This window comes from Hominimerdicola alba 8 (genome assembly GCF_000178155.2).
In the GTDB taxonomy this organism is placed as follows: Bacteria; Bacillota; Clostridia; order Oscillospirales; family Ruminococcaceae; genus Hominimerdicola; species Hominimerdicola alba_C.
In genome coordinates, this window is the sequence record NZ_ADKM02000130.1 from 1 (window position 1) to 57,671 (window position 57,671).

At 49.4% G+C, this 57,671-nt stretch carries 53 protein-coding genes, 1 tRNA gene and 1 other annotated feature (1 of these 55 running past the window's edge); of the genes, 38 read left to right on the top strand and 16 right to left on the bottom strand.

Annotated features, from left to right (window positions below):
• From CUS_RS16220 to CUS_RS16235, 4 genes are all read left to right on the top strand, one after another.
• Positions 1 to 1,853 (top strand): GGDEF domain-containing protein (locus tag CUS_RS16220; RefSeq protein WP_037277798.1); only part of this gene is annotated, 1,853 nt, incomplete at its 5' end.
• Positions 1,854 to 1,867: 14 nt separating this feature from the next.
• On the top strand, positions 1,868 to 2,854 hold the full coding sequence (locus CUS_RS16225) for a dockerin type I repeat-containing protein (protein WP_002853012.1): 987 nt from the start codon (positions 1,868 to 1,870) through the stop codon (positions 2,852 to 2,854).
• Positions 2,855 to 2,978: 124 nt separating this feature from the next.
• Positions 2,979 to 3,668 carry a CAP domain-containing protein gene (locus CUS_RS16230; RefSeq protein ID WP_002852703.1) on the top strand — a complete coding sequence of 230 codons (690 nt, stop codon included), beginning with the start codon at positions 2,979 to 2,981 and terminating at the stop codon, positions 3,666 to 3,668.
• A gap of 492 nt (positions 3,669 to 4,160) precedes the next feature.
• A complete protein-coding gene (locus tag CUS_RS16235) occupies positions 4,161 to 4,436 on the top strand; it encodes a hypothetical protein (RefSeq protein ID WP_002852792.1) in 276 nt (91 codons plus the stop codon).
• A gap of 44 nt (positions 4,437 to 4,480) precedes the next feature.
• Here CUS_RS16235 and CUS_RS16240 read toward each other — a convergent pair whose 3' ends face one another.
• Positions 4,481 to 7,885, bottom strand: a complete 3,405-nt coding sequence (locus tag CUS_RS16240) for an FtsX-like permease family protein (protein ID WP_002852825.1) — start codon at positions 7,883 to 7,885, stop codon at positions 4,481 to 4,483.
• Between the two features lie 5 nt (positions 7,886 to 7,890).
• Complete coding sequence (locus CUS_RS16245) at positions 7,891 to 8,595, bottom strand: ABC transporter ATP-binding protein (RefSeq protein WP_002853091.1); 705 nt, start codon at positions 8,593 to 8,595, stop codon at positions 7,891 to 7,893.
• 522 nt (positions 8,596 to 9,117) lie between these two features.
• Positions 9,118 to 9,361: a binding site (T-box leader), on the top strand.
• Positions 9,362 to 10,023: 662 nt separating this feature from the next.
• On the opposite strand from CUS_RS16245, the gene asnS reads away from it, so the two are divergent.
• The 12 genes from asnS (at position 10,024) to CUS_RS16310 (ending at position 24,044) form a co-directional block, all read left to right on the top strand.
• Positions 10,024 to 11,397 carry an asparagine--tRNA ligase gene (asnS, locus tag CUS_RS16255; RefSeq protein ID WP_002852897.1) on the top strand — a complete coding sequence of 458 codons (1,374 nt, stop codon included), beginning with the start codon at positions 10,024 to 10,026 and terminating at the stop codon, positions 11,395 to 11,397.
• Between the two features lie 19 nt (positions 11,398 to 11,416).
• On the top strand, positions 11,417 to 12,013 hold the full coding sequence (locus tag CUS_RS16260) for a hypothetical protein (RefSeq protein WP_037277802.1): 597 nt from the start codon (positions 11,417 to 11,419) through the stop codon (positions 12,011 to 12,013).
• Between the two features lie 231 nt (positions 12,014 to 12,244).
• Positions 12,245 to 13,255: an aspartate--ammonia ligase gene (gene asnA, locus CUS_RS16265; RefSeq protein ID WP_002852886.1), complete on the top strand. Its 1,011-nt coding sequence runs from the start codon at positions 12,245 to 12,247 to the stop codon at positions 13,253 to 13,255.
• Between the two features lie 197 nt (positions 13,256 to 13,452).
• Entirely contained in the window at positions 13,453 to 14,859 is a 1,407-nt protein-coding gene (locus tag CUS_RS16270) for a D-alanyl-D-alanine carboxypeptidase family protein (protein ID WP_002853064.1), read from the top strand.
• Between the two features lie 58 nt (positions 14,860 to 14,917).
• On the top strand, positions 14,918 to 15,784 hold the full coding sequence (locus tag CUS_RS16275; protein WP_002853098.1) for a ComEC/Rec2 family competence protein: 867 nt from the start codon (positions 14,918 to 14,920) through the stop codon (positions 15,782 to 15,784).
• 184 nt (positions 15,785 to 15,968) lie between these two features.
• Positions 15,969 to 16,235 carry a 30S ribosomal protein S15 gene (rpsO, locus tag CUS_RS16280; protein WP_002853075.1) on the top strand — a complete coding sequence of 89 codons (267 nt, stop codon included), beginning with the start codon at positions 15,969 to 15,971 and terminating at the stop codon, positions 16,233 to 16,235.
• A 183-nt stretch (positions 16,236 to 16,418) separates the two neighbouring features.
• Positions 16,419 to 18,533 (top strand): polyribonucleotide nucleotidyltransferase, encoded by a 2,115-nt coding sequence (locus CUS_RS16285; protein WP_002852846.1) that lies wholly within the window; start codon positions 16,419 to 16,421, stop codon positions 18,531 to 18,533.
• Between the two features lie 154 nt (positions 18,534 to 18,687).
• Positions 18,688 to 19,497 carry a hypothetical protein gene (locus CUS_RS16290; RefSeq protein ID WP_002852713.1) on the top strand — a complete coding sequence of 270 codons (810 nt, stop codon included), beginning with the start codon at positions 18,688 to 18,690 and terminating at the stop codon, positions 19,495 to 19,497.
• A gap of 13 nt (positions 19,498 to 19,510) precedes the next feature.
• On the top strand, positions 19,511 to 20,290 hold the full coding sequence (locus CUS_RS16295) for a hypothetical protein (protein ID WP_002852956.1): 780 nt from the start codon (positions 19,511 to 19,513) through the stop codon (positions 20,288 to 20,290).
• A 59-nt stretch (positions 20,291 to 20,349) separates the two neighbouring features.
• Entirely contained in the window at positions 20,350 to 20,685 is a 336-nt protein-coding gene (locus CUS_RS16300; RefSeq protein ID WP_002852794.1) for a hypothetical protein, read from the top strand.
• A 50-nt stretch (positions 20,686 to 20,735) separates the two neighbouring features.
• Entirely contained in the window at positions 20,736 to 22,985 is a 2,250-nt protein-coding gene (gene recD2 / locus CUS_RS16305; protein WP_037277841.1) for an SF1B family DNA helicase RecD2, read from the top strand.
• A 15-nt stretch (positions 22,986 to 23,000) separates the two neighbouring features.
• Positions 23,001 to 24,044, top strand: coding sequence for an O-acetyl-ADP-ribose deacetylase (locus CUS_RS16310; protein ID WP_002852899.1), 1,044 nt, complete (start codon positions 23,001 to 23,003; stop codon positions 24,042 to 24,044).
• Between the two features lie 92 nt (positions 24,045 to 24,136).
• On the opposite strand, the gene CUS_RS16315 is transcribed toward CUS_RS16310, so the two are convergent.
• The 7 genes from CUS_RS16315 to secG form a co-directional block, all read right to left on the bottom strand.
• Positions 24,137 to 24,209, bottom strand: a tRNA-Thr gene (locus CUS_RS16315).
• Between the two features lie 35 nt (positions 24,210 to 24,244).
• Positions 24,245 to 24,712, bottom strand: a complete 468-nt coding sequence (locus tag CUS_RS16320) for a hypothetical protein (protein ID WP_002853048.1) — start codon at positions 24,710 to 24,712, stop codon at positions 24,245 to 24,247.
• Positions 24,713 to 24,826: 114 nt separating this feature from the next.
• Entirely contained in the window at positions 24,827 to 26,056 is a 1,230-nt protein-coding gene (locus CUS_RS16325) for a class I SAM-dependent rRNA methyltransferase (RefSeq protein ID WP_002852745.1), read from the bottom strand.
• A 39-nt stretch (positions 26,057 to 26,095) separates the two neighbouring features.
• Positions 26,096 to 28,201 (bottom strand): ribonuclease R, encoded by a 2,106-nt coding sequence (gene rnr / locus CUS_RS16330; RefSeq protein ID WP_002853010.1) that lies wholly within the window; start codon positions 28,199 to 28,201, stop codon positions 26,096 to 26,098.
• 259 nt (positions 28,202 to 28,460) lie between these two features.
• Positions 28,461 to 29,441 (bottom strand): hypothetical protein, encoded by a 981-nt coding sequence (locus CUS_RS16335; protein ID WP_037277808.1) that lies wholly within the window; start codon positions 29,439 to 29,441, stop codon positions 28,461 to 28,463.
• Positions 29,442 to 30,200, bottom strand: coding sequence for a GNAT family N-acetyltransferase (locus CUS_RS16340; protein ID WP_002853026.1), 759 nt, complete (start codon positions 30,198 to 30,200; stop codon positions 29,442 to 29,444).
• A gap of 55 nt (positions 30,201 to 30,255) precedes the next feature.
• Positions 30,256 to 30,513: a preprotein translocase subunit SecG gene (gene secG / locus CUS_RS16345; RefSeq protein ID WP_002852912.1), complete on the bottom strand. Its 258-nt coding sequence runs from the start codon at positions 30,511 to 30,513 to the stop codon at positions 30,256 to 30,258.
• Positions 30,514 to 30,930: 417 nt separating this feature from the next.
• Here secG and CUS_RS16350 point away from each other — a divergent pair, with 417 nt between their 5' ends.
• The 4 genes from CUS_RS16350 to nspC all read left to right on the top strand — a co-directional run bounded on the left by CUS_RS16350 (position 30,931) and on the right by nspC (position 33,295).
• Entirely contained in the window at positions 30,931 to 31,176 is a 246-nt protein-coding gene (locus CUS_RS16350; RefSeq protein WP_002852977.1) for a spore coat associated protein CotJA, read from the top strand.
• Positions 31,160 to 31,423: a spore coat protein CotJB gene (locus CUS_RS16355; RefSeq protein ID WP_002852801.1), complete on the top strand. Its 264-nt coding sequence runs from the start codon at positions 31,160 to 31,162 to the stop codon at positions 31,421 to 31,423. Before CUS_RS16350 ends, CUS_RS16355 begins: the two co-directional genes overlap by 17 nt.
• A complete protein-coding gene (locus CUS_RS16360; protein WP_002852835.1) occupies positions 31,423 to 32,022 on the top strand; it encodes a manganese catalase family protein in 600 nt (199 codons plus the stop codon). Before CUS_RS16355 ends, CUS_RS16360 begins: the two co-directional genes overlap by 1 nt.
• 127 nt (positions 32,023 to 32,149) lie before the next feature.
• Complete coding sequence (nspC, locus tag CUS_RS16365; RefSeq protein ID WP_002853040.1) at positions 32,150 to 33,295, top strand: carboxynorspermidine decarboxylase; 1,146 nt, start codon at positions 32,150 to 32,152, stop codon at positions 33,293 to 33,295.
• 45 nt (positions 33,296 to 33,340) lie between these two features.
• Here nspC and CUS_RS18880 read toward each other — a convergent pair whose 3' ends face one another.
• The 4 genes from CUS_RS18880 to CUS_RS16385 are packed head-to-tail and all read right to left on the bottom strand — an operon-like array spanning position 33,341 to position 35,094.
• Positions 33,341 to 33,784 carry a hypothetical protein gene (locus CUS_RS18880; protein ID WP_002852834.1) on the bottom strand — a complete coding sequence of 148 codons (444 nt, stop codon included), beginning with the start codon at positions 33,782 to 33,784 and terminating at the stop codon, positions 33,341 to 33,343.
• Positions 33,777 to 34,151, bottom strand: a complete 375-nt coding sequence (locus CUS_RS16375) for a hypothetical protein (protein WP_002853014.1) — start codon at positions 34,149 to 34,151, stop codon at positions 33,777 to 33,779. The genes CUS_RS18880 and CUS_RS16375 overlap by 8 nt, the downstream gene beginning before the upstream one ends.
• Positions 34,152 to 34,166: 15 nt before the next feature.
• Positions 34,167 to 34,733 carry a biopolymer transporter ExbD gene (locus CUS_RS16380; protein WP_002853100.1) on the bottom strand — a complete coding sequence of 189 codons (567 nt, stop codon included), beginning with the start codon at positions 34,731 to 34,733 and terminating at the stop codon, positions 34,167 to 34,169.
• Positions 34,726 to 35,094, bottom strand: a complete 369-nt coding sequence (locus CUS_RS16385) for a MotA/TolQ/ExbB proton channel family protein (RefSeq protein ID WP_002852855.1) — start codon at positions 35,092 to 35,094, stop codon at positions 34,726 to 34,728. Before CUS_RS16385 ends, CUS_RS16380 begins: the two co-directional genes overlap by 8 nt.
• Before the next feature lie 367 nt (positions 35,095 to 35,461).
• On the opposite strand from CUS_RS16385, the gene CUS_RS16390 reads away from it, so the two are divergent.
• The 5 genes from CUS_RS16390 to bioA all read left to right on the top strand — a co-directional run bounded on the left by CUS_RS16390 (position 35,462) and on the right by bioA (position 39,726).
• Positions 35,462 to 36,112: a redox-sensing transcriptional repressor Rex gene (locus CUS_RS16390; RefSeq protein ID WP_002853089.1), complete on the top strand. Its 651-nt coding sequence runs from the start codon at positions 35,462 to 35,464 to the stop codon at positions 36,110 to 36,112.
• Positions 36,113 to 36,237: 125 nt separating this feature from the next.
• A complete protein-coding gene (locus CUS_RS16395) occupies positions 36,238 to 36,798 on the top strand; it encodes a biotin transporter BioY (RefSeq protein ID WP_002852860.1) in 561 nt (186 codons plus the stop codon).
• A gap of 68 nt (positions 36,799 to 36,866) precedes the next feature.
• The gene (gene bioB, locus CUS_RS16400; protein WP_347494038.1) at positions 36,867 to 37,832 is read left to right on the top strand and encodes a biotin synthase BioB; all 966 of its coding nucleotides are present in this window, start codon (positions 36,867 to 36,869) and stop codon (positions 37,830 to 37,832) included.
• Positions 37,829 to 38,521, top strand: coding sequence for a dethiobiotin synthase (gene bioD / locus CUS_RS16405; RefSeq protein ID WP_002853073.1), 693 nt, complete (start codon positions 37,829 to 37,831; stop codon positions 38,519 to 38,521). Before bioB ends, bioD begins: the two co-directional genes overlap by 4 nt.
• Positions 38,522 to 38,523: 2 nt before the next feature.
• Positions 38,524 to 39,726 carry an adenosylmethionine--8-amino-7-oxononanoate transaminase gene (bioA, locus tag CUS_RS16410; RefSeq protein ID WP_002852738.1) on the top strand — a complete coding sequence of 401 codons (1,203 nt, stop codon included), beginning with the start codon at positions 38,524 to 38,526 and terminating at the stop codon, positions 39,724 to 39,726.
• 339 nt (positions 39,727 to 40,065) lie between these two features.
• Here bioA and CUS_RS16415 read toward each other — a convergent pair whose 3' ends face one another.
• A complete protein-coding gene (locus CUS_RS16415) occupies positions 40,066 to 40,773 on the bottom strand; it encodes a M48 family metallopeptidase (RefSeq protein WP_002852962.1) in 708 nt (235 codons plus the stop codon).
• Position 40,774: 1 nt separating this feature from the next.
• A complete protein-coding gene (locus CUS_RS16420) occupies positions 40,775 to 41,326 on the bottom strand; it encodes an SH3 domain-containing protein (protein ID WP_002852710.1) in 552 nt (183 codons plus the stop codon).
• Between the two features lie 462 nt (positions 41,327 to 41,788).
• Between CUS_RS16420 and CUS_RS16425 the strand changes: the two genes are divergently transcribed.
• Complete coding sequence (locus CUS_RS16425) at positions 41,789 to 43,243, top strand: ABC transporter substrate-binding protein (protein WP_002852716.1); 1,455 nt, start codon at positions 41,789 to 41,791, stop codon at positions 43,241 to 43,243.
• Between the two features lie 242 nt (positions 43,244 to 43,485).
• On the opposite strand, the gene CUS_RS16430 is transcribed toward CUS_RS16425, so the two are convergent.
• Positions 43,486 to 46,110 (bottom strand): leucine-rich repeat protein, encoded by a 2,625-nt coding sequence (locus CUS_RS16430; protein WP_002852916.1) that lies wholly within the window; start codon positions 46,108 to 46,110, stop codon positions 43,486 to 43,488.
• 624 nt (positions 46,111 to 46,734) lie between these two features.
• Between CUS_RS16430 and CUS_RS16435 the strand changes: the two genes are divergently transcribed.
• The 12 genes from CUS_RS16435 to CUS_RS16480 form a co-directional block, all read left to right on the top strand.
• Entirely contained in the window at positions 46,735 to 48,150 is a 1,416-nt protein-coding gene (locus CUS_RS16435; protein WP_002852804.1) for a sensor histidine kinase, read from the top strand.
• Positions 48,150 to 48,314, top strand: a complete 165-nt coding sequence (locus CUS_RS19955) for a hypothetical protein (RefSeq protein ID WP_002853006.1) — start codon at positions 48,150 to 48,152, stop codon at positions 48,312 to 48,314. Before CUS_RS16435 ends, CUS_RS19955 begins: the two co-directional genes overlap by 1 nt.
• A gap of 27 nt (positions 48,315 to 48,341) precedes the next feature.
• Positions 48,342 to 48,488 (top strand): hypothetical protein, encoded by a 147-nt coding sequence (locus tag CUS_RS19960; protein WP_002853023.1) that lies wholly within the window; start codon positions 48,342 to 48,344, stop codon positions 48,486 to 48,488.
• A 36-nt stretch (positions 48,489 to 48,524) separates the two neighbouring features.
• Positions 48,525 to 49,205 (top strand): hypothetical protein, encoded by a 681-nt coding sequence (locus CUS_RS16440; protein ID WP_002852730.1) that lies wholly within the window; start codon positions 48,525 to 48,527, stop codon positions 49,203 to 49,205.
• Between the two features lie 73 nt (positions 49,206 to 49,278).
• On the top strand, positions 49,279 to 49,797 hold the full coding sequence (gene rimM, locus CUS_RS16445) for a ribosome maturation factor RimM (protein ID WP_002853039.1): 519 nt from the start codon (positions 49,279 to 49,281) through the stop codon (positions 49,795 to 49,797).
• Positions 49,794 to 50,528, top strand: coding sequence for a tRNA (guanosine(37)-N1)-methyltransferase TrmD (gene trmD, locus CUS_RS16450; protein ID WP_002852752.1), 735 nt, complete (start codon positions 49,794 to 49,796; stop codon positions 50,526 to 50,528). Before rimM ends, trmD begins: the two co-directional genes overlap by 4 nt.
• 297 nt (positions 50,529 to 50,825) lie before the next feature.
• Complete coding sequence (locus CUS_RS16455) at positions 50,826 to 51,098, top strand: HPr family phosphocarrier protein (RefSeq protein WP_002852736.1); 273 nt, start codon at positions 50,826 to 50,828, stop codon at positions 51,096 to 51,098.
• A gap of 471 nt (positions 51,099 to 51,569) precedes the next feature.
• Complete coding sequence (locus CUS_RS16460; RefSeq protein ID WP_002852971.1) at positions 51,570 to 52,655, top strand: PucR family transcriptional regulator; 1,086 nt, start codon at positions 51,570 to 51,572, stop codon at positions 52,653 to 52,655.
• A 56-nt stretch (positions 52,656 to 52,711) separates the two neighbouring features.
• Entirely contained in the window at positions 52,712 to 53,401 is a 690-nt protein-coding gene (ftsE, locus tag CUS_RS16465; protein ID WP_002852783.1) for a cell division ATP-binding protein FtsE, read from the top strand.
• Positions 53,391 to 54,296 (top strand): permease-like cell division protein FtsX, encoded by a 906-nt coding sequence (gene ftsX, locus CUS_RS16470; RefSeq protein ID WP_002853071.1) that lies wholly within the window; start codon positions 53,391 to 53,393, stop codon positions 54,294 to 54,296. The genes ftsE and ftsX overlap by 11 nt, the downstream gene beginning before the upstream one ends.
• Positions 54,297 to 54,438: 142 nt before the next feature.
• Positions 54,439 to 56,070: a murein hydrolase activator EnvC family protein gene (locus CUS_RS16475; RefSeq protein WP_002852914.1), complete on the top strand. Its 1,632-nt coding sequence runs from the start codon at positions 54,439 to 54,441 to the stop codon at positions 56,068 to 56,070.
• A 124-nt stretch (positions 56,071 to 56,194) separates the two neighbouring features.
• On the top strand, positions 56,195 to 57,671 hold the 5' portion of the coding sequence (locus tag CUS_RS16480; protein WP_002852969.1) for a murein hydrolase activator EnvC family protein. 392 nt of this gene lie beyond the right edge of the window; 1,477 of the gene's 1,869 nt are visible here — the first part of the coding sequence; its start codon is at positions 56,195 to 56,197; its stop codon lies off the right edge, out of view.

The following is a 57,671-nucleotide window of genomic DNA, read 5'->3' on the forward strand; positions in this document are numbered from 1 at the left end:
ACGGTGTGCCCGCCTACTATTTCCTTAAGACCATACGCGGCAAGGGGCGTGACGGCAAGCATATCATAATAGGTGTGCGCAATATTGATGCGCAGGTGCGCCGCGAAAAGGCAACTGCTGAGGAGAACAGGCGATATTCCGAGATAGCAGGCTCTCTGGCGAGTTTGTTTGAGGTCATATATCTTATCGACCTGAACACAGGCAGGTATAAAGAGTACAGCGCAAGCAGTAAGTTCGCTGAACTTGGCATAAAGTCTGAGGGTGATGACTTTTTCAGGGTGGTAAAGGAACAGACTGTCGGCGTTATACATGAAGATGACTATGCGCGGGTGACTGAGGCACTTCAGCGCAGTAATATGGTGAAAGTTCTGGAAAAGTGCGGCTCATTCTCGCTTAGTTACAGGCAGATACTTGACGGCAGACCGCAGTATGTATCTCTGCTGGCGATAAGACAGCGCAACACCAGCGACAGGGTCGTGATAGGCATAAGAAATGTTGACGAGCAGGTACAGCGAGAGAACGCAGCCGCTCAGGAAAGCGCCACTTACAGTCATATCGCAAAGGCGCTGGCAAGCAGGTATGAAGTAATATACTATATCAATATAGAAAATAATGAATATGTCCAGTACAGCGCCAGCGAAAGGTTTGCAAAGCTGGGTATGACCGTATCAGGCAAGGATTTTTTCAAATCGGTAAAAGCGGATATCTCAAAATATATACACCCCGATGATAAAAAGCGGCTGTTTGATAATCTGAGAAAGGATAATCTGGTGGAGGTGCTGGCACAGAGCGGCTCGATGTCGATGACATACAGACAGACACTCGGCGGCAGGACACAGTATGTGACTGTGCTGGCTGTCAGACCCAAAAATGATGACAAGCACGTTATCATGGGAGCATTAAATGTTGATGCCCGTGTAAGGCGTGAACAGTCGATGGCGCGTGAAAATGAAGCTGTCGGAGAGATAGTCATGACGATGGCGCAGATGTATGAAGTCATCTACTATGTGAACATAGTCACTGATGAATACCGCGAGTACAGCCACAGTGACAAGTACACAAAGCTGACGGTAAGCACCACAGGCACAGATTTCTTCGGAGATACACAGCACAATATGCACAGCCTCATCTGTACCGAAGACCATCAGATGATGGAAGAGGCGATGAAAAAAGAGAACCTGCTGAAAAGTATGGAGGAAACAGGTTCCATCACCCTGAATTACAGGCTGATGCTGGACGGCAAACCCACCTACGTGACGCTTTTCGCCCTTAAGCCGAAGGAAGACTCCGAACATATAATAATCGCAGTGGCAAACGTTGACAGCGCAAAACGCCGCGAGATGGCTTATAAGCAGGCGCTCGGCAGTGCTATGGATATGGCGAACCGCGATGCGCTGACAGGTGTCAAGAACAAGCACGCCTACGTGCAGTCAGAGATGGAGATAGACCGGCTGATAGCTGAGGATAAGTGTTATGACTTTGCGGTGCTGGTGGCTGATGTGAATGGGCTGAAACAGGTCAATGATACGCTGGGTCACCATGCGGGCGATGAGTATATCAAGGCGGCATGCAAGGTCATATGTACTACTTTCAAGCACAGCCCTGTTTTCAGGATAGGCGGTGACGAGTTCGCTGTAATAATGAAAGGCAGTGACTTTGAAGATCGCGAAATGCTCATAGAACAGATTTATGAAAAGATGAAAGCTAATGGCAGTGCGGGACTGGTGACGGCGGCTGCGGGCAAATCGGAATACATAAAGGGCAAAGACCTGCGCATGCAGGACGTTTTTGAACGTGCCGACAACGCGATGTACGAGCAGAAAAAACTCTGCCGTGAAAGACGGCGCGAGTAGACTGTGGGGGCGATATGAAGAAGATACCTTTTATAACAGCGCTTGTCTGCGCGTCGATGATGTCGGCGGGCGTTTTTGCAGAAAAGATATCGGGCGGCGACCTTAACGGTGACGGCAGGATAAATGTCACCGACCTGTCAAAACTGGCGGCGCATATCAAAGGCGTAAAGCCGCTGGGCGACCTTTCACAGGCTGACATAAACGGTGACGGCAAAATAAATGTTACCGATATTTCCGCACTGGCATCATATGTCAAGGGCGGTAAGTCAGAAGACACACAGCCGCCGCATTTCGTGGATTTCAGCACCTACCTCGCATGGGCGCAGGGAACGGGCTATAACGGCGGCAGTCTTGTCGCGGGCGGCGCTGACGGCATCAACGGGGATACATACCGCACTCTGCCGTCACAGGCGGGTTATGATTCGGGCAGGATAGTCATAGGCGACAGCAGGTCTTGTCAGATAGGCATATATGAACAGCACCGCAATAAAAGCGACACAGCGGTGTTCGCACTGTGGGGCGGGCATTACTCAAATTATGCGGGGCAGATATTGACTTCCGACCTGCGGGCAGATATCCGCGCCTGCATCGAAAAACAGATAGAACACTGCGGCAGTTCGACTGTGTACCTGTTTTCATCGGTCAATGACTATGACTACTCAAACGGCAATAACAGCGGCAACATATCGGCAACTATCGCGGCGGCTGAAAGCATAAGAGCGATGACCGTCATAAAAGACGGCGTGCAGTACAGTCCTCGCGTAGTGATAGTCGGCAATGCGGGCTGTGACCCGAATAACCTGCTGTTCGGGTATATCGACCCGAATTATTTCAACAGATACATGGCTGACTACAACAGCGCTTTGCAGTACGCGGCGGCGCAGTCGGGGTTTGACTGCTATGTCAGCCTTGAAGAAATGGCAGGCGGCAGTATCGGTTTCATAGATGACGGTCTGCATTATGACGAGAGGACACTGCAAAATATATGCAGTAATATATAGCGAACAGTTCGTGCTGTTAGTCTGTTTCATTGCGAAAGGCGGTAGATGCAAAAGGGAAAACATCGTCAGATATAGAGGGGCAGATAAGTGAAAGGGTTATTTTAGGGATACGGAGGATATAAAAATGTTAAAGAGGATAATTTCACTGGCGATAACTGTGACTATGGCGGCAGGCTGCATAACGGCGTATGCAGACAGCAATAAAGGCGACCTTAACAATGACGGCAGGCTCAATGTCACTGATGTGTCGAAACTGGCGGCGCATGTAAAGGGTGTGAAGTCACTTAGCGGCACATCACTTACAAGGGCAGATGTGAACAGCGACGGCAAGGTGAACGTAACAGATATCTCGATGCTGGCAAACCATGTCAAGGGCGGCGGGGACAGTTCGGCATCAAAAACACCTACCGCTGACGATTATGCGCTTCAGCTGGCGAAACTGGTGAATAATGAACGCAGAGCGCGTGGTCTTACACCTTATGTCTATTCCACCGAACTGAATAAAGCGGCTATGATAAGGGCTAAAGAACTCTACACTAAGTTTGACCATACCCGCCCTGACGGAAGAAGCTGTTTTTCCATATATGACGATCTCGGCATCAACTGGACGGCTGTGGCTGAGAACATAGCATACGGTCAGAGTTCTGCGCAGGCGGCGTTCAATGACTTTATGAGTTCTGAGCATCACCGCAGCAGCATGCTCGATGCCACCAAGACTTATATGGGTATAGGCGTATACCGCAGCAGCAGCGGCACTTTGTACTGGGCACAATTATTCGCCAACGGCAGCGGAATGACAGGAAGCGTTGTTTAATTCACAATTCATAATTCATAATTCATAATTATTGGCATGGGCGAAAGCGTGCTGTGCCGCCGAAAAAGCCGAGTAAGGACATGATACAAAATAAAGCTCTTCGCAAATCTGCGGAGAGCTTTATCAATTCATGAAAATATTACAAGTCAAGATCTGTTCTTTCCACCTCCGAAAAAGTCACGACTACCTCACTTGTGTAATGCTCAGCTCAAAAAGTGAACAGAACGTTAATACGGTGATTTACTTGTCAATTTGTGCGTGATAGATAATTGTGCTGCTTGACTTCTCAAAAAAACTATGCTATAATTATAACATAAATCGTGGCTATCCCGCTGACACACCACCAAAACGGCGGTTTTACAGAACTTAAGGCGGTTGGCGTATGGCGCTCAATTATCCTTTTGTTTACAGCATTTTCAGCTGGTGTGCTAAAGGGATAACCATAATATAAATTGTCCGCAAGGATAATAAAAAACGAAAGGTGGATTTTTCATGGGAAGCGCAAAAAGAAGACAGGAAGAATTTGACGATGCTCGCAACCGCGGCACCGAAATTCTGATCGAAGAGGGGGTTATCAGCCGCTGCGAACACCACGAGGAGATAGTCACCGACAACTGGGACGACTCAGGACTGAGCAAGGCTCAGGACAGGTTCGCAGCAGAGATGGCTGGTAAATTCACTCGCGAGGAATGCGATGAGTTTCTCGACAGCATCATCAAAGATGCTCCGAACGATTGCCCGCTCTGCGAGAAATTCGAGGCAGAATAGCATGCAAAACAAAAGGTCTTCACCCCCGTGAAGACCTTTTTTCATTATTCAACAGATTTCAGGCTCTCTGCCATGTTTATCTTTTCCAGCTTACTGCTCATGACCGCGTTCACGCCGATGTTGAACAGGAATGTCAGCGCGATGCTGTAAACAAAACTCATAGGAAGTATGCGCACCTTGAAGCTGACCATATCGACCACTATCTGCGCCATCACAAAACGGTGCAGGAGTACGCCCAGCCCAAGCCCGACCGCTATGCCCAGCGCCGTCAGGAAGATGTTCTCGCGCAGTACGTATGCCGCCGTTTCATTGCGGAAAAAGCCCAGCACCTTGATGGTAGCTATCTCGCGCTCACGCTCGGTTATGTTGATGTTTGTCAGGTTGTACAGCACTATGAACGCCAGCCCCGCCGCGCTGACTATGACCAGCAGTACCACGTAGTCAAGACTGCTCATCGAGTCGGTCAGACGCTTCTTCAAGTCCTCGTAAAGGGTCACGTTTACCACATCGTCCAGCTTGCCGATGGCGGTCTGTGCCTTGTGGACATCTTCGCCCGCCTTGAACCTCACATACGCTTCGTTCATATCTGTCTGCTCGCCCAGCTGACGTTCGACCGCTTCGTGCGGAACGAAAATGTAGTTGTAAACGTGGTTGTCAAATATCGCCTTTACCTTGAACTTCATCACCCGCATGTTTTCATCACGCAGAGTTATCTCATCGCCCGCTTTGACCTTGTATCGCTCTGCCACACTTATGCTCACCAGCGCTTCATCACCTGTGGGCGGCTCGACCGCTTCACCCTCAGTGTCGATGAAATTCATACTGCCCTTCAGTTCATCAAAATCAGCAGGAGCCATCAGGGTCATGCTCTTTGTCAGATCTTTTTTGACAAGATCCCACGCCCCCGTGTAGATGCAGGCATACTCCGCACCCATATCGTCCAGCTTTTCAGAAAGCGAATGCGGCATGCCGCCGTCATCGCCCGCCTTGAAGTCCACCGAAGCATCAGCCGTCACTATCTCTTCGTACTGAACTTCCGCAAATCCCGATACCGAGTCTTTCAGCCCGAAGCCCGTCAACAGCAGAGCCGTACAGCCGCTTATGCCGACTATCATCATGAAGAAACGTTTCTTGTAGCGGAAAATGTTGCGTATCGTTACCTTGTGCAGGAATTTCATTCTGTTCCATATGAACGGAAATCTCTCCAGCAGTACCCGCTTGCCCGCTTTGGGCGCTTTGGGACGCATAAGCCCCGCCGCAGTTTCGCTCAGTTCATATCTGCACGACAGCCAAGCCGCACCCACCGAACATGCTATCGCGACCGTACCCGCTATCGCCGCCAGCTTCACATCGAACAGGTACTTTATGTCAAGTTCTATGTACATCAGCTTGTAGGTCATCCATATGACTTTCGGGAAAAGCACCGTACCCACGCCGTAGCCTGTCACACAGCCCAGCACCGCCGCACTGCCCGCATAGAACGTGAACTTGCCCATTATCGCCCGCTCGGAATATCCCAGCGCTTTCAGCGTGCCTATCTGCGTGCGGCGCTCTTCCACCATGCGGCTCATGGTCGTCATGCAGACCAGTGCCGCCACAAGTATGAAGAATATCGGGAATACCCTCGCCACCTGCTCGACTATCTCCGAGTCGTTCTCAAAGCACGCATAGCCGATGTTAGTGTTGCGGTCAAGCAGGAAAACATCGGGCTTTTTCAGGTCACGAAGTTCTTTTTCGCCGTCTGCCAGTTCTTGCTCAGCCTTAGCTATCTCCTCATCAAAGGAGGTCACACCGTCCTGATACTCAGCCTCGCCGTCCTCATACTTTTCAAGACCATCTTCGTACTCAGCCTTGCCGTCCTTATATTCCTGTCTGCCTTTTTCCAGTTCAGCTTTGCCGTCCTCCAGCTGTTTTTTGCCGTCCTCATAATCACGCAAGCCCTTGTCGTACTGTGCCTTGCCCGACTGATACTGCGCCAGCGAAGCCGAGTACTGTGCAAGGCCTTGCTGATACTGCGCCCTGCCCGCTTCCAGCTGAGCGCGGCTCTGTTCAAGGACTTCCCGCTGTGCCGAAAGTTCAGCCTGCCCCGCCGAAAGTTCTGCCTTTTTCGCATCAAGTTCAGCCTGTGCCGCCGAAAGCTGTTCAAAGCCGCCGTCAAGCTGTGCCTTGCCCGCCATTATCACGGCTGACTCTTCGGGCGGCAGCATGTCCGCCATGTCGAGGTATTCGCCGTACTGTTCCATGAACTGCGCATACTGCATATTCAGCGCCGCAGTGTTTGCATCTATCTCCGCCTGACCTGCTTCTATCTGCGCCGCACCGTCATCAAGCTGTGCCTGTGCCGCCGCCAAAGCCGCTTCGCCCTCACGGAGTTGTTTTTCGCCCGCATCTAACTGCGCCTTGCTTGCCGCGAGGGTCGCCGCCGCGCTGTCAAGCTGTGCCTTGCCGCTCACGAGTGTACCCTCAGTGTCATCGAGGGTCTTTTTGGCATCTTTCAGCTTCTTCTCGTTGTCGGCTATCTCTTTTTCACCGTCAGCTATCTCCTTTTCGGCATCGGTGAGTTTCTGCGCCGCATCGTCAAGTTCCGCCTTAGCATCATCAAGTTCCGCACGCGCATCGTCCAGCTTTTGCTGACCTTCTTCGCGTGCATCTTCAAGTTCCTGCCTGCCGTCAGCCAGCTTGTCCTCAGCTTCCGAAACTATCCTGTCATAGCGCTGTTCAGCCTGTTCTTCGGCAGCTTTCTCCCAGCTGTCCTCGCGGTCAGCCATATAGTCCTTGTAGTCGTCCGAATACACATCAAGTTCGTGGTCCAGCTTAACATAAAGTTCGGTATAAACTTCCATGTCAAAAGCCGACTTGTCAAGATAGATATACCCGTTCACAGAACCGCTTCCGAGTGTGGTAGTGCCGCGCTCAAAATGTACGTAAGCAGGCGCGTATATCCGCCCGACCACCGTCAGTTCACGGGGCTTGAAATTGTCCAGCGTGTCCTCGCTGTTGCCCTCGCCAACCGTGAATTTGTCGCCCACCTTAAAAGAGGTCTTGCCGTCTATCAGCACTTCGCCGTCATTTTCGGGCATCCTGCCCTCCAGCATTTCGGGGACATTCACCCCGTCAGTCAGCGAGTGGGTCTTGAATACCAGTTCGTTGTCCTTTTCATCATGCACCAGCAGGTCGAGGGCGTATGCACCCTCAGCCGCGCGGACATCTTCACGCCCTTTCAGCGCCGCAACGTCATCTTCCTCCCACCCCAGCGTGGAAACTATGCGGTAATCGAACAACTCGTGATCGGTCATAAAGCCGCCCACCGTGTTGACCATAGCGGGCGTGGTTATTTTTACGCCCGAGAAAAATCCCACACCCAGCGCGATTATCGCCATTATCGCAAAAAAGCGCCCGAAAGTGCTCTTTATCTCCCTAAGCGAAGAAACTCTCAGTTTTGAACGCATGTGCATCACCACTCGATGTCTTCAACATCAACGATATCGGTATTCAGCCGCATGCTTTCCACCATACCGCTCTTGACAGTGATTATCCTGTCTGCCATAGCCGCCAGCGCCGAGTTGTGGGTTATCACCACGACAGTCATGCCCTTTTTGCGGCAGGTGTCCTGCAACAGTTTAAGCACCGCCTTGCCCGTGTTGTAGTCCAGCGCACCCGTAGGCTCATCGCACAGCAAAAGTTTCGGGTTTTTGGCGAGCGCCCTCGCGATAGCCACACGCTGTTGTTCACCGCCCGAAAGCTGTGCGGGGAAGTTCTTCATTCGCTCCCCAAGACCCACCTGTCTGAGCACTTCTTCCGCATCGAGCGGGTCTTTGCATATCTGCGCCGCCAGTTCCACATTTTCCTTAGCGGTGAGGTTCTGCACCAGATTATAGAACTGGAACACGAACCCGATATCATACCGCCTGTAAGCGGTAAGTTCCTTTTTGCCCAGCTTTGATATCTCGCGGCCGTCCAGCTTTACACTGCCCGAAGTCAGCGTATCCATTCCGCCGAGAATATTCAGTATAGTCGTTTTGCCCGCGCCCGAAGCGCCGACAATAACGCAGAATTCGCCCTTGCCTATCTCAAAAGTGGCATCTTTCAGCGCATGTATCTCGACTTCACCTGTCTTGTAAGTTTTCTTTACGTTCTTAAATTCAACAAATGCACTCATTTTTACTCCTATTCTAAATGTGGGCGAAGCCCCCATACCCCCGACGCTCAGACTTTTGCGCCTGAGAAACTTAAAGATTTTTTTGCACCCTTCGGTCGTACCTCCCTACGGGCACAAAAAAACTTTAAAGGCGCAAAAGCTCCTCGCTCTTTGGCATGTACGAGAGTCTTGTTTTGCTCGATTATCTTAAATGGGGTCGAAGCCCCCAAGCCCCCACGCGAGCCTTTTGCGCCTGAGAAACATAAATGGGGACTCGCCCGCACGTCCGAAAGTCCGTTTTCTCCCTTTTTTCATGGGAAATGCCATCATTCACGCAACAATTTCCACCGCTGAATGCTAGATATATCGGCACACTGCCGCTAATGTCAGCAATCGTGGATTATAAAACCGATTTCTATTATACCATAGTAATATTGAAAAATCAAGGCGCGTATCTGATGTATTCCAGCATTTTCCTGAAAAAAGACAGCACTCACCCCTTGACAAATCGGGAAAAAGGTGTTATAATACATACAATATTTTTCAAACGCTATGACTGGGAGAAGTAACACAGGTATTTCACTCACAGAGAGCGCGGAAGAGGTGTGAGCCGCGCAGCAGAGCCTTTGCGAATAACACCCGCGAGCGGCAGACCGAACGGCGGAAGCTCAGTAGGAAAGACGTGTTCCTCACGTTATGAGGATAAGAGTGACAACGCTCGGATAATGCTTTTGAGCGATTTGTAATTCAGGTGGTACCGCGATGGCTTACAGCTTTCGTCCTGTTTTTGGGGACGAGGGCTTTTTTTATGCCAAAAAAGCGGTGCGGCTGTGTGCTCGGGAAGGGGAGCGGTATGGATAATACGGATAATGAAAATATAAAGCGATTTTATAATTCATAATTCATAATTCACAATTCATAATTATTGACATGAACGCAAGTATTGTGCATTTATGAAAAAATCCCAATTTGGTTGTGTATTGTTCCCCCGCCGCAGGCGGGGGAACAATACGAAAGAACAGCCATTTTGTATCATCAGCAATACACATCAAAATTGGAAGATGAAAAATGCAGATGTTATTGTAGGGCGTGGGCGTATGCGGCTGTGTCGGCATAAATCCCGCCAAAGGGTGCGCTCAGAGCGTTACAGGCACATACGCAGATCTATGCAGACACAAACACAATTCCCCGAAAGCATGGCAAAGAAGCCATGTGAAAGCTGATGTTTGGGGCATGGGGGCGAACCATTCCCCTAAAAAATCAAAACGAAATAATGCGGGCGAAACAAAGCCATCACTCATGCCAAAGAGCGACCCGCGCCCCGTTATCGCGGGAGAGAGCAAAATGACCCGTAGGGGCATTTTGGGAACGAAGCGATAACCCTCCGGGCGCGGCTGAGCGCGGGGGTATGGGGGCGAGTCAGCCCCCATTCAGAATAGGAGTAAAAAAATGAAACATATTGATATTAAAGAAGTATTGCAGAATAAGGAACTCATCGGACAGACCGTGACTGTTTGCGGCTGGGTAAGAACTTCAAGAAACTCGAAGAATGTGGCTTTCGTAGAGCTGAATGACGGCACTTCGCTGAAAAATGTGCAGGTCGTTATAGATAAGGCTGATGACCCCGATTATAAGGATATCCCCCGCGTGGGAACTTCCCTTAAGGTCGAGGGCAAGCTGGTAGAGGGCAGAAATGCCGCTGAGATAAATGTTACACCCGCCGATATCACTGTCCTGGGCGACTGCCCGCAGGATTACCCTCTCCAGAAGAAAGGTCATACGCTGGAATTCCTGCGCACCATGCCCCACCTGAGAGGCAGGACGAACACTTTCAACGCTGTTATGAGAGTTCGCTCGGTGCTGGCACAGGCTATACACAGCTACTATCAGGACAGGAATTTCATCTATGTGAATACGCCCCTGATAACAGGTTCTGACTGCGAGGGCGCAGGCGAGATGTTCAGAGTCACCACCATCGGTTTTTCGCAGGATTACAAGACTGAGGACGATTACGATGCCGCTGATTTCTTCGGCAGACGCGCAGGTCTGTCGGTGTCGGGTCAGCTGGAAGGCGAGATGGCGGCTACCGCTATGGGCAAGATATATACTTTCGGTCCTTCGTTCAGGGCTGAGAACTCCAACACACCCAAGCACCTTGCTGAATTCTGGCACGTTGAACCTGAGATAGCTTTCGCTGAACTCGATGATGTCATCGAAGTCGCTGAGGATATGGTAAAGCATGTCATCGGCACAGTTCTTGAAAAGTGCCCCGATGAGATAGCTTTCTTCGATGCGCATTTTGAAAAGGGTCTTAAGGCAAGACTTGAAGAACTTATCAGCCACGAATTCGGCAGAGTTACCTACACAGAAGCTATTGAACTGCTGAAAAAGTCGGGCGAGAACTTCGTTTATCCCGTTGAGTGGGGCTGTGACCTCCAGACAGAACATGAGAGATACCTGTCCGAAAAGGTCTTCGGCAAGGCAGTTTTCGTTACCGATTATCCTAAGGAGATAAAGAGCTTCTACATGAAGCAGAACCCCGACGGCAAGACCGTTGCGGCTGTTGACCTGCTTGTACCCGGTGTCGGTGAGATAATCGGCGGCAGTGAGAGAGAAGCTGACTACGATAAGCTGATAGCCGCTATGAAGGAGAGAAACATGAACCTCGACCTGTACAGCGACTACCTCGACCTGAGAAAGTACGGCACTGTACCTCACGGCGGCTTCGGTCTGGGCTTTGAAAGACTTATAATGTACACCACAGGCGTACAGAACATAAGAGATGTCATCATGTTCCCGAGAACAGTAGGTTCTATCAGATAATTATATAGCTATGGGATTTATGTTCGGACTTTTTGTCGCTTTCTCAGCTGCCATTGTACTCGTGCCTGTGACTTTCATGATCGGTCTGCCTGTGGGTATCCTTTCACTGCGCGATAATTTAAGGCTGAGAAAGTACATGCGGCAGATAGATCAGCGGGTGAAGAACGAACTGCTGTCGCAGTCGGGCTACGGCGCTGTAACGCCCGATGTGCTGGCTATGGTCAAGGGGCATATCCTGAAAAGCAATCTGGTGCTTGCGGGCATAATGGGTGCGATGTGCCTGCTATTCCTGTTCTTTTTGAACGAGTGGCAGATGTGGCAGGCGGCTGTCTATGTAATGGTGCTGTTCACTGCGGCGACAGGACTGCATTTTGCTTATGATCTTTTTTGCCTGAGAGATGCGCCCTCGCTTATGAAGGTCAAAGCGTTTGTCTTTATGACTCACGGAAATAATGTGACTTTCATATATTACGACATGCAAAAGCTTGAATACTGCGCGACATCAAGGAATGTCATGTTTTCGGGCAGAGCGAATATCAGGGCGGGGAATTATGTGAACATCATCGTCAGAAAACGTCAGAACGGCTATAAAGTCATAAGGGTGCTTACGTTCTGAGAAAAGGCGCTGAATAATACAAATGCAGGCTGAAAACAGTCATCTTGCATTAACTGAATGACAAAATACATTAAAAATACGTTGTTTATCTTATTTTTACGGAAAACCTCTTGACAAAAATGCAATTTCGGTGTATAATAATTGCATGGTAAGGAACAAGGACGTTCCGGTCGCAAGAGGCGGTCGGAATGTCCTTTTTTGTTTCAAAGATGTGAAAGGTAGTGAGTTTTTATGTCAAGATCACTCTATCTGCCGGAAGGTTATGCTCCGGCACTGTCGCTGAGAGAAACTCAGCACGCTATCAAGTATATCAAAGACGTTTTTCAGCAGGCGCTGTCCATACAGCTTATGCTGGACAGAGTTTCCGCACCGCTGATCGTCAGAAAGGGAAGCGGCATAAATGATGACCTCAACGGCGTTGAACGCAAGGTCAGCTTCGACATCAAGGAGATCGACTGCGAGGCTGAGGTCGTTCAGTCGCTGGCTAAGTGGAAGAGAATGGCGCTCTACCGCTACGGCTATAAGGCAGGCGAAGGCATCTATACCGATATGAACGCTATCCGCCGCGATGATGATACCGATAACCTCCACTCGATATTCGTTGACCAGTGGGACTGGGAAAAGGTCATCAGAAGAGATCAGAGAACCATTGATTTCCTGAAAGAAACTGTAAAGTGCGTGGTAAAGGCGATCGTCTACACAAAGAGAAAGGTCAGCCTGAGATACCCCCAGCTGAAAGGCGAGATCTGCGAGGACGTTTTCTTTGTGACCACACAGGAACTTGAAGATATGTACCCCGACAAGACCCCGAAAGAGCGCGAGAAGCTCATCGCTAAGGAGAAGAAGACCGTATTCATCATGCAGATAGGCGGCAAGCTGAAAAGCGGCGAGAAGCATGACGGTCGTGCGCCCGACTACGATGACTGGTCGCTCAACGGCGATATCTTCTTCTGGAACGAGGTGCTGGACAACGCCATCGAGATCTCTTCGATGGGCGTGAGAGTTGACGAGAAGTCGCTGGCATCACAGCTGAAAGAAGCTGACGCTGAGGACAGGATGCAGTACGACTATCACAAGATGATAGCAAACGGTACTCTCCCGCTGACTATCGGCGGCGGTATCGGTCAGTCAAGACTCTGCATGCTCCTGCTGGAAAAGGCTCACATCGGTGAAGTACAGTCGAGCATCTGGCCTGATGATATGATCGAAAAGTGCGCTGAAAAGGGCATCACACTGCTCTGATAAACACCGCATGGCTTTCGGTGTGATAAGATAGGATATGAATATTATGACGGTCAGCCGCATATTGTCAGTGCGGCTGACCGTTTTGTTTTTCACACGGCGCACACCCATAATTCCCTAAAATGTGCTTGCATAACAGGGCAAAATATGCTATAATGAATGTGTGTAAAATTTTTTGGCAAAGAGGTCGTGTGTAAATGAAGAACAAATTTCGTGCCCTGACAGCGCTGTTATGCACCTTTGCAGTACTGGTCAGCAGTGCCCTGCCCGCAGGTGCGCTGACTTTCAAGCCCACTGTGAGAGATGAAAACGGTGAACTTAAAGATCTCAGGCTGTACTCCGAATGTGTCTATATGATAAATATGGACACAGGTGAGGAGATAGTCGATATAAACAGCGATAAGGAAGTTCCTCCCGCATCGCTGACAAAGCTGATGACTGCTGTGGTAATGCTTGATGAACTGGGCGGCGATGAAGATGCGCTGAAAGCAAAAAAAATGTCGGCAGGCACAGAAGCATTCGATGAACTGTACGGCACAGGCGCTTCCACCGCCGATATACAGCCCTACGAATCGGTAAGTGCCTACGACCTGCTGGCGGCGAACCTTATACCGTCTGCGTGTGAGGCTTCAAACATCATCGCGGTGAATGTGGGCGGCAATATACCCCGCTTTGTCGATATGATGAACGAAAAGGTGACCGAACTGGGGCTTAAGCATACCCATTTCTCCTGCGCACACGGGCTGTTCACTCAGCAGAATTTCTCTTCTGCTAAGGATATCGCGAAAATATGCGAGTATGCGCTGGATAATTACCCTGTCTTCAAGGAACTGGTCAATACAACGTTCTACACGATGGAACCCACTGACTTCCACCCTGAGGGCACAAGCCTGACCAGCACCGACTTTATGATAAACGAGTATACCGATTACTATTACAGCTATTGTCGCGGCATAAAGACGGGTACTACCGAAGCGGCAGGCAGATGCTTCGCAAGCTACGCTACCTGTGACGGCGCTACCTATCTGACGGTAACGCTGGGTGCTCCGATGGAAAAACAGCCCGAAGACATCAAAAAAGGTGAGGAAGACCCCGATTCGCTGTATGCGGCGGAAGATGTGTACTATAATTTCATCGACCATATCAATCTCTATGAATGGGCTTTCAGCACTATGGTGCAGAAGGATTTCATCAACGAGATAAGCGAGGTGCGCGATGTAAAGGTCGAGTACGGCAAAAAGCTGGACTACGCCAACCTCAAACCTGCCTGCGGCTACAGCAGGATGTGGCCCGCAAATATCAAGGTGGAAGAGGTCGAGAAGATAGTCACTGTAAAAGACCACATAGTTGCACCTGTTGAAAAGGGCGATGTGCTGGGTAAAATGGAGCTTCGCTATAACGGCGAAACGCTGACGGAGATAGACCTTATCTCCACCACTAAGGTCGAAAGGTCACCTGTAAAGGAAAGAATGCGGGTGATGAAAGCCTACTTTGAGTCGATGACTTTCAAGGTGACACTGGCATGCGTGCTGGGCGGACTTCTGCTGTACTGCATAATAGTCTTCCTGATAGCACAGAGAAAATATCTGAAAAGGGTAAAATAAGCAAAAAAGTTAAATATAGGAGTGCAGTGAGTGAAAATTTCTTTTTGGAGGATATTGAATGAAAACATTGAAGAAATACTTCTGCATCATGCTTGCGGGAATGACTGCACTGCTGTCAGGCTGCGGCAGCAAGTCCGAAAAGGTCGATATAGCCGATATCGGTGAGGGGCTGACTATCTATTCTTTCAACGCTGGCAAGGCTGATGCCCACCTCATCTACAATGATGAATGGGCGGTGCTGATAGACTGCGGCGAAAAGGGCTTCGGCAAGACAATAGTCAGCTATATGGAAGAAAATAACATATCCAAACTTGATTATCTGATAATCACACATTTCGATAAAGACCATGTGGGCGGCGCGGCTAAGGTGCTTAAAAACTGCGAAGTAGGGTCAGTACTGCAAAGCAATTTGCCGAAAGAAAGCGATGAGTACGACAATTACCTAGAAGCGCTGGAAATAGCACAGAAAACGGCTGAAACTGTCCGCGAAAGGTACAGTTTCACACTGGGCGATGCAGAGTTTACTGTTGACCCGCCTCAGCAGGAGGTCTACGAAAACGATGACAGCAACAATTCGTCGCTGATAACAGAAGTCACTCTCGGTGAGGTGAATATGCTGTTCACAGGTGACGCTGAGAACGACAGACTTGAAGAGTACACTTCATCGGTGAATAAGGTCTACAAATATGTGAAAGTACCGCATCACGGGCGCTGGCAGGACAGCAATACCGATTTTGCCAACAAGGTCAAGGCTGAGATAGCAGTCATCACAAGTTCGGACGAAGAACCCGAAGATGAAGAAACTATCAAGGCTTTTGAGGATAACGGCGCTGAGGTCTTCATTACAAGGAACGGCGCAGTCAGGGCAAAATGCGATGGTAAGAACATCGCGGCGGAATATGTGACGGAAGAAACCGTCGAATAATTGTAAAAATTATGTGAACGCCCTTTACAAATCACGGGAAATCGTGTATAATAATGAAGTCGTATTGTGCGGTAAACGCACACAGCAATATCCCTGCGGCAGAATACGGGTCACGCTTCGGTAAGAAGATTGTACCTGCCGTATCCCGACGCAGCGGAAAAATTTAAGAAAGAGGTACAAAAATATGCTGAGAAAAGACGAAAAGACAGCCGTTATCGAGGCTAACAGAACTCATGAAACCGACACAGGTTCTCCCGAAGTACAGATCGCTATCCTGACCAGAAGGATCTCCGACCTGACCGAACATCTGAAGGTACACAAGAAGGACAACCACTCCAGAAGAGGTATGTACAAGATGATCGGTAAGAGAAGAAATCTTCTCAACTACCTGAAGAAGAACGACATCGAGAGATACAGAGCAGTTATCGACAAGCTGGGTATCCGTAAGTAATCATTTGAAAATTATCGGGGCAGAGGTGCGTTTTGCACCACTGCCTTTCGGTGTTTTATTTAGTAAAGTTCAAAACAAATGTTGAGGTGACGGTGTTTAGCATTGACCGGAGGACAGGAAGACTTCCCGCCCTGCGCTTATTGCTAAAAGCCCTCGCCTGACAGACGAGGAGGAAATGAAAAGATGTTTGAGAATGCAAGAACTTTTGAAACCACCTACGCAGGCAGACCTGTCGTAGTTGAAACAGGCAAGACCTGCGGGCTGGCCAACGGCTCCTGCTGGGTAAGATACGGTGAAACTGTCGTAATGGCAAACGTTACCGCTTCCAAGAAGCCCCGTGAGGGCGTGGATTTCTTCCCGCTTTCCGTTGACTTTGAAGAGAAGATGTATGCTGTCGGCAGGATACCGGGCTCTTTCACCAAGCGTGAAGGCAAGGCAAGCGACAAGGCTATACTGACTTCAAGATGCGTTGACAGACCTATCAGACCTCTGTTCCCTAAGGATATGAGAAACGATGTAACTGTAGTTATGACAGTTCTGTCGGTAGACCCCGATAATTCGCCCGAAATAACAGGCATGATAGCGACGGCTATCGCTATCTCCATCTCCGATATCCCGTGGAACGGTCCTGTAGCTTCCATCAACGTTGGCTATGTTGACGGTGAACTGGTGCTCAACCCCACCCTCGAACAGAGAGCTAAAAATAAGCTGAACCTGACTGTTGCGGGTTCTGCCGAGAAGATAGTAATGATCGAAGCTGGCGCTGAAGAGATACCCGATGACCTGATGCTCAAGGCTATCGAAACAGGTCACGCCGAGATCAAGAAGATGGTAGAGTTCATCAAGGGCATTCAGGCTGAGATAGGCAAGCCTAAGTTCGAGTTCGAGTCGATGGAAGTTGACCACGACCTGTTCGATGAGATCGAGGCTATGGTAGGCGAGGACGTCAAGAAGGCTCTCGATACCGATGACAAGAACGTAAGAGATGCAAGAATGCAGCCCATCTATGATGCTGTTCACGAGAAGTATGACGAGCAGTATCCCGATCAGGGCGCTATGCTGGAGGAAGTTCTCTATAAACTCCAGAAGAAGATAGTAAGAAACTGGCTGTACGAAGGCAAGCGTGTTGACGGCAGAGGCATCGATGAGATCAGACCTCTGGCGGCTGAAGTTGGCGTTCTGCCTAGAGTACACGGTTCAGGCATATTCACCAGAGGTCAGACTCAGGTAATGACAGTCTGCACACTGGGCCCCATTTCCGATGCTCAGAAGCTGGACGGTCTGGACGAGGAAACCAGCAAGAGATATATGCACCAGTACAACTTCCCAAGCTACTCTGTAGGCGAAACAAGACCTTCCAGAGGACCCGGAAGACGTGAGATTGGTCACGGCGCACTGGCTGAAAGGGCACTCGTGCCTGTACTGCCAAGCGTTGAAGAGTTCCCATACGCTATCAGATGCGTGTCTGAGGTGCTTTCTTCCAACGGTTCGACTTCGCAGGGCTCTATCTGCGGCTCGACTCTGGCTCTGATGGACGCAGGCGTTCCGATAAAGGAGCCTGTTGCGGGTATCTCATGCGGTCTGATAACCAAAGAGGACGGCAGCTGGATGACAATGGTCGATATTCAGGGTCTTGAAGACTTCTACGGCGATATGGACTTCAAGGTGGGCGGTACCAAGAACGGTATCACCGCTATACAGGTAGATATCAAGGTCGATGGTCTGACTATGGACATCATCGCAAGCGCTTTCGAGAAGACAAGAAAGGCGAGAATGTACATTCTCGATGAGATAATGCTCAAGGCTATACCTGAGGTAAGACCTGAGGTAAGCAAGTGGGCACCTAAGATGCTCACCACAAAGGTCCCTGTTGACAAGATCAGAGAAGTTATCGGCTCAGGCGGAAAGGTGATACAGAAGATCAGTGCAGAGTGCGAAGTCAAGATCGATATCAACGAGGACGGCAGCGTATTCGTTTCGGGTCTGGACAAGGAGAAGGCTCAGCAGGCTATCAACATCATCAACACCATCGCAAACGATCCCGAGATCGGTGCTATCTACAAGGGCAAGGTCGTTCGTATCATGAACTTCGGTGCGTTTGTTGAGATTGCTCCCGGTAAGGACGGTCTGGTACACATCTCCAAGCTGGATAAGCAGAGAGTTGAAAAGGTAGAAGATGTTGTTTCCATCGGTGACGAGATCGTTGTCAAGGTAATGGAGATCGACGATCAGGGCAGGATCAACCTGTCCCGCAAGGACGCACTGGCTGACCTCGCCAAGAGGAATGCGGCTAAGTAAGTCAAATTGAAAATATTCTCTATGCAGGGCGTGTCTTCGGGTACGACCTGCATAGCTGTAATTATAAGGAAATTGTCTGCTTACGGGATATGAACCCTCGCAAAAACACATATAAAAGCAGACAACATGAATAATCGAAAAGGAGTAACAGAATATGAATTGTCCAATGTGTGGTGGAAATCTCGGTGAGAACGATCAGAGCTGTCAGTACTGCGGCACCAGAAGAAGCGAGATGGGTCCCGCTTTCAACAACCAGCCGAATACTGTCAACTACGGAAATGCCAATAATTACAGCAATAACGCGGCCTACGGTCAGCAGGGCGGATATGGCAATGATAACTACGGTAATACAGCCAATTACGGTCAGCCAAACAGCTATGGCATGGGCTACGGTATGAATGCGCCGCGCAATTCGGGCAGCGGCTTCGCTTCAAGGGCGCTGATGAATCCGCTCGGAACGATAAAAAAGATCAGGCTGATAACATCGCTGATATGTATACTGATATTTATAGGCGTGTTCCTGTACAGGAACGTCTTTATGATGCGCGATGTCAAAAAAGACTTTGACGATTTTTCGGTGACTTTCCCGCAGGTGCTCAAAGAAGATAAAACATCGACTTTCAATGACAATGATGCAGAAGAGAGCGCGGTATATTCCAACAACAACATTGCCTTTGCATATGTAAAGTATGATATGAGCGATGCTGATGTCGATGCGGAAACTTTTGTAGAATACATGGATATTTCGCTTAAGAGCGGACTTGATGATTATGACCAGATAAAACTGGTAGGTGATAAACTCTACTTCTATTTTTCTGAGGACGATGAGAATTATTACAGTCTTCTTACAGCCGAGAAAAAAGACGATGACCTCTATATGTTCATCGGTTATTGCCTCAAATCAGAGGAGAGCAAGTACAGTTCACAGGTAGGCAAGATGATACAGTCTATCAAATTCAAATAAGGAGGCTGTTTATATGGTTTGTAAGACCTGCGGAAAACCTGTTGAAACAGGCGAAAAAATGTGCAGAAACTGCGGTACGCTGACCGAATTCGGGCTTGAATCACAGATGGTCGGACTGAAAAAGCCACAGCAGACTAACGATTTTCAGCAAAAAGCCGCTCGGTTCGGTGAAGTGACAGTCAGAGAACGGAAGGCTTCTGTATTTGCATCGATAGACCCGAAAATCGCTGGCATTATTTTGCTTATTTCGATGCTTGTCATATTCTTCGGAACTTTCTTCTACTACGAGAGCAAGAATATCACTGTCGAGATGAAAGGCTATGACATCACACTTCCCGCTTCGATGAGGGAGGTCAAAGACAGATCTTTCGAGGTAATGGATTCTATCAGCTGTGATTCCTACGCGAACAACAGGATGGAGTTCACCTGCATACGGTACGATGCAGAAACTATCATACCCGACCTGTCGCTCAACCCTTCAAATGACGATATAGAAGGTCTGGACGCATACTATACCGCAAAGTCGGAACTGGAGATGCTTGATCTGAATTTTCCTGAGATGCTTGATGGAATTTTCTCGGAAAAACTGAAAAACTACGAGCGCAAGAAACTGCAAGGCAGGGTGCTGGAGTTCACTTACAGCGACAAGGCAATGGTCGATAATTTCGTGGCTGTGCATATCGAGGTCAAGGATCATACAGTCTACCAGTTCAGCCTGCTGTGTTCCAACGACCAGAAGAGCAAGCTGGAAAAGAAGTTCAAAGATATATTCAAGTCAATAGAAATGCACTGAGTTTAAGCCCCCGATGCCGAACGGCGTTGGGGGCACAGTTTTCAGGGGCGGCGCATAGTATGCACAGGGGTGAAACTATGGTGTATCTTGCGGCGGTGCTGGTACTTATCACGGCAGGGCTTCTGCTGGGGGAACTGTTTCGCGGTGACGAAATACCCGCTGTGCCTGCGGCAGTGGTCGTTTTTGATGACGGAAGCATCGGACTTGAAGCGCAGGTGATGTCATTCCTGCGGGAAGAAGAAGCCTTGGGGCGGAACGCAAGACCTGTCATAATTTACCGCACTGACAGAGATTTCAGCAATGCGGCTGAAAGGCTTGCCGCTGAAAACAGCGGGGTGTATCTTGCAGGAGATATGGGAGAAGTCGGTCGCATCGCGGCAGGTGTAAAAGAATGATGGCTCATACTGCGGGCGGCAGGGGAGTCGGAGGAAAGGAGAAACGGAAAATGGCAGAGCCAGAGAGGATAGAGGGCGAAGTAGACCGTGTAAAATTCAAGAATTCAGACGGCAGTTTCTGCGTGATAAACGTCAAGACTGACGATGAACTGATAACCGCTGTCGGTGCGATGGGCGACATCGAAGAGGGCGAGATGGTGGTGCTGACGGGCGAGTTTTTCAACAGCGACATCTACGGCAAAGAGATGAAAGTGCAGATGTTCGAGAGAAGCCTGCCCTCTACAGAAGCGGCTATACTGAGGTATCTCAGCAGTGGGGCGCTTAAGTCTGTAAGACCGCTGATAGCTAAGATGCTTGTTAAGAAGTTCGGTGACAAGACGCTGGAAATAATCGAAAACGAGCCTGAAAGGATACTGGAGATAGCGGGCATGACGCAGGAACGTGTCGATACTATCAGCGATGAATTCAAGAAAGCGTTCGCGGCGCGTGCGCTGGTGGTCTATATGAATAAAAACGGCATACCCACCAAATACGGCGTTCGCGCATGGCGCAAGCTGGGAAACGGCGCTCAGCAGGAGATAAAGAAGAACCCCTACATAATGTGCGGTGACGGCATCGACCTGCCATTTGAGGACGCTGACAGCATCGCAGAAAAAGAGGAGATACCCCGTGACAGCGAACAGCGCATAAGGGCGGGCATACGCTTTGCTCTGAGAGATGTTGCCCGCGAAAAGGGTCATACCTGCATAGCTATGGAAGCACTGAAATATGACGCTGTAAGGCTGTTGGATATAAGCGGTGAACTGTTTGACAAGGTGAAGAAAGTCGCCCTTGCCGAACAGGATATCTACGAACTTGAGATAAACGGCGAGAGTTTCGTGATGCTTGATGACTATTATAAGGCTGAGGAGTACATAGCAAGGCGGCTGGAAGTGATGAAATCCATATCACATGATAGCAGGATAGACTATACGCCTGTCATCGAACTGGAAGAGTCCCAGACAGGCATAAAGTACGAAGACCAACAGAAAAAAGCAATAAATCTCGCGCTTTCAGAGGGCTTTCTGGTGCTGACGGGAGGTCCGGGCACAGGTAAGACCACAACGCTGAATGCCATAATATCGCTGTTTGAACAGCAGTCGCTCGATGTTTTCATCGCAGCACCCACAGGCAGGGCGGCAAAGCGCATAAGCGACCTGACAGGTCATGATGCCAAAACGATACACCGCATGCTTGAAGTCATGCCATCTGACGGTGACAGAATGCTGTTCATTCACGATGAGGACAACCTGCTGGACTGCGATGTAATGGTGGTCGATGAGATGTCGATGGTTGACAGCGAACTGTTTGAGGCTCTTCTGAGGGCGCTGAAAGTCACCTGCAAGCTGGTGCTTGTGGGCGACAGTGACCAGCTTCCGCCTGTTGGCGCGGGCAACGTCCTTCAGGATATCATCGACAGCGGCGTGATGTCGGTGGTGCGGCTGACCGAAGTGTTCAGGCAGGCGCAGGAGTCTGATATAGTCATGAATGCCCACCGCATAGTTTCGGGTGAGATGATAGACCTCAAAAAGCGTGACAGGGACTTTGTTTTCCTGCACCGCGCCGATCCCGACAGCTTATACAGCACACTGGTGGAACTTTGTGCCGAACGTCTGCCAAACAAGTACGGCGTTTCGCCCATATCTGATATACAGGTGCTCTCACCCACGAAACAGGGGGCGATAGCCACACATACCCTCAACAAGATATTGCAGGAGAAGCTGAACCCTCCCGCCGCCGACAAGGAAGAGATAAAGACCGCATACCGCATCTACCGCGTGGGCGATAAGGTGATGCAGACCCGCAATAACTACGAGATAAGCTGGACACCCGAAAACAGCAGTGATGACGAGGAAAGCGGCAAGGGCATGTATAACGGCGATATCGGCATAATAGTCGAGGCCGATCCCAAAGCAAAGACGCTGGCTGTGAATTTTGAGGGGCGCATAGCCCTGTATCGCGGCGAGATGCTTGACGATCTGGAACTTGCTTACGCGGTGACTGTACACAAAAGTCAGGGCAGTGAGTACGATGTGGTGATACTGACACTCTATCAGGGACTTGATGCGCTGTATTACCGCAATCTGCTGTACACGGCGGTCACAAGGGCGAAGAAACTGCTGGTCATACTGGGTACATCGGGGCGCATCGGCTACATGATACGCAACAACAACAAAAGCCTGAGATTTACAGCGCTCAGGTACATGCTCGAACAGGGTGCATACGCAAAAGAGTTCGAGGAGATGGACGAAGACATCTGATAAGGGGGCGGGCGAATGCCATTCAATATCATAAGGGCAGATATCACAACGGTAAAGGCTGATGCCATCGTAAATGCGGCTAACAATTCGCTTCTTGGCGGCGGGGGAGTTGACGGCGCGATACACCGCGCGGCAGGAGCAGAACTTCTGGAAGAGTGCAGGACGCTCGGCGGCTGTGAAACAGGTCATGCTAAGGCGACAGCAGGCTACAGGCTGGATTGCAGGCACATAATACATACGGCAGGTCCTGTATGGCGGGGCGGAAATGACGGCGAAGAAGAACTTCTCAGGTCTTGCTACAGAAACTCTCTGGCGCTGGCGAAGAGTCTTGGCTGTGAGAGCATAGCTTTCCCGCTGATATCGGCAGGCATATACGGCTACCCTAAGCGTGCGGCTATCGAAGTCGCAGAGAGCGAAGCGCGGGCATTTCTTGAAGAAAACGAAATGGATATCACGCTGGTCGTTTTCGACAGAGCCGAATTTGAGATAAGCAGTGACCGTTACAGCGATATCGCGCAGTACATCGATGATGCTTACGCAGATGCGGTAAAAAAACGCGAACGCGGCAGAACAGCAGAAATGAACTCGGCTTTCGGGGCGGCTGAAAAGTCAAAAAAACGGAGGTTTTTCGGGGTAAAAGCGAAGTCAGCCGAACCCGCTCCGCTGATGGAAGAGTGCTGTGAAGCTATATCGGCGGCAGATATTTTTGCCGACCGTGACGAATCATTCTCACAGTCACTTCTGCGAATGATAGATGAGCGCGGCATGACCGATGTTGAAGCGTACAAGCGTGCGAACATCGACCGCAAGCTGTTCTCTAAGATACGCAGTGACATTCACTACAAGCCCAAAAAACAGACGGTGCTTGCATTTGCAGTGGCGCTGAAACTCAGCCTTGCCGAAACCGAGCAATTACTGGCGCGGGCAGGCTTTGCGCTGTCAAACTCACTGGACTTCGACCTGATAGTCAAGTACCATATCACACACGGCATATACGACATTTACGAGATAAACGAAGCACTCTTCCGATTTGACCAGACTTTGCTGGGTCAGGTCTGAGCGAATATAAGACGAAAGGGAAGAAAGGCAGAACTTTCTTCCCTTTTTTGTGCATAAAAAGACACCCCTGCCAAAGCAGAAGTGTCTTCGTAAGCTGGTGGCCGGACTCGAACCGGCGACCTGCTCATTACGAATGAGCTGCACTACCAACTGTGCTACACCAGCATATATCAGCCCTGCCGTAAGACAGGGCATTTTGTTTACCAAGTCTGATCGTCGCCCTCGATAGAAGTCAGTGCGAGGTCACCCGCCGCCATAGCCTTAGCCCTTACATAAGCCGCCAGTGAAGCCACATCTATCGTGCTCAGTTCATCAGTCAGCTCCTGCAAAATGGCAGGGGGAATGGAATAACTGTGTACCTCAGGCATGTGTATCTCAGGCGCGAACTTGAACATGGGTATAGTCGCATCATCAGTATTGAGATCACAGCGGAAATCGGTCGGTATCTTATACGGCTCGTCCTTGCGGGGCTTTTTGATAAGTTCGACCTTAGTCAGCCATACATTCAGCTTGTTGAAGTCGGCTGAAAGCTGAGGGAGCACATCATTATCGGCATAGTATATGAACAGCGAAGCTAAGTCATTCATGATGAAAACTCTGTCAAGCGCGAAGTCATTGAAAAACACATGCCGCAGAGCACAGCAAAGCGCAAACTTATTTCTTGCCATAACATATCCCTCCTATATTCGGCCGGAACTTATATCAGCCTTGATATTATACCACATTTCCTCTGATTTGTCAAGAGCAGTTATCTGACATGTTGTTAAGCGTATCCTCAGCCTTTATATTATCTGGAAAAGATAGAATTTCAGATAGTCCGTTTCCGGTACGTTCATAAGTATCGGGTGGTCGGGTCCCTGCTGTCTTGCTTCTACCAGTTTAAGGCGTACCCCCGCATCTTTCGCCGCACTCATAAGCATTTTCACAAAGAGGTCGTTTCGCATGAAGTGCGAGCAGGAACATGTCGCCAGATACCCGCCGCGCGGCAGAAGTTTCATCGCGCGGTAGTTTATCTCCTTGTAGCCGCGCTCAGCCGAATTTACCGTCTTTCTGCTTTTTGTGAATGCGGGCGGGTCGAGTATCACAAAGTCATACCCCGCCTTTTCTTCTGCCAGCTTAGGCAGAAGGTCGAACACATCTGCGCATACAAAGTCCATCTTATCCGACAGACCATTTCTTTCGGCGTTGGCTTTAGCCGTATCCACCGCAAACTGTGAAACGTCCACCGCAGTGACATGTTCAGCACCGCCCATAGCGGCATTCAGCGCGAAAGAACCTGTGTGTGTGAAGCAGTCCAGCACCCGCTTGCCCTTAGCTATCTTAGCCGCCGCCAGTCGGTTGTACTTCTGGTCAAGGAAAAATCCTGTTTTCTGACCGTTCTCCACATCTACCTTATAGATAACGCCGTTCTCGCATATCTCTGTCACGGGTGAGGGCGTTTCGGCAGGCAGGAAATCGGCTTTATACCAGCCCTTGCCCTGTTCAAGACCCTCCAGTTCTCTTATAGCCACATCATTTCTCTCCATGATGCCCCTGAGCGTCACACCGTCAGCCGCCAGTTCTTCGGTCAGCAGTCGGTAGAGCATATCTTTGCGCTGTTCCATGCCGTAACTCAGCACCTGCACCGAAAGTATATCGCCGTAGCGGTCAACAGTCAGTCCGGGCAGACCGTCAGACTCGCCGTGTACCAGTCGGCAGGCGGATATGTCATCGCCCATGACAGTCTTTCTGTGGTCGAGCGCATAGCGCACCCTCCGCCTGAAAAAGCTCTCACCGAAAGTTTCGTTGGCATTGTCCGAGAGTATGCGCACCCTTATCTTGCTGTTCATGCTCACCAGTCCCGAACCGAGATAGCCGCCCTTTTCGGTCAGCACATCGGCTATCACGCCGTTTTCGATGTCATCGGGCGACTGTGTTATCTCATTATCGTACACCCACGGATGCCCGCCTTTCAGCCTTTCGGCGCACCTTTTGCTGACTGTGAATGTGGGAAGACCCCTTTTGCTTTTCATATAATTCCTCCTGCCTGTTATGGTAAACGACAACACTTATCAGTTGTCCGCTAAAACGAAATCGACCTTGCCCGAATTTACATTCGCGCCCAGCACCTTTATGGCGATGCGCTGTCCCACGCGGTATACTGTGCCTGTGGAGAAGTTTTTCAGCTGCATCATGCCGTCGCTCTCATAGTAGCCCTCAGGCAGGTTGTCAACATGGATCAGACCCTCGCAGGTGTTGTCAAGTTCAACGAACATGCCGAAATCCGTCACCGAAGTGATAACGCCCTCAAAGCATTCGTCGATGTGACCTGTCATATATTCAGCCTTGTAGCAGTCATCACATGCACGCTCTGTCTGCATGGCGGTCAGTTCTGTTTCGGTAGACCTGTCAGCCGCCGCATAAACGAACTTGTTGAATCTGCTCCTGCACTCTTCGGCAGACATGCCCTCCAGAAAAGCCGACATTATGCGGTGTATCGAAAGGTCGGGGTAGCGGCGTATCGGCGAGGTGAAGTGCGCATAATCCTCCAGCACCAGCCCGTAGTGACCTATCGGCTCGGTATCGTACTTCGCCTTTGACATGCTTCTCAGCACCGCGTTGTTGACTATCTTCTCGGCATCAGTGCCTTTCGATATTTCCAGTATCTCCGCCAGCTGTTTCGGCTTTGGGTCGTCCCCCAGCACATAGACTATGTTCAGCCCCGCCAGCATTTCTTTAAGCCCCTCTATCTTCTCGGCAGAGGGCGGTTCGTGTACGCGGTATACGAAAGGCAGTTCGTTCTCCAGCCCGAACCTTGCGGCGCACTCATTGGCAGTCAGCATGAAGTCCTCTATCATCTCCTGCGCAAATCCGCGCTGATACTCGCCCACGCCCACACAGACGTTCTCTTCGTCGAACATCAGTGCGCTCTCGCTTGTTTCTATCTGCGGCGCACCTCTTGCGATGCGCTTTTTGCCCAGTATCTCAGCCAGTTTTTTCATTACGGGCAATTGGTCGATGACCTCTTTGTACTTCTCAGCCATCTCGCGGCTCACAAAGCCGTCAAAAATATCGTTTATCTCCGAATAAACGCCCTTCACCCTCGACCTTATGACCGATTTTGTGAACTTATAGCTTTTTATATCGCCCGACTTGTCCAGCTGACACAGACATGAGAAAGCCAGCCTGTCCTCCTGCGGGTTGAGCGAACAGATGCCGTTTGAAAGTTCGGCAGGGAGCATTGGTATGACCCTGTTTGCGTAGTACACGCTGGTGCCGCGCTGAAAAGCCTCGTTATCCAGCGCAGACTTCGGCTTTACATAGTGTGAAACATCTGCTATGTGTACCCCCAGCAGGTAGCCGTCCTCATTCTCCTGAACGCTTACGGCATCGTCAATATCTTTGGTGTCAGCGCCGTCTATGGTGAATATGGGCAGTTCCCTCAGGTCGAGCCTGCCCTCCTTTTCCTCAGCGCTTATACCCGCCGCAGAAGTCCTGCGTGCCTCGTCTATGACCTCAGGCGGGAAAATAGGGGACAGCCCCGCCGCCGCCACTATACTCAGCGCACAAGCGTCAGCTTTCAGCGAACTTCCCAGACATGTCACTATCTCGCATCTGTGCTCGCTGTGGCGTTCGCCGCGCTTTGTTATGAGCGCCACTGCCTTGTCACCCTCGTGAAGTTCCAGCCCCAGCGGGTTGACAAAATCCAGCGCGTATTTTGATATGACATCGGGCATTATTTTCAGCTGACCGAATTCGCTGACGATCTCGCCGCTGAAACGGCTGAAATTCTCCTCCTCTATGGAAACGACTTCACCTTCGGGGCTTTCGCCTTTGCTTGGGCGTATCTGCACCATCACGATGTCGCCGGGCATCGCACCCATCAGCAGTTTGCCCGGTATGAATATCTCCTCGTTGGTGTCAACGTTCTTTACAAAGCCGAAACTCTTGTGCAGTCTGGTGACGCGGCACTTTTTCAGCTTGCCGCCGTTTCCCAGTGTGAAACCCAGCCTGCCCTCGACTATCTCGCCCTTTTTCTTCATTTTGTCCACTGTTTCTGCGAACCTGTCAAAGTCAAAATTCCCCTTTCGGAAAGCCTTGACCAACTCCTTGAAGCTGACAGGCTTCTTGCCTGATGCTTTCAGCTTGTGGAGTATCAGTTTTCTGTAATCTTTCATATCTTCTCCCTCATGAGTCCAACTAAGTGGACATCTATTTTCTCTTATAAGTTTTCAGCCATGATCTGTAGGCATCTTCATAACTATTAAAGTCTTCGGCTTGAAACGCCTTTTTTTCGTATTATAGCAATCCAACTATTTAAATTCACAAAATCCAGTCGCAAAAGCTCGGATTTATGGATTTTGTCTGAATTTTAAGGCGGATTGCTATAGTCCTGTCTTTATTCACAGGAAATCTGCGGTAGCTCCTGCTCATTTTTCACCCTTTTTTCTTAATCAGCATCTCCATCAGCCGAACATATCTGCCGTCGCCCGCAATTTCAGCGCAATTTTTGATATCCCCGTAGCAGACAGAATAAAACTCACCGACCCTTACGCTGTGCCTGATATTCTTTTTCACATACTTCCATATGCGCTTCCTTGTGCTTTCGTCAGCCTGCATAATGCACAGCGCACAGGTGTAAAAAGCCCGACGATTGGCGCTTGTCAGCACATCGGTGTGCTTTTTGAAAAGTTCTTCCGCCGCTGATACCTCGCCCTTTTCCGCCAGCAGTCCTATCATCTCTTCTGCGGCGGTCAGCGCACGCATCTTACCGTTTTCGTCTGTTATTTCGGACTCAAAAGCCCGTTCGTAGCACCCGCGCACCGCCTGCTCTCTGTCCTCTGTGCGATGGGTATACTCAGCAAACCTTCTCAGCTTCTCAAAGTCCTCGCCCTCAAGCCCGTTTTCCTTGAAAATATCCACCAGAGCGCAGACTTCCTCAGTCATTTCAAGTTCAGCCGCCAGATAGATGCTGTCCACAATATCGTACTCATCGGTGCTTGCGGGATAATTGTACCCGCCATCGGTCATAAGACCGCACCAGCAGTCAAAATTTGCGTTCTTCGCCCGCGTGAACAGTTCCTCGTCAGCGCTCGTGCGGTATTTCTGCATCATGTCGGCAAGCATCTCCATACCCGCGCCGAACCCCTGAAAACTTTCATTTTCGCAGGCTTTGACCTCCTGTTCAAAAAGTTTCCGCACCATCTGTTCGCGCTCATTTTCGGGCAGTTCTCTCACCCCGAACTGCAAGCCGTACACCAGCCGCAGACGGGCAATACGGTTCTCATCTGTATCGCCGTACCTCTCGGTGTGCCTGCATTTGTACAGATACGCCGCTTTATCCCCCGCGAGATATCGGTCGATATCTGCGGTCAGACGTTCTTTTATACGTGAAAGTATCTCGCGCTGACCCATCACTCAGTCCTCTCCGAAAGCTACAGCCGTGTACTCCTCTTTAAGAGTATACCCGAATTTTGCGGCTATTTTCAGCGACATTGTGTTTGCCGCGTCCCAGTGGGCTTTAAGTCCGCGCTTTGCACATTCACGAATAAACGCCGCCCCCGCGACAGTCGCCAGACCTTTCCTGCGGTAGTCGGGGTGAGTGGCTATCTCCACCTCGACCCCGCCGCTGTAAGCCGAATAGCAGGAAGCCGCGCAGATAAGCCTTCCCCGATGGGTGATACAGCACCCGAAAGCGTTATCGGCAAAGTCGGCATAGTCCTTAAAATTACCCACAAACGCCCACGACCATGTTTCCTTTATCGCCTGAGCGTATATTTCTTCGTCTATCATGCCAAGTTCAAATTCGGGTAAAGCCGATATGTCAGCCAGCCTGTCCAGCTGTGTGATATCGAATTTTTCGGGCATTTTCGTGCGGTAGCGCACCGTCCTCACCAGCCCCTTGTCAAGGGCGAGAAGCGCCTGCGTCCAGCTTTCGTCCAGCGGCATGAATACTGCCTCGCTGTTATTTTCTGCCAGCGCAAAAACCTCAGCCGCCGCCGAAGCATCCCCCGCGCAGAAGTAAAAATCACCCGCGCATATCACCGCAGATGCGGGCTTTTCTTCGTTATCGCAGTAAGCGATGCCTGTGCGCCCCTCTTTGTAGCTTATCAGCACCGAATCCTCAAACCCCTCGAACATCTGGGCTATCAGTGCGCGCTTGTCCGTTTTGACCATGCTGTTTCCTCCCTACAATGAAAAAAGCCCCGCGTTGGCAGGGCTGATATCATTCTCACTTGTTGAGATATCCGTGGATTATGCTTACTGCAATAGTCAGTATGAACATAACTATCGCTGCATTTCTGGTCATTCTGTTCAGCTTTGCATCACGGGTGTTGCCTGTGTTCTTGCCGTAGAACGAGTCGTTATAACCGCCGCCGATAGCGGAAGTCAAGCCATCGTCCTTAGACTCCTGTACCAGAACAACAAGAATGATTATTACACTGCAAAGCGCCAGTACAACGCCTGCGCCGATCTCGATAGGTGACATAATACTTTCCTCCATAATGGTATTACATAATTTACATCATTATAGCACACTTTTTCAGAAATTGCAAGGGGTTTGCGAAATTTTTTACAATATTCCCGTCATTCAGCAGTACACACCATGACGAGTGACAGCCCCCCGACATTATTCCTCAAACACTCCGACAGCGCGATCCTATCTCCTTAAAATAATTGCACATTAAAATTTTTCGTGGTTATCCCGCTGACACACCACAAAAACGGCGGTTTTACAGAACTTAAGGTGGTTGGCGTATGGTGCTCAATTATCCTTTTGTTTACAGCATTTTCAGCTGGTGTGCTAAAGGGATAGTCATAAAATTTTTTATGGAGCGTAACACTCCCCGCGTCATCATCATAGTATATTCACGGAGGCTGACCTCCATGAAACGGAGATGATATAATGGATAAATTTGAAAAAGATATTCTCGGCAAAATATTCGATGATGATGCCGATGATGTCAAAGCCTGCCCCGTACCGGGTACGGCTCTGCCAAAAGGAATGGCTCTCGCTATGGCGTATGTGCCGTTCCAGATGTGGGAAACGCCATATGAAGATGATGTGGCGTTCTCGCGCGGAACGGTCTTTCCCTGTCTTGATAAGCCGTTTATAGGAGAGGAGGCTGTGAAAAATGCCCGTACTGAATGATAAGCAAAAGCTGATGCGCAAACTCCAGCAAAGCTGTTTCGCCCTTGCCGAAGCTAATCTCTACCTCGACAGCCACCCCACCTGCAAGATGGGTCTTGAGTATTTCCGCCGCCATAAAGCAGAAAAAGAGGCTATCGAAAAGGAGTACACCGAGAAGTACGGCCCGCTGACAGCAGTGCAGTCAGACGGCACGAAAAAATGGGAGTGGGTAGCCGCACCCTTCCCGTGGGAAAGAGGTGAGAACTGATGTGGCAGTATGAAAAGAAACTCCAGTACCCCGTAAACATCAAAGAGCCTAACCCCGCCCTCGCTAAGGTGATAATATCTCAGCTTGGCGGACCTGACGGCGAACTCGGCGCATCTCTGCGCTATCTCAATCAGCGCTATGCCGCCCCATGCCGCGAAGTTCAGGCTATGCTGACCGATGTTGGCACAGAAGAACTTGCTCACATGGAAATGATAAGCGCTATCCTCTACCAGCTGACTCGCGGTCTTTCGATGAAAGAGATAAAAGAGGGCGGATTTGACACCTATTTCGTTGACCACACTACGGGCATATATCCCGTAGCGGCATCGGGCGTGCCATTTTCGGCAGATTATTTCCAGTCTAAGGGCGACCCTATAGCCGACCTCAACGAAGACCTCGCCGCCGAGCAGAAAGCCCGCGTGACTTACGACAACATTCTCCGCCTTACCGATGACCCCGATGTGCGCGACCCGATAAAGTTCCTGCGCGAAAGGGAGATAGTCCACTATCAGCGTTTCGGTGAGAGCCTGCGCCTTGTCACCGATATGCTTGACAGCAAGAATTTCTACGCATTCAATCCCTCTTTTGACAAAAAGTAGGTCGTAACAGCAGGGCGAAAGGCAGTCTTTGCATGCCCCGTATCAGCTTTATGACTTCGCTTTGTTCATGCTCTTGCTTTCTCGGCGGTTTCATGATATAATGTATGTAATGAACGGAGGTCATATCATGAAATTTCCATTTGACAGCGATATTTATTCATTGCATACACCATGTTATCTCGTCAGCGAGAAAGCCCTTAAACACAATATGGAGATACTTCTCTCAGTCCGCAAACGCACAGGCTGTAAGATCCTCCTCGCCCAGAAAGCATTTTCAATGTACTCAGCCTATCCGCTGATGCGCCCCTACCTTGACGGCACTACCGCCAGCGGTCTGTATGAAGCAAAACTCGGTCATGATGAGTTCGGCGGCGAAACACACGTTTTCGCCCCTGCCTATAAGCACGAAGATATGGCTGAACTTGTGAAGATATGCGATGATATCATATTCAACAGCTTCTCCCAGTGGCGCTTGCACCGCGATACTGTCCGCAAAAGCGGCAGGCGCATCTCCTGCGGCATTCGCTGCAACCCGCTCTACTCGGAGATAGAAACAGATATCTATAACCCATGTTTCACAGGTTCGCGGCTCGGCGTTACCCCCGAAAATTTCGAGAGCGGCGAACTTGACGGCATCGAGGGTCTGCATTTTCATACCATGTGCGAACAGGGCGCTGATGTTTTCGCGCGTACAGTCCCCCATATCGAAAAGCATTTCGGCGGCTATCTGGGGCAGATGAAATGGCTGAATTTCGGCGGCGGTCACCACATCACCAAAGCGGGCTACGATGTTGACCTGCTGTGCAGAACGGTGGACTATATCCAGCAGAAGTACGCTGTGCAGGTCTACCTTGAACCTGGTGAAGCCTGTGCGCTGAATGCAGGCTGGCTTGTGACGCAAGTCCTTGATACCGGCAGGAACGGCACAGATTTCGCCATAGTCGATACCTCAGCCGCCTGCCACATGCCCGATGTCCTTGAAATGCCCTACCGCCCAGAACTTATCGGCGCAGGTGAAAAAGGCGAAAAGCCCCACACCTACCGTCTGGGCGGTCCGACCTGTCTTGCGGGCGATATCATTGGCGATTATTCGTTCGATGCCCCCCTCAAAGCGGGCGACAGGCTTGTTTTCTGCGATATGGCGATATATTCGATGTGTAAGAACAACACATTCAACGGCATGCCCCTGCCCGATATCTACCTCGAAAAGCCGGACGGCAGCACCGAACTTGTAAAGCACTTCGGGTATGAAGATTTCAAACAGAGAGTCTGATAATATGTCAAAAGCCTTTCCCCGCAAAACGGAGAAAGGCTTTTTTCAGTTGTTTTCTTCTGTAAATTCGATGCCGCGCTCTTCGAGATAAGCGGTCAGGTCTTTGTAGGCGTTGAGCGTTGAATTCTCATCGGTTATCTTTACCACCGCACCTTCCTTGCCCTCAATGATGCCTTTCAGTTCGTCAATGTCCATCACCTTGTCCTCAAAGATGTACTTGTCCTCAGATACCGTCACCTCTATCATCTCAGCCTTAGCATTCTCGTTCATCGAATCGGTAGAATCATCGCCGTTGCCCGTATCGGAAGTTTCCTCAGCCGAATTTGCGGGTACTCTTGCATCAGCCTGCACTTCTGCCTGTGATTCGGCAGTTCCGCCGTCTTTATTAAAAACCTTATCTATAAAAGAACATGCACAAAGTGACGTTGATATTGTAATTATCCCAATTAACAGTAAAAACGTCTTTTTTCTTGTTTTAATATTATTCATTTTCATCACCTTCAATATATTTAATTTTGTGTTCTTCCAGCTGACTGACAAGTTCGCGGAATGCTTTCTGTGAAGCGCCCTTGTCGGTAATGCGCACCGCCGAAAGGTCATCGTCCTCTTCGACCGCACTGATTATATCGGCTATCTCAGCCTTTTCATCTTTTAGGTAGTAGTCACTGCCGTCAATGGTGACCTCTAAATACTCCATCTGATCTGTATTGAGTTCGATGGGTGCAACAGCGGGTATAGCGCCGTCACTGCCCGTACCGCTCCCCCGATGGGTAAATACGTATATCGCCGCAGCTCCGACTGCGACCACTGCCAGCGCCAGCATCACACCAAGTATAGAAATGCCTTTTCTGTTCATGCTATTATCCTCCTTTTAGACAGATGTGTCGGTCTCAGACAGGAAAAAGTGCGTATACTTCACTTTCAGCCTGTCAAACACCCCCGATATGACCCTATATGAATTGCGCGAACCCGCCAGAGATGCGTCATATATCAGTTCGCACAGAAAAGTGTCATCGGGAGATACCCCCGCCGCTTCCACCAGCTGTTCTATCTTTGTTTGAAGTTCGTCATCGTATACATCAAAACTGCCTGCTTCTGCTTCGCCCTTTTTGACATACACCGTCCACGACTTGCCGTCGGGCTTCAGCAGAAACTTGAGATTCTGCCCCTTGCTGAATTCAAATATCGCTGAGATATCCTGCCCCTGACGCTCATTCGCGTCCATAAGTTCAGCCAATTCCTGCTCGGCCTGTGCTTTCAGCTCTTCTGCCTCTGCCAGCTTGTATTCAGCTTCATCGGATATCGCCTGCGCCTCCGCCATAGCGGTCTTAGTCTTTGTGTCGCTCTCCATCGAACTGAACATTATGAAGAAGAAAAGAATTATCAGTATGACATCAAGCAGTGAGGTGAAATCCAGAATGATATCCTTGTTATTCATCAGCCACCTCTTCTTTGGCAGTCTTTACCTTCTTTTTCTTCTTGTCCTTCGATTCAATTTCCTGAACTATCTCGTGTATGCGCGTGATAGTGTCGTTTACCGATGAAACGATGAATGCGTTTACCGACTTGAACACCACCGAGAAAACTATGCCCCACGCAGTAGAAGTCAGTGCGTTGAAGAAGTTGTTCTTGATATCTTCCATATTAGTTTCAGCGGGCGCGAATTTCAGGTTCAGCAGTGCGATAACAGTGCCGAACATGCCCAGCAGAGGGAATATCGTTATCGAAGTAGTGAACAGCGAGTAGCTAGTATTAAAAGCTTTACGAAGTATTTTAGCTGAATCAGGATTAGATGTCATTTTATCTTCGTACTTATTTATTAAACGTTGGAAAAAATTAACCGAGATTAAAATAATAAGCGTTATAAAGGCAAAAATTGCAATAAATCCATCTTGATGGAGGATACTATTTTTCATTTTTTCAATAAAACTAAGATCCATAAAAAATCACCCAACAACAGTATAACACATATTACCTCCGATTTCAAGGACTTTTGTCAAATAACTGCACGCGCATCGTCAGTTATTTTCGCCTGACGGAAATTATTTTATGGATAAAAACGGAAAAAAGTCCGTAATATACATGGTTACCCTTGACAAATCGGGCTTTTGGGTATATAATATTATCGTTATTTATTTGTCAAAGTGACCTCAGGGGGAACAGCAAATGTCAAAAAACGGAAATATATCGTCATCAGTCATAAAGCGCCTGCCGAGATATTACAGATTTCTTGGCGAACTTGAAAAACAGGGCGTAGAGCGCATCTCGTCAAGGGAATTATCTGAAAAAATGAAACTTACCGCCTCGCAGATAAGGCAGGATCTCAACTGTTTCGGCGGTTTCGGTCAGCAGGGCTACGGCTATCAGGTGCAGTCATTGCGGGAGGAGATAGGTCACATTCTCGGTGTTGACAAGGCATACTCCACCATACTGATAGGCGCGGGCAATCTGGGCAAGGCTATAGCACTGCACATAAATTTTGAAACAAGGGGCTGTCAGCTGACAGGCATTTTTGATGCAAACCCCCGTCTTACAGGCGAAACTGTGGGCAGTCTGGCAATAAGGCACACCGATGAGATAGAGGAATTCTGCAAGGCTGAACACCCTGTCATCGCGGTGCTGTGCATACCGAAAGCGAACACTCAGGCGATAGCTGACAAGCTGGTGGGTCTGGGCATTCGCTCTTTCTGGAACTTCTCTCACTATGACCTGACCATTGACCATCAGGGCATCGAGGTCGAGAACGTGCATCTGGGTGACAGCCTGCTGACGCTGACTTACCGCACAAGTCACCTTAAAGACAGCGAAGAAGAATAAACTTATATGGAAACTCCGCGAGGGGTTTCTTTTTTGTTTGCATAGTATACTTGTCCGAAAGTTATGGTTGACAATCCGCTGAAACGGTGCTATAATGTATACTGATATCAAGAAAGGAGTATACAATGAAAACACGAGAAATGATACTAACAGGGATTTTCGCCGCGCTGACGGCGGTGGGCGCATTCATCAAAGTGCCTGTGCCTGTCTGCCCGTTCACACTGCAATTTCTGTTCACAACACTGGCAGGGGTGCTTCTTGGCGGAAAACTCGGTGCATGCGCCGTCGGCATATACGTTATGCTCGGTCTGGCGGGACTGCCCATCTTCGCGGGCGGCGGCGGCATCAGCTATGTGCTTCAGCCCACATTCGGCTACCTGATAGGCTTTATCGCGGGCGCATGGCTGACAGGTGCGATAGTCCATCGTGGCACGCTCGACATGAAGCGGCTTTTCGCAGGCTGTTTCGCGGGACTGATGGTGGTCTACGCCTTCGGAATGGCGTATTACTGGGCAATAAGCAAATTCTGGCTGGGTACGCCCATCGGGGTGAAGCCGCTGTTCATCTACTGCTTTGTACTGGCAGTACCGGGCGATATCGCACTGTGCATCATATCGGCAGTGCTAGGCAAAAGACTGTTGCCGCTGACCAAAAAGCACTTCCCACATGCCGCAAAAACCGTGTGATATCGGCTTTTCGGACAATTTCGCGGGGCCGCATGCCCCATCGGATAAATATGGAGGTAATCATGGACATAAACAAACTCACAGAAGAAATAATAAACGGCAGACGGCTGACACGCGCCGACAAGCCCGAATTTCTGCTTGATGCCGACCTTGACGAACTTACTGCGGCGGCTGACAGACTGCGTGAACATTTCTGCGGCAACAGCGCGAATCTCTGCTCGATAATCAACGGCAGGAGCGGCAGATGTCCCGAAAACTGTAAATTCTGCGCACAGTCGGCGCATAACTGCACAGGTGTCGAAGAATACGGCTTCCTTGACACCGATAAGATACTCGCTGAGTGCCGCCACAACGAAGAACGCGGCGTACATCGCTTTTCCATCGTGACTGCGGGCAGGACTGTCAGCGGGGCAGACTTTGAAAAAGCCCTTGACGCTTACCGCACCCTCAGCCGCGAATGCAAGATAGACCTCTGCGCCTCTCACGGTCTGCTGACTGAGGAGCAGATGCGTCAGCTGAAAGCGGCAGGTGTCAGCCGATACCACGCAAATATCGAAACTTCCCGCAGGAATTTCCCCAACATCTGCACCACCCACACTTTTGAGGACAAGCTGGAGTGCATACGCCGCGCAAAAGCGGCAGGTCTGGAAGTCTGTTCGGGCGGCATAATCGGCATGGGCGAAAGCAGGGAGGACAGGCTCGATATGGCGCTGGAACTCTCCGAGGCAGGTGTGCGCTCAGTGCCGATAAATGCACTTATCCCAGTAAAAGGCACTCCCCTTGAAGACCTTGAGCGCATCACCGAAGCTGACATTCTGCGCACTGTCGCGATATTCCGCTTTATCCTGCCCGAAGCCGACATAAGGCTTGCGGCAGGCAGAGATCTTATGGCAAACTGCGGTGAGCGCGCATTCCGTTCGGGCGCAAATTCCGCTATTACGGGGGATATGCTGACAACATCGGGCAACAGCATAGCAGATGACATCAAGATGCTTCACTCCATCGGTCTTGACACAGGGAGGTGTTCGCAGTGAGAAAAGCAATATTCATGACAGGTACAGGCACAGACGTTGGCAAAACTTACGTGACCGCACTGCTGGTAAAAAAGCTGAAAGATCGCGGCTATGACCCCGCCTACTACAAAGCGGCAGTCAGCGGCAACACGCGCGGCGCAGACGGCAGACTCATCGCGGGTGATGCGCTTTATGTCAAGAATATTTCGGGCATAGACCAGCCCCTTGATGAGATGTGCCCGTACATCTACGAGCGTGCAGTATCTCCCCATCTCGCGGCACAGATAGAGGGTGACCCCGTTGACATGGAAACAGTCCGCAAAGGCTTTGAAAAGGCGTGCGAAACACACGGCTGTGTCGTCATGGAGGGAAGCGGCGGTATAGTCTGCCCGATACGCTGTGACGATAAGCTGATACTGCTGGAAGATATTATAAAAACGCTGGGGCTTTCCTGCATCATTACAGCAGATGCGGGGCTGGGCACGATAAACAGTGTCGTCCTCACCGCCGAATACATGCGCAGAAACGGCATAAAAATTCTCGGCGTGATACTCAATAACTTCCACGCGGGTGACGTTATGGAAGAGGACAACCGCATGATGTGCGAGATAGTCGGCGGCGTGAAGATAATAGGCACTGTCGCCCCCGATGCGACCGATATAGACATGACAGATGAAGCGCTCGATGCGCTGTTTTGTGAGGAGGAATAAACATGCTCTGGTATCCGTATGCGCAGATGAAAACACTTGATGCGCCCATAAAGATAGCCCGCGCCAAAGGCGTACACCTTTATACCGAAGACGGTCACGACCTGATAGATTCGGTGTCATCGTGGTGGAGCGTCATACACGGCTATGCTCACCCTGAGATAAACGCCGCCATCACCGAACAGCTTGAAAAGTTCGCCCATGTGATGATGGGCGGTCTTACCCACGATGCAGTGCAAAAATTGTCAGACAAGCTGGCTGACTGGCTTCCCGCCGACCTCGACTACTGCTTTTTCTCGGATTCGGGCAGTGTGGCGGTGGAAGTCGCACTGAAAATGGCTTTGCAGTTCAACACCAATCGCGGTTCAAAGCGCGATACTATCCTCGCCCTTGAACATGCCTATCACGGCGACACTTTCAAGGCTATGGAAGTGGGCGATGACGAGGACTACCACTTCGCTTTCGGCAAGACCAACGAGAAAAAGCGCGGTGTCATACATATCCCCACCGAAACAGATGCCCTTGAAAAAGCCTTTTCCGAGTACGGCGAACGGCTGACCTGCTTTATAGTAGAACCCCTTTTGCAGGGCGCGGGCGGCATGCGCATGTATGACATATCTTTCCTTGAAAGGGCGCGTCAGCTTTGTGATGAATACGATGTCCTGCTGATATTCGATGAAGTCGCAACAGGCTTCGGCAGAACGGGAAACCGCTTTGTGGCAGACCTTGTACTGCCCGACATAATAGTGCTTGGCAAGGCGCTGACAGGCGGCTATATCGGTCACGCGGCAACAGTCACCAACAGGCGCGTCTGGGAGGGCTTTTACAGCGATGACCCCACCCACGCCCTCATGCACGGTCCGACTTTCATGGGCAACGCGCTGGCATGTTCTGCGGCGCTTAAGTCCATAGAACTTTTCGAGAAAGGCGATTACCTCTCAAAGATAGCAAACATCGAAAACATCACCCGCCGCGAGATGGCAGGCTTCACCGACCCCCGCATAAAAGAGATACGCATAATGGGCGGCTGTGTCTGCATAGAAGTATATGACAGCAGTACGCTTGACGGCTTCAAAAAGTTCGCATACGAGCGCGGCGTGTTCAGCAGATGCTTCCTGAAATACATGTACGCGATGGTACCTTATGTCATCAGCGAGGGCGAACTTGTGCATGTGCTTGACACCATGAAAGCGTGGTTTGCAAGATAATGCGCGGAATGTCAGCGTGATACCAATAGCAATCCGCCTTAAAATTCAGACAAAATCCGGTCACAAAACCCATAGATCCCAGCTTTTGCGACCGGATTTTGTGAATTTAAACAGTTAGATTGCTATAAAAACAAATGACCGACGGCACATACCATCGGTCATTTTTCATTATGACTATCCCTTTAGCACACCAACTAAAAATGCGGTAAACAAAAGTATAATTGAGCGTTGTATATTTTTCCCCCGCCTGCGGCGGGGGGAAAAATATACGCCAAGCACCTTAAGTTCTGTATAGCCGCTGTTTTTGTGGTGTGTCAGCGGGATAACCACGTTTTTCATTCATTCTTCATCTGCACTTACGCGCATGCTTGAACGTATCTGCCGCCAGTCGGGGCAGTAGCGCTCCACCAGCGCCCAGAAATCCGCGCTGTGATCCATGTGTACAAGGTGCGAGAGTTCGTGTATGCACACATAGTCTATATGCGCCTTTGAATAGGATACCACCTTGTAGTTTATCGAGATGTTCCCCTTTGAATTGCAACGCCCCCAGCTTGCACTGAGGTCTTTGACGGTTATCTTTGAGGGGTACAGCCCCATCAGCTTTGTCAGCCGCCGCATGCTTTCGGTTATCTCGCGGTTGGCACACTCTATGATAAAAGACTGCACCTGCCGCGCCATATAGCCGCTGTCTGTACTGCAGCAGACGGCTATCAGCAGTCTGCCGTCTTCTATCTTCGGGGGAAAATACTTCTCTGCCGCCACCGCAGTTATAGTCACCCACTCGCCCAGTATGCGGAAAGTTTCGCCGTCCGCGAACTTCTGCGGCAGTCCCGACTGCTTTGCCGACTTAGCGAGATTTTCCTCTATCCAGTCGGCATGTTCCTCAATAAACCGATGTATCTGCGCGGGGTCGGCATTCATCGGCACCCGCACTATCAGTCTGCCCTCACTTATGGCTAGGGCGGCATTTTTGCGCCTGCCCCTGTCAAGGGTGAATTCTATGCGCCTGCCGTCAGCGGTGGTGATGTAGGTGCTGTACTTAGCCACCTTACTGCTCCCAGGGCGGGAGAACTGTCTGGTAATCCGACAGATAGTCCCTGTAAATATAGCCTGTCAGCTGACCGTCAGTACTCATGAAAGTCACCTTGACATAGCCGTTGTCCTCATATCCCAGCACCGTCACAGCCACGCCGGGAGTCATGCAGACGATGTTCTCAGCATCATTTGACGGCTGTGTGTGCAGGTAAGCATATTCAGTGATATACTTTGTGCCCTGTTCTTCCGCCGCAGACGAACTGTCATCAGCAGAACTAGCAGAACTTTCAGCACCGCTCTCGACCGCTGTAACACTGCCGCTCTCGTCAGTGACTACTGCATTCGGCGCAGAAGTCACAGCAGTAGTTTCGGTCACCTGCGGTTCGGTAACATTGGTGTTGATGGTAGCTGTATCGAGATTATCGGGAGCAGTCTTAGCGTTGCTCGCAAAGACGACTCTGCCGATGATGAACACCATACATATCGTAAAAATGCCTGCAACTATGACCGATACCATACCCGCGCTCGGTTTGGAAGCAGGTGCAGAATTCTTTTCGTTATCCATTTTCGCTCTCCTTACTGAATGATATTATATACTGCTGTGCGCAGAAATATCCACCACACTATTATAAAACATTTGTCGGAGAATGTCAACCTGTGGGATAATTCAGAATTTATAATTTTTGACATGGGCGAAAGCTCGGCGCATTTCGGAATAATGTGCTAAGATCGTATGGCAGGGGAGTGCCCCCACCGTTCTCCGCCGCCCCATGCGATAAATCAGCATACCCCGCTGATGCCCCCATCAAATCGCAGTGCCGCCCCCCGAAAGTTTCAGTGCCCCCACCGTCACCCGCCGCCCCGTGCGATAAATCAGCTTTCCACCGCCGCGATTGTCTATTTTTACCCGCAAAAAAGGGTGAAAATATTAATATAGTTGAATTGTCCTTATTGACAAGCTGTACATAAAAGTGTTATAATGCAAAAGGAATTTGTTAACGTTAACAAAATCAGGAGGGATATTTAAATGAAAATAACTAAGAAAATGCTCGCGCTGACTGCGGCTCTCATTTCTGTCATGAGCATAGCTGGCTGCAGCGGCAGCAGTGACAGCGGTAAGTCGGAAGATACGCTCGAAAGCTATGAAGATAAGGTAGAAGTCGCTTCTACCGAAGATATCGAAGGACTGGTGCAGGAGGTCTCCGCTATCCCCGATGGCGCTGACGGTACGCTGAAATGGCTGTCATATTTTGATATAAACCCCAGCCGCCGTGTCCCCGAAAAGAGGACAGACCTCACACTGTTCGAGGAAAAAGGCGGCAAGATAGAGTATGAAAGCTGTTCTTCCATCGAGAAGTACGAAAAGCTGGCGACCGAACTTATGGCAAACAACCCGCCCGATATGTTCTGGTATGAGCAGAAAATGACTTTCCCCGCAAACTGCATCAAGGAAATGTTCCAGCCTGTTGACTCCATAGTTGACTTTGACAGCCCGCTGTGGAGCGATGTGAAGTCGGCGGCTGACCAGTATACCCTCAACGGTGAACATTTCGTGGCACCCATCAGCTTCGGCGCAACTTCGGTGCTGACATACGATAAGGACGTTATAGAAGCCGCAGGTCTTGATGACCCTTATGAGATGTACATAAACGGCGAGTGGGACTGGGACGCATGGTATGATATGATGACCGAGTACTGTCAGGGCGCTCCCGAAGGTGAGGACAGATACGGTGTAAACGGCTGGTTCGCTCCTTTCATCTTCCAGTCTACAGGCAAAACGCTCATATCCTACGATGCCGAAAAGGACGAGTATGTGGAGAACCTCAACGATGCCGATTTCCAGCGCGCATCGGAAGTCCTCTACAATATCAAGAAGAACAATATGTACTACCCCGAATGGGTGGGTCAGACCAGTGACGCTTTCAAGGCGAATATCCTGTTCTATGCAATGGGTCCGTGGGCTTCCTGCGACAGCCATACTCCAAAGGCGGAAGACCACTGGGGCATGGTGCCGATGCCGAAAGACCCCAATCAGGATACCCTCAACTGCATTGTTGATACTTCTGCCTACATGTGGGTAAACGGTTCGACCAAGAACGATGCCATGAAGTGCTGGCTGGAGTGCGCAAGGATAGTACACGTTCAGGACGAGTACATAGAAACCGAGCGCAAGAAGTTCAACGAAACGAACCCCTACTGGACCGATGAGATGTATCAGGTAGCCTACGAGGAAGTTTCCAGCGGCAAGTTCAACATCATCGTTGATCCCGGCTACGGCATTTCCACTGTACTTTCCGATGATGATGCTGCCACCAACGCCACTCTTGAAGCTGTTATCCCCTACATGTACTCTTCTGTCATGAAAGAGGACGAGAACGGCGCACAGTTCACATGGACGATGCTTCGCGAACAGTATTCGGGTACTATAGCCTCCGAACTTAAGACCTTTAACGATGCTTACCACGCTTATACAAGCAAGTGAGGATAGTTCTTCCGAATGATAATCACGCTGACACACCATAAAAACATCTGGTTTACAGAACTTAAAGTGGTTACCGCATTTTCAGACGGTGTGCAAAAGGGATGACCGTAAATCGTTATATAAGCCAAAAGCCCATCTGTCACACGGCAGACGGGCTTTTTTGCATGGAAAAGCACCCACAGCAAAAACTGCGGGCGCTCTTCCGGTGAAGGTAATTTATTGAAGTTTTGTTGAAATCATTATCAGAGTTTTCTGATGCCCTTTACAGCAGCAGCTATGCGGGACAGGTCGGTGACATTCACCTTGCCGTCGCCGTTTACATCAGCTTTTGCCAGCATATTCTCGTCACCGAGAGTCTTTACGCCCTTTATGTGGGCAGCCAGCTTTGCAACGTCGGAAACGTTCAGCTTGCCGTCACCGCTGATATCGCCCTTGACCTCTTTCGAGGGTACAGGTTCAGCAGGCTGAGCGGGTCTTACATAATCGCTCAGTGTGTCATCAGCATAAGGCGTAGCCGCAAAGTTCATATCGTGCGCAAATGCGTAATCTTCGGGATATGTGCCCTTTACGCCATACATGGTGACAGTTTCATTATCAACGTTGGTGTCAAAGTAGCTGAATGCGTCCTCAGCTATCTCTTCAATGTTTGAACCCACATAGATATCCTTAAGTGCAGTACATTCACCGAATGCGCCGCTGTCTATCCTCTTGACAGAATAAGGTATCTTTACCTCTTTAAGTGCGTAGTCATAGCGGAAAGTTTCCTTGCAGATATACTTTGTCCTTTTGCTGAGAGTCACATCGGTCAGCTTGGGGCATTCCTTGAATGTGTAGAAGCCCATGTCCTTTACACTGTCGGGGATAACTGCCTTTGTCAGTTCATCACAGCCCTCAAAAACAGAGTCGCCCATAGTTTCAACGCCCATCGGCAGTGTCATTTCAGTCAGCGAGTCGCAGTTTGCGAATACACCGCTCTTTATCTCCTTGATAGTTTCCTTGTCGTTCCATGTCACGGTGTTAAGGCTTGTACAACCTCTGAATGCGCCGCCCTTGATGACTTCGAGCTTTTCGGGCATGATAACGCCGACAAGATTTTTGCAGTTTTCGCAGAGCGCGGTTTCAACAGTCTTAAGTTCAGACGGCAGTTCGAGTCTTCTGATGCCCGACTGCTCAAATGCCGATGCACCCAGCTCTGTCAGGGTATCGGGCAGTCTTATCTCCCACAGACCTGTACAGTTCATGAATGCCTTTGAGCCGATGGTCTGAACAGTGTCGGGTATACTGAATCCCTTAAGTGATGTACAGCCTATGAACGCTCTCTCGCCTATCTCGGTGATGCCCGCGCCGAAAGTGACCTTTTTCAGCTGTTCAGCCCAAGCGAATGCACAGCCGTCTATCTTTACGACGGTATCAGGTATAACTATCTCCTCAATGCCGGTTTCAGACAGCAGGTAGTTTGCTATGGACAGTGTGCCCTCTTCAAAGGTGACTTTCTTAAGGTTCGCGCAATCTCTGAAAGGTCCTGTGCAGTCTATCGAGCCGACATCGCACTTTGTCAGTGACTTTGGTATGAGTATTTCGCTGATGGCTGCACCCCTGAAAGCATCCTTGCCCAGAGTGGTGAGGTGCTTTGAGAGAGTAACGGACGAAAGGTCTTTACAGCCTGCGAATGCGTACTCTTTGATGTCGGTGACACTTGACGGTATCTCTATCTTGGTAAGACCCGTGTTGTTGAAAGCCCTGCCGCCTATCGTGGTAACGGTCTTAGGTATCTCTACATACTGCAAAGCAGATGCGCCCGCAAAGATGCACGCAGGAACGGTGGTCATGCCCTGTTCGAGTGTCGCAGTGGTCAGGTCAGGGCAGTTATAGAAAGGACCTTCGTTGGTGGATATACTAGATGTCATTGCCTCAGTCAGCTGTTTTCTTATGGTAACAGACTTAAGACCCGAACCTGCAAAACATTTAGTACCCAGCTTTGTGACAGTCTTTGGAATGTCAACACTTTCAAGCGATGTGCAGCCCTTGAATGCTTCCTCACCGATATATGTCACCGACTCAGGTATGGTGACTTCTTTAAGAGAAGTGCAGTAGCTTGCAAAACATGCAGGAACAGCAGTCAGCGAATTTGGAAGTTCCAGCGTTTCAAGTCCTGTAGCGCCTGCCAGCAGATAGTTAGGCAGAGTTTCAACGCCCTGCGGCAGCTTTACTGTCTTAAGGGCATCGCAGTCCTTGAAAGGGCCGCTTCCCGGATTTATACTGCTTGAACCTACCTCAGTTACCGATGCGGGTATCTCGATGCTCTCCAGACCCGACCTTTCAAAGCAGGTATAGCCCAGCTTTGTCAGACCATCTGGCAGATCTATGCTTTTCAGGGAAGCACATGCCGTGAAAGCGTCCTCTTCTATACTTTTCAGCGAGTCTGGCAGTGTGATGTCTGACAGTGCAGAACAGCCCGCGAAAGCGTACTTGTCTATCGTTTCAACATTTTTGCTGAGCACAACAGTGCTAAGGCTCTCATCATTGTCGAATGCACGTTCGCCTATCCTCTTTACAGAATCGGGCACAGTCACCTTTTTCAGGCTCTTCTTATTGCGGAACAGGCGATAGCCCAGTTCAACGACAGGCTTGCCGCCTATCTCGGAGGGTACGACTACCTCAACGGGGTCGTTCGCACCGACATACTTTGAGAGCACAGCGCCGTCATCAGCCAGAGTGTACTCATAATCGCCCTCAGTGAATGTTTCCTCAGCCGCATGTGCGGTGACAGCGGCGGTCTTTACAGATTCAAACACACCCTCAGGTGCAGCGGCAGCAGTGCCGAATACCAGTGTCAGTGCCAGAACAGATGCCAGAACTTTTTTCATTCAAATTCGTCCTCCCTTTGATAACTATTATTTATATCGCTCACGTTACCATGTGTGAGCGCAGTTTTCGGGTACATCAGACTGTTAAACGCCTTATGCGGACTTCTATCAGTGTTAAAGCCGCAAGAACCTATTTTAACAAGTATAATTATATTACACACAGCGTTTTTTGTCAACTAAAGTGACATATAATCAGCATATCAAACAATTCGGTCATAATTTTTTTACCGCTTGCACAACATAATTTTACTATAACGTTTGCGTACCCATCAAACATCGGAACTTTTGGGGAGTTCCTTGTTGATGTAAACATAATACCACAACAGGCAAAAGTTTTCTACCAACGCGGCTTTGAAATTTCGCAACTCTTAGTTGCAGTTTTATCCTTTTATGCAGAAATATCCGCTGTGTAGTGAATATTTAACAGATATATGCGCATAAGATATCCTCCGCCCACACCGCGACGGCTTGCCGCTTTGTCGCGAAATGCGGGCTTTCTGTCGTGAAATGGCGGCTTTTTCTATTGTAAGGGAGCTGAAAATGTGGTATAATAAACTCGTTGATGATATACATTTACTCTATAAATTAAGATAAATATACCATATAAAGACTTTGCCGCGTGATATGTTCCGTGACAAAGCCCTGCAAAAGGAAGTGAGAAACATAGACACGCATTTTTTTGGCTCTGTTACTGTATCTGTGACTGACTACCTGCTGAGCCTGCTTATATTTATATCAGCGATACTTATAATACACTGCTTTTTTGATGATGAAGTCATGCTGAAAAAGCAGAACCTCTTTTTCTATGGCTGTACAACTTTTGTGCTGGAAATAATATACTTTTTTTCTCAGGACTACCTCTTAGGTGATGCTGTGGGCTTTATCATGTATGTATCCGGCGGCATTTACGGCGCGCTGCTCGTAAAGGAAAAGCGTGTGCGGCGGTTCTTCTCAGTTATGGTGATGATGTTGCTGGTGGCGATGTTGGGTGCGATGCTCACCCATGTGCTCATGTACTGCCTGGGACGCAGTGACCTTATGATATACGAAGAAAAACGCGACCAGCGCTATACCTTTTTCACCCTCACCAACATACCGCTGCTGCTGCTTGTGGTGCTCTACCTGACCAATCAGTACATCAAAAAGGGCAGGACGATGATGCTGAGAAAAGTTGACAAGCTGTACCTTGTTATATACCTTGCATATATGTGCGTCATAAGCAAGCTGTTCGTGTGGCTCGAAACCGAAAAGACCACCTTTGCGGAGGAGTACGGCGCTGTCAAGCTGTTCACCTCGCTGGTCGCCATCGGCATAGCAGTGCTGGTGCCGATGTTCATACTAAGGAACAGACAGACAGACTACTTCAATAAACTCAGTGAACAGCACAAGAGTTTCCTTGAAGCCGAACTTGCAGCGTCCAAGCAGTTCAAGGAGGCGCAGGAGGAAACACTGGCTTTCCGCCACGATGTACAGAACAACCTCAGCGTGGTGTCACAGCTGATGAGCGAGGGCAAGTACAAGGAGGCTGAACGCTTCATAAACGACATGCACGAGCATGTTTCGGCGCTTTCACCAAAGATAGTCACGGGCGATGAGATGCTTGATTCGCTGATAGCTTCAAAAATGGCGAAAATGACCGATGCGGGCATAAACTTCACCATCGACGGCGTGGCGGACGGCGGCATCGGCTGGAAACCGATGGATATCTGCACCGTGTTCGCAAACGCCCTTGATAATGCCATAGAAGCCTGCCAGCGTGTCGAAGAGCGCAGACGGCGCTTCATAAAACTGGAGATAAGAAAGACCGCTCACCAACGGCTGATAACCCTTGTAAACAGTTCAGCCGAAGATGTTGACTGCGAAAAGCTGATGCACAGCAAGATACACCTCACCACCAAAGAGGATAAGCAGCTTCACGGGTATGGCGTGCGCAACATACGCCGCACAGTCGAACACTACGGCGGCATGCTGAGAATGACCTGCGATGACGGCCAGTTCAAACTGGAAATGATAATGGGACTGGGACATGCCGCAGGATAATGTATAGGGAAACTGTCAAGGCGCAGGACACCGAGAACGCCATCGATGAACTGATCGTGTATGTAGACGTAAAAAATGCAGGGCATGCAGAGGGCGGCGTATATACCCGCGAAATAGGCTATGAAGAATTCAGTGAATATGTTGAACGTGTCGAAAATGATTGATACCGCATTTGATACGGGGAGGCAGAAATGTTCAGAAAGATACTTGCAGTCATATTCCTGCTGATGACCGCAGTGTGGTGTTTCAGCGGCTGTGCCATGTCAAAGGAAGATGTCAGACTGCTGGATAAAAAGGGCGCTGAGGACTTCGCGGAGGGATACACAAAAACATGGTAATATCTCGGCTGTGATGACAGTGAAGAATTTGTAAAGGTGTATAATTTCACCGATACCGAACTGGGCTTTGATTTCATAGTGAGAAGTTCGGCTGTCAGCGAGGGAATGGACGGCGCAGCGTTCTATTACAAATGCAGTAATTACACCGACTGGGATAAAAAGTACGCGGAAATGGTCATAGCCGGCTGTTCTGACGAAGTTGAAAAGCTGTGTGCAGAATACAGCATCGACTGTGATATGGCTATGCTGGCGGACAGTAAGTTCATTGGTCTGAAACAGCGCGAGGATTCTGACCCCTCACAGCTGACCGAACTCTATGATAACATATGCGCGGCAGTTTCCGCCGCCGACCCTCGCAGCAGATTCGGTGAAATTGAAATAAGTGTGACCCCCGTTCCCGGTTCGGTATGGAAACGCGGCAGTTATACCGCAAAGGGCGGCTATGTCAGCGCCACCGAATGGGTCATCAACAGGATACTTGAAACTGCGGCAAAACAGCTTGGTAAAAAACGCGAAGAACTTACGCTTGTTTCCGCCGAACAGCGCACCATCGAACAGATGCCCTACATCAATGAAGCAGATGTTACATATACCCCGCCATTGTTCGATAACAATAATACGATCTATAAAGAAGTGTATTTCAGCTGCGGCGTCAGAACATACAAGGCAGTGAATATCGAGGTCGGACATGAGATGTACCTCGAAGAGGCTGACTGACCTGCGCGGGTGCTTGCAAACCAAAGAAAAATGTGCTATAATATACAGATAATAATTCTAAGGAAGTGACTGTATGCAAAAACTGCTTGAAGCAGGCAAGATAGTTTCGGTCTTCGGGCTGAAAGGTGAGGTCAAAGTGCAGGCTTGGTGCGATACTCCCGATTTTCTCTGTGAGTTCGATACGCTGTATTATAAGAGCGGCACACCCGTTGAAATAGAACGTTCAAGGGTGCAGAAGAATATCGTCGTGATGAAGATAAAGGGCATCGATACAGTCGAGGAAGCCCAGAAGATACGCAACCGCGTGCTGTATATCGACCGAGATGATGTCGAACTTGACGAGAATACCTATTTCGTGCAGGACTTAGTGGGTCTGAAGGTGGTTGACCTTGACAGCGGCAGAGAGTACGGCACTCTCACCGAAGTCAGCGAAACAGGTGCTAACGATGTATACCATATTAAAAGCGCTGACGGTAAGATGTATTATATACCCGCTATACCCTCTGTTGTGGCTGAAACGGATATCGAGGGCGGCGTGATGAAGATAACTCCCCTTGAAGGGCTGTTCGATGATGCGGAGGAGATAAGGTGAATATCGATATTGCAACACTCTTCCCCGAAATGCTGGAGAATTACCTGTCGCAAAGCATCGTGGGCAGGGCAAGGGCGAAGGATATCTTCACCGTCAACTGCCACGATATACGCGCATATACTAAGGATAAGCACCGCCGTGTAGACGATACGCCCTACAGCGAACAGAAAGGCATGCTGATGCAGTGCGACCCCATCTTTAACTGCTTTGAAGCGGTGACAGCAGGCAAAGCGCGTCCCCATGTCATATATATGTCGCCGCAGGGCAAGACCCTTACCCAGCAGCGCTGTAAGGAACTGGCACAGATGGATAATATTTTTATATTGTGCGGTCACTATGAGGGCGTTGATGAGCGAATAATCGAAACGCTGGTGGACGAGGAGATATCTATAGGCGACTATGTGCTTACAGGCGGTGAACTGCCCGCACTGGTGCTGGTGGACGCTGTTGTGCGCATGCTTGACGGCACACTCTCTCAGCCCGACTGCTATCAGGACGAAAGCCATTACAGCGGTCTGCTGGAGTATCCCCAGTACACCCGTCCCGAAGTCTGGCACGATATGAGAGTGCCTGAGATACTCCTGTCGGGACACCACGCAAACATCGCAAAATGGCGGCATGAGCAGGCTTTGATAGCCACCGCGAAGAAGCGTCCCGAACTGTTGGAGAAGCTGGAATTGACTGCTGAAGATTTGTCAATTATACACAAAGTTGTCGATTTTGACAAATAGAACTGACCAAGTTATTGGTCATAACCGATAAAGATGTTAAAAAAACTTGTACAGAGTGATACAAAAAATGTTGACTTATTGTATAGTATTGATAAAGCGGTTTGACGATTGTTAACCTTTTGTAGGTGAAAGCTACGAAAATGATGCCCACCGCTGTGGTTTGTTCAAATTTTGCGTTGACTAAAGCGGAGTTGTCGGGTATAATATATTTAGTGAACAGGGAGGAAAAACTCCCCGCCGATCACAAAGCACTTTTGATAATGTTTAAGACTTTATAGGGATTGGAGAGATCGCATCATGTTACAGAATACTGTTGTTGTCCAGAATCAGGTAGGCCTTCACGCACGTCCTGCTACTTTCTTCATTCAGAAGGCTAATGAGTTCAAGTCTTCTATATGGATAGAGAAGGAAGACAGAAGAGTAAATGCAAAGAGCCTGCTGGGTATCCTTTCGCTGGGTATCGTTGGCGGCACTACCATCAAGATCATCGCTGACGGCGCTGATGAGGAAGAGGCTGTTAAGGGTCTGGTTGACCTGGTAGACAGCGGCTTTGCTGAGGACGCAAGATAATCTAAATAGCATGGGGCACCAAGTCCCGCTGATAAGCTGATAATAACACCTGCGTATCTGTGCGCGGGTGTTTTTGTGTATAATACAGGATGATGCGGCACTATAAATGGATAAAAAGGTTTTCACATAACGCACAAAAACAAATCAACAAAATGTTTAATGGTTACAAAACAATTACCTGCATGTAGAATTTCGTTGTGGGTTTTTGTGGATATTAAACAATAAAGCTTTTAATTTTACATTGTGTTCACACATTCGGGCGAAAAATATGTTACAATTTGTAACATATCGGGGCGTATGTATCGGCGCTTCGTGGCTCGGTAAAAAGTTTTTTTGCAAATATCACACTTTTTACTATAAAAGACTTGCAAAATTCTTCTTTTTTTGTTATAATTATTGTAAGTGAATGTTTTACCGCAGATAGGGTAAAACAGACTGTGAGAATATATTGCAAGTAGAGGGGATCAAATTATGTCAAACAGATTATTTCAAAGCGTTGTTCATCAGATGCGCGACACCATCGACTGCGTTATCGGCGTTATCGACGAGACCGCGACCATAATCGCCTGCTCAGAGCTGGCTCAGGTCGGCACGACCAATGAGTTCGTTTCGCTGGATCTGGGAGACTCTCATGATATTTTCGTGCGTGACGGCTATACTTATAAGCCCTTCGGCGCACACATGAAGCCCGATTATGCAGTTTTTGTTGAGGGCACCGACGAGGTAGCCGCAAAGTATGCGAGCATACTGGCTATAACTCTGTCGAGCATCAAGCAGTATTATGATGAGAAGTACGACCGCAACAACTTCATCAAGAACGTTGTGCTGGATAACGTGCTGCCCGGCGATGTTCACGTTAAGGCGCGTGAACTGCACTTCAGTTCGGATATCTCCAGAGTTGTTCTGCTGATAAGGATAGTATCTTCCAACGATGTATCCGCTTACGATGTTATACAGAACCTCTTCCCTGACAAGAACAAGGATTTCGTGTTCAATATCACCGAGAGCGATATCGTGCTGGTAAAGGAAGTTGCCGCAGGCGTTGAAACAAAGGATCTGGAGAAGCTGGCAAGAAGCATCGCAGATACTCTGTCCAGTGAGTTCTATACAAGAGTAAATGTCGGCATCGGTACTGTTATCGAGGGCGTAAGGGATCTGGCAAAGTCCTTCAAGGAGGCACAGGTATCCCTCGAAGTCGGCAAGGTTTTCGATACCGATAAGAATATCGTTTCCTATGACGATCTGGGTATAGCAAGGCTGATCTATCACCTGCCCACCACTCTCTGCGAAACTTTCCTTAAGGAAGTCTTCAAGAAAGGCTCGATAGACTCCCTCGACCACGAAACACTGTTCACGATACAGAAGTTCTTTGAGAACAACCTGAACGTTTCGGAAACCTCAAGAAAACTGTTCGTACACAGAAATACTCTGGTGTACAGACTTGAAAAGATCAAAAAGCTCACAGGTCTTGACCTGAGAGAATTTGACCACGCGATAATCTTTAAGATCGCGCTGATGGTTAAGAAGTATCTTTCTGCTAACCCCGTCAAATTCTAAGGTCTGCCTATGGGTTTGGACGCTTGCGTCCGAAAACTTTAAGGCGGTGTAAAATTTTGGTAGAGTTTCAGGATGTGTCCGTCACTTATAATTCAAGCGGCGTTGACGCACTAAACAAAGTCAATCTGAAGATCAACGACGGCGACTTCGCCTTCGTGGTCGGCCCGTCGGGTGCGGGCAAATCCACCCTCATCAAGCTGGTACTGAAAGAGATAGACGCGACCAGCGGTACGGTTCTGGTAAACGGCTTCAACCTCAAAAAACTGAGGAGGAGCAAGGTGCCTGCACTGAGAAGAACGATAGGCGTTGTGTTCCAGGACTTCAGACTTATACCCACAATGACGGTGTATGAGAACGTGGCATTCGTGCTGCGTGTTATAGATGCTCCCGCTAAGTATATCAGGAGCAGAGTTCCGTATGTTATCAGTCTGGTCGGTCTTTCCGATAAGGCGAAATGCTACCCCACCGAACTTTCGGGCGGTGAGCAGCAGCGTGTGGCTCTGGCGAGGGCGCTGGTCAATGACCCGCAGCTGATAATCGCGGACGAGCCTACGGGTAACATCGACCCCGCACTGTCCTACGAGATCGTTGAACTGCTCAAAGGCATCAACGAGTGCGGCACCACTATCCTCATGGTAACACATGAACATGATCTGGTGCGCTATTTCGGAGGACGTATCATCAACATCAATAAGGGAAGCATTGATTTCGATGAAGTAGTGGGAGGTGCGCACGATGAAAATTAGCAGTTTCCGCTACCTTGTGCATCAAGGCGTCGCAGGCATCTGGAAAAACCGTATGATGACATTCGCTTCCTTCTGCATACTTCTGGTAAGTCTGCTGATGGTCGGTCTGGCAAGCCTTACGGCGATAAACCTGACAAGAATAATCAGCGGCATCGAGGATAAGAGTGAGGTCGTCGTGGTTATCAGCGATAACGCCGATAAAGCGGCTGAGGCTGAACTTGAAGAACACCTCAAAGCAATACCGAATGTCAATTCCATCGAACTTTACAGTAAGGAGGAAGCATGGAACGGCATGCTGGAAAGCATGACCGAAGAGGAACGCGCTTTCTTCAAGTACGCTGACGAGAACCCGCTTCCCGATACCTACAGACTGACTGTAAAGGATATCGAACTGATGAGCGAGACCACAGCACAGATAGAAACACTGGATTTCGTTGAGTCTACACAGTCACCTACGACTTTTGCAGATGTTCTTATCAGCATCAGAAGGATATTCACCATTCTGGCGACTGCTGTTGTGGCAGCACTGGTGGTGGTAAGCCTTGTAATAATCTCGAATACCACGAGAGCAAGCGTTTTTGCAAGACGTAAAGAAATAAATATCATGAAGTACGTCGGCGCAACTAACGCATTTATCAGGATACCTTTCTTCGTGGAGGGCATGATCGTCGGACTTATCGCCGCTCTGGGCGCATTGCTGATGACCAAGTTCGCATACGAGGGTGTGTATAATATTTTCAGTGATGATTCGGTCATCTGGGTCATCATGGGCATGAAGAAGCTCTATTCGTTCAACGAACTGCTGTTCCCCGTTAGTGTATCTTATCTGGCAGCAGGCGCGATAATAGGAGCGGTGGGCACTTCTATCAGTACAGGCAAACACCTGAGGGTGTAGCCGCTGTTTTGACAACAATGGGGCAGGGACGGGGTAATATCGTTTTCTGCCCTTTTGTATATGGAAATTTCGACCAATTGTGTAAAAATTCTGCGGTATAATAAAGAAAGAGATCCGCAGTTTTCTGACGGAGGAATTCAAAATGAATAAACTGACAGGCTTTAAGAAGATCGCCGCGTGTACGGTGGCTGTGCTTATCTGTGCGTCTGTTTTTTCAGGTGCAGGCAGTGTTGTTATGAATGCTGAAAAGGCGCAGGCACAGAGCGCTGAACTAAAGGAAAATCAGTCCAATATCAGCGATACCAAAAGCGATATAGAAGAACTTATAGCCAAACAGGAAGAACTCGACAAGAAGATAGCCGAAACTAAGGATAATATCGATTCCGAAGAGGAAAACAAAAAGGCTATCGAAGAGCAGATCACTACTGTTCAGCGGACGATCATGGCGCTCACTTCCACCATTTCACAGACCAATGACGAGATAACCGCACTGGAACAGTCCATTGCCGAAAAGGAAGTACAGGTAAACGAGAAGCATGAGCAGATCGTTGAGGGCGTGGGCGAGTTCAAGGAGAGGCTGAAAGCCATGTACGTGGCAGGCAATAACTCCTATTCGGATATCATCATCGGTTCATCTGATTTCTATGATATGCTGATGAAGATGGAACTGGTAAAAAGGGTCGCAGAACATGACGATAAGATGATAGATGATCTTATCGTGCTGAAAGATCAGTATGAGGCTGATGAGGCAGAACTCAACGCCGAAAAGACTGAACTTGAAACCAAGCAGGCAGAACTTGAAACTCAGAAAAAGGCTCACGAGAACCAGAGGGACAAGCTGCAGGTGCTATTTGAGGAAAGTCAGATAGCGATCGATGAACTCAGCAGCAATCAGGAGATCTACAAGAATAATCTCGCGATGATCGAACAGGATAAGGCTGAGTTCGAGAAGCATCTGGAGCAGCTGTATATGGAACGTATGGCTATCCAGACGGAGGAGAAGAGAAAAGCTGACGAGGAGAAGGCTCGTCAGGAAGAAGCGCGCAGAAAAGAGGAAGAGCGCAAGAAAAAGGAAGAAGAGGAAAAGCAAAGACTGGCTCTGGAAAAACAGCGTCAGGAGGAAGAGGAAGCTGCACGCAAAAAGGCAGAAGCAGACGCTGCGGCACAGCAGGCTGATGATAACAGCGGTTCGGGCAGCACCGATGACTACGATACCGACAGCGGCAGTACAATTACCGATACTCCTGCTGATACCGACGACGGTGATGACGATACACAGCTCTACATACCGCCCACAGCATCCGATAACCTCAGCAAGAATGCACAGAACGGCTATGTCGAGAAGTCAAGGTTCACATGGCCTGTGCCGGGACACTATAACGTGTCATCAGGCTTCGGATACAGGAACTGGGGCGTTCTGGTGGGCTATCACGGCGGCATAGACATCTGGGACAGCAATATCTACAATGCCGAGATAGTTGCGGCTGACGCTGGTACTGTCATCGATGTTTCAAACTACTGCCCGCACGACTACGGCAAGAGTTACAGCTGCGGCTGCGGCGGCGGCTACGGAAGATACTGCATAATCGAGCACAGCGACGGCTACTGGACACTTTACGGTCATGCCAACAACATCGTTGTGTCGGTGGGACAGTATGTCGAAAAGGGACAAGTGCTGGGCTATGTCGGCTCAACAGGTCACTCCACAGGTCCTCATACTCACTTTGAGGTACGCCTGAATGGAGAAAGACAGGATCCTCAGAACTATGTCTGATCTTTTTCTTATCATACAAAACGACATAAGATCTTCACTGATACCGACCGAAGATGCGTTTGTCTGCGGTCGGGTAAGTGATTTTTATGCAGTTTGATATGGCTTCCCTGAAAAGGAGAGTATAATGAATAAGCGCAAGGGCTTTACTAAGATCATGTCGATGGCGGCAGCACTGTGCATCACCTTTACGGCGGTGAGCAGCGGCATCGACGCTACAAAGGCTGATGCCTATTACGATGACAATGGCTACGGCTACGATTACGGCGGATATTCCGACTACGGTTATGACGGCGGCTATGGTTACGACGGTGGCTACGGCTATGACGGCGGTTATGGCTATGACGACGGCTATGGCTATGACGGCAGCTACGGCTATGATGGCGGCTATGGTTATGATGGCAGTTACGATAACGGCTATGATAATAACAACGGCTGGACTGATCCCAATGCAGGCTGGACAGACCCAAGCACAGGCTACGACAACGGCTGGACAGATCCCAACGCGGGCAGTACCACAACTACCACCGACAGCACAGCTGATGACTCGTCATCGGCTGAGAACCCCACTTCGCCAAGCGATGTCTACGAACCGCTGACGGTCACTGATATTTCGGGCTACGCAGAGGCGCTGAGAGATATCATCGGCAAGCAGTCGGAACTTAAAGTCGAGATATCCGATGCCGATACCGCCATACGTGAAGAGGAAAAGATGCTCAAAAGCATCAAAAAGCGCACCGAAGAACTGGATAACGAACTGTATATCCTAAACAGATCCATGTCTTCGCTGGAAGTTCAGGTCGGCAGCAACAAGCGTGAACTTGAACGCATAAACGACCGTATCGAGGACGGCACCGAAAGACTGAAAAAACGCCTGCGTGCGCTGTACCTGTCGGGGTCTGACTCGTATACCACAGTATTGCTGGAGTCTGACAGCTTCTATGACATTCTGATGCGAATGGAACTTATCAAGCGTGTGGCTGCCCATGATGACAATATCATCGATGAACTTTACGGCTTGCAGGAAAAAGCTGAGGTAAAACAGGCAAATCTCGATGCACAGCAGGCTGAACTGGATAAGCAGTATGCTCTGTTCGACTCGAAAAAGTCGAAACTCGATGAGATATATAATTCATCGGCACAGGCAAGGGTGTTGCTTGAAGATAAGCAGAAAAAACTGAAAGAGCAGGAAGCGCAGTTCAATCTTGAAAAGATGAAAGCCGCGCAGGATCTCGGTGCAGTGCTGAAACAGTCCACAGGCACCACCTCTTTTGATGAAGAAGTTGCGGCTACTATGGCGCTTGCAGATGCCAAGCTGGAAGAACTGCATAATGCCATTCGCGAGCGTATCAAGAATGATGAAGAGATACCTGAGGACGAACCGACCTATACATTCGCATGGCCTGTACCTCAGTGCTATCAGATAAATTCCGGTGTCGGCGCACGCTGGGGCACTTACCACAAGGGCATAGACATCGGCGGCGATCACGGTTATCCCATACACGCCAGCGAAACAGGCACAGTCATAATGACAAATACCACCTGCACTCACGACTACGGCAAGTACGAGTCCTGCGGCTGCGGCGGCGGTTACGGCAACTATG

What these genes read in the sequence shown, in the direction of transcription:
- CUS_RS16225 (WP_002853012.1), top strand. Translation starts at nt 1,868, where the DNA reads ATGAAGAAGATACCTTTTATAACAGCGCTTGTCTGCGCGTCGATGATG.
- CUS_RS16230 (WP_002852703.1), top strand. Translation starts at nt 2,979, where the DNA reads ATGTTAAAGAGGATAATTTCACTGGCGATAACTGTGACTATGGCGGCA.
- CUS_RS16235 (WP_002852792.1), top strand. Translation starts at nt 4,161, where the DNA reads ATGGGAAGCGCAAAAAGAAGACAGGAAGAATTTGACGATGCTCGCAAC.
- CUS_RS16240 (WP_002852825.1), bottom strand. Translation starts at nt 7,885, where the DNA reads ATGCGTTCAAAACTGAGAGTTTCTTCGCTTAGGGAGATAAAGAGCACT.
- CUS_RS16245 (WP_002853091.1), bottom strand. Translation starts at nt 8,595, where the DNA reads ATGAGTGCATTTGTTGAATTTAAGAACGTAAAGAAAACTTACAAGACA.
- asnS (WP_002852897.1), top strand. Translation starts at nt 10,024, where the DNA reads ATGAAACATATTGATATTAAAGAAGTATTGCAGAATAAGGAACTCATC.
- CUS_RS16260 (WP_037277802.1), top strand. Translation starts at nt 11,417, where the DNA reads ATGTTCGGACTTTTTGTCGCTTTCTCAGCTGCCATTGTACTCGTGCCT.
- asnA (WP_002852886.1), top strand. Translation starts at nt 12,245, where the DNA reads ATGTCAAGATCACTCTATCTGCCGGAAGGTTATGCTCCGGCACTGTCG.
- CUS_RS16270 (WP_002853064.1), top strand. Translation starts at nt 13,453, where the DNA reads ATGAAGAACAAATTTCGTGCCCTGACAGCGCTGTTATGCACCTTTGCA.
- CUS_RS16275 (WP_002853098.1), top strand. Translation starts at nt 14,918, where the DNA reads ATGAAAACATTGAAGAAATACTTCTGCATCATGCTTGCGGGAATGACT.
- rpsO (WP_002853075.1), top strand. Translation starts at nt 15,969, where the DNA reads ATGCTGAGAAAAGACGAAAAGACAGCCGTTATCGAGGCTAACAGAACT.
- CUS_RS16285 (WP_002852846.1), top strand. Translation starts at nt 16,419, where the DNA reads ATGTTTGAGAATGCAAGAACTTTTGAAACCACCTACGCAGGCAGACCT.
- CUS_RS16290 (WP_002852713.1), top strand. Translation starts at nt 18,688, where the DNA reads ATGAATTGTCCAATGTGTGGTGGAAATCTCGGTGAGAACGATCAGAGC.
- CUS_RS16295 (WP_002852956.1), top strand. Translation starts at nt 19,511, where the DNA reads ATGGTTTGTAAGACCTGCGGAAAACCTGTTGAAACAGGCGAAAAAATG.
- CUS_RS16300 (WP_002852794.1), top strand. Translation starts at nt 20,350, where the DNA reads ATGCACAGGGGTGAAACTATGGTGTATCTTGCGGCGGTGCTGGTACTT.
- recD2 (WP_037277841.1), top strand. Translation starts at nt 20,736, where the DNA reads ATGGCAGAGCCAGAGAGGATAGAGGGCGAAGTAGACCGTGTAAAATTC.
- CUS_RS16310 (WP_002852899.1), top strand. Translation starts at nt 23,001, where the DNA reads ATGCCATTCAATATCATAAGGGCAGATATCACAACGGTAAAGGCTGAT.
- CUS_RS16320 (WP_002853048.1), bottom strand. Translation starts at nt 24,712, where the DNA reads ATGGCAAGAAATAAGTTTGCGCTTTGCTGTGCTCTGCGGCATGTGTTT.
- CUS_RS16325 (WP_002852745.1), bottom strand. Translation starts at nt 26,056, where the DNA reads ATGAAAAGCAAAAGGGGTCTTCCCACATTCACAGTCAGCAAAAGGTGC.
- rnr (WP_002853010.1), bottom strand. Translation starts at nt 28,201, where the DNA reads ATGAAAGATTACAGAAAACTGATACTCCACAAGCTGAAAGCATCAGGC.
- CUS_RS16340 (WP_002853026.1), bottom strand. Translation starts at nt 30,200, where the DNA reads ATGGTCAAAACGGACAAGCGCGCACTGATAGCCCAGATGTTCGAGGGG.
- secG (WP_002852912.1), bottom strand. Translation starts at nt 30,513, where the DNA reads ATGTCACCTATCGAGATCGGCGCAGGCGTTGTACTGGCGCTTTGCAGT.
- CUS_RS16350 (WP_002852977.1), top strand. Translation starts at nt 30,931, where the DNA reads ATGGATAAATTTGAAAAAGATATTCTCGGCAAAATATTCGATGATGAT.
- CUS_RS16355 (WP_002852801.1), top strand. Translation starts at nt 31,160, where the DNA reads ATGCCCGTACTGAATGATAAGCAAAAGCTGATGCGCAAACTCCAGCAA.
- CUS_RS16360 (WP_002852835.1), top strand. Translation starts at nt 31,423, where the DNA reads ATGTGGCAGTATGAAAAGAAACTCCAGTACCCCGTAAACATCAAAGAG.
- nspC (WP_002853040.1), top strand. Translation starts at nt 32,150, where the DNA reads ATGAAATTTCCATTTGACAGCGATATTTATTCATTGCATACACCATGT.
- CUS_RS18880 (WP_002852834.1), bottom strand. Translation starts at nt 33,784, where the DNA reads ATGAATAATATTAAAACAAGAAAAAAGACGTTTTTACTGTTAATTGGG.
- CUS_RS16375 (WP_002853014.1), bottom strand. Translation starts at nt 34,151, where the DNA reads ATGAACAGAAAAGGCATTTCTATACTTGGTGTGATGCTGGCGCTGGCA.
- CUS_RS16380 (WP_002853100.1), bottom strand. Translation starts at nt 34,733, where the DNA reads ATGAATAACAAGGATATCATTCTGGATTTCACCTCACTGCTTGATGTC.
- CUS_RS16385 (WP_002852855.1), bottom strand. Translation starts at nt 35,094, where the DNA reads ATGACATCTAATCCTGATTCAGCTAAAATACTTCGTAAAGCTTTTAAT.
- CUS_RS16390 (WP_002853089.1), top strand. Translation starts at nt 35,462, where the DNA reads ATGTCAAAAAACGGAAATATATCGTCATCAGTCATAAAGCGCCTGCCG.
- CUS_RS16395 (WP_002852860.1), top strand. Translation starts at nt 36,238, where the DNA reads ATGAAAACACGAGAAATGATACTAACAGGGATTTTCGCCGCGCTGACG.
- bioA (WP_002852738.1), top strand. Translation starts at nt 38,524, where the DNA reads ATGCTCTGGTATCCGTATGCGCAGATGAAAACACTTGATGCGCCCATA.
- CUS_RS16420 (WP_002852710.1), bottom strand. Translation starts at nt 41,326, where the DNA reads ATGGATAACGAAAAGAATTCTGCACCTGCTTCCAAACCGAGCGCGGGT.
- CUS_RS16425 (WP_002852716.1), top strand. Translation starts at nt 41,789, where the DNA reads ATGAAAATAACTAAGAAAATGCTCGCGCTGACTGCGGCTCTCATTTCT.
- CUS_RS16430 (WP_002852916.1), bottom strand. Translation starts at nt 46,110, where the DNA reads ATGAAAAAAGTTCTGGCATCTGTTCTGGCACTGACACTGGTATTCGGC.
- CUS_RS16435 (WP_002852804.1), top strand. Translation starts at nt 46,735, where the DNA reads ATGTTCCGTGACAAAGCCCTGCAAAAGGAAGTGAGAAACATAGACACG.
- CUS_RS19955 (WP_002853006.1), top strand. Translation starts at nt 48,150, where the DNA reads ATGTATAGGGAAACTGTCAAGGCGCAGGACACCGAGAACGCCATCGAT.
- CUS_RS19960 (WP_002853023.1), top strand. Translation starts at nt 48,342, where the DNA reads ATGTTCAGAAAGATACTTGCAGTCATATTCCTGCTGATGACCGCAGTG.
- rimM (WP_002853039.1), top strand. Translation starts at nt 49,279, where the DNA reads ATGCAAAAACTGCTTGAAGCAGGCAAGATAGTTTCGGTCTTCGGGCTG.
- CUS_RS16455 (WP_002852736.1), top strand. Translation starts at nt 50,826, where the DNA reads ATGTTACAGAATACTGTTGTTGTCCAGAATCAGGTAGGCCTTCACGCA.
- CUS_RS16460 (WP_002852971.1), top strand. Translation starts at nt 51,570, where the DNA reads ATGTCAAACAGATTATTTCAAAGCGTTGTTCATCAGATGCGCGACACC.
- ftsX (WP_002853071.1), top strand. Translation starts at nt 53,391, where the DNA reads ATGAAAATTAGCAGTTTCCGCTACCTTGTGCATCAAGGCGTCGCAGGC.
- CUS_RS16475 (WP_002852914.1), top strand. Translation starts at nt 54,439, where the DNA reads ATGAATAAACTGACAGGCTTTAAGAAGATCGCCGCGTGTACGGTGGCT.